Annotated in this window: 44 protein-coding genes and 1 tRNA gene (2 of these 45 running past the window's edge); 28 read left to right on the top strand and 17 right to left on the bottom strand. The window is 70.0% G+C overall.

What is annotated here, in order from left to right; all coding sequences use genetic code 11:
- A protein-coding gene (locus tag ACFVV1_RS21080) for a S8 family serine peptidase (RefSeq protein ID WP_389991163.1) crosses the window boundary here: on the top strand, positions 1-724 show its 3' portion. Its footprint begins 467 nt before the window's first position; the window shows 724 of its 1191 coding nt (coding positions 468-1191); its start codon lies off the left edge, out of view; it ends in the stop codon at positions 722-724.
- A gap of 63 nt (positions 725-787) precedes the next feature.
- Here the strand turns inward: ACFVV1_RS21080 and eccCa are convergent, their stop codons facing one another.
- Positions 788-4762: a type VII secretion protein EccCa gene (gene eccCa / locus ACFVV1_RS21085; RefSeq protein ID WP_389991166.1), complete on the bottom strand. Its 3975-nt coding sequence runs from the start codon at positions 4760-4762 to the stop codon at positions 788-790.
- Between the two features lie 205 nt (positions 4763-4967).
- On the opposite strand from eccCa, the gene eccD reads away from it, so the two are divergent.
- The 11 genes from eccD to ACFVV1_RS21140 all read left to right on the top strand — a co-directional run bounded on the left by eccD (position 4968) and on the right by ACFVV1_RS21140 (position 30803).
- A complete protein-coding gene (eccD, locus tag ACFVV1_RS21090) occupies positions 4968-6374 on the top strand; it encodes a type VII secretion integral membrane protein EccD (RefSeq protein WP_389991168.1) in 1407 nt (468 codons plus the stop codon).
- Positions 6375-6386: 12 nt separating this feature from the next.
- Complete coding sequence (gene eccB, locus ACFVV1_RS21095) at positions 6387-7868, top strand: type VII secretion protein EccB (RefSeq protein ID WP_389991170.1); 1482 nt, start codon at positions 6387-6389, stop codon at positions 7866-7868.
- A 198-nt stretch (positions 7869-8066) separates the two neighbouring features.
- Positions 8067-8426, top strand: coding sequence for a WXG100 family type VII secretion target (locus ACFVV1_RS21100; RefSeq protein WP_389991173.1), 360 nt, complete (start codon positions 8067-8069; stop codon positions 8424-8426).
- Positions 8427-8495: 69 nt separating this feature from the next.
- Positions 8496-8822: a WXG100 family type VII secretion target gene (locus ACFVV1_RS21105; protein ID WP_362195029.1), complete on the top strand. Its 327-nt coding sequence runs from the start codon at positions 8496-8498 to the stop codon at positions 8820-8822.
- 84 nt (positions 8823-8906) lie between these two features.
- The gene (locus ACFVV1_RS21110; protein WP_389991175.1) at positions 8907-9395 is read left to right on the top strand and encodes a type VII secretion system-associated protein; all 489 of its coding nucleotides are present in this window, start codon (positions 8907-8909) and stop codon (positions 9393-9395) included.
- A 48-nt stretch (positions 9396-9443) separates the two neighbouring features.
- Entirely contained in the window at positions 9444-12356 is a 2913-nt protein-coding gene (locus tag ACFVV1_RS21115) for an AAWKG family protein (protein WP_389991178.1), read from the top strand.
- A 94-nt stretch (positions 12357-12450) separates the two neighbouring features.
- A complete protein-coding gene (locus ACFVV1_RS21120; protein ID WP_389991180.1) occupies positions 12451-12951 on the top strand; it encodes a YbaB/EbfC family nucleoid-associated protein in 501 nt (166 codons plus the stop codon).
- On the top strand, positions 12948-13271 hold the full coding sequence (locus ACFVV1_RS21125) for a hypothetical protein (protein WP_389991183.1): 324 nt from the start codon (positions 12948-12950) through the stop codon (positions 13269-13271). The genes ACFVV1_RS21120 and ACFVV1_RS21125 overlap by 4 nt, the downstream gene beginning before the upstream one ends.
- Before the next feature lie 6 nt (positions 13272-13277).
- Positions 13278-25652 carry a hypothetical protein gene (locus ACFVV1_RS21130; protein ID WP_389991185.1) on the top strand — a complete coding sequence of 4125 codons (12375 nt, stop codon included), beginning with the start codon at positions 13278-13280 and terminating at the stop codon, positions 25650-25652.
- 746 nt (positions 25653-26398) lie between these two features.
- The gene (locus ACFVV1_RS21135) at positions 26399-29326 is read left to right on the top strand and encodes a hypothetical protein (protein ID WP_389991188.1); all 2928 of its coding nucleotides are present in this window, start codon (positions 26399-26401) and stop codon (positions 29324-29326) included.
- A 49-nt stretch (positions 29327-29375) separates the two neighbouring features.
- Complete coding sequence (locus ACFVV1_RS21140) at positions 29376-30803, top strand: hypothetical protein (protein ID WP_389991191.1); 1428 nt, start codon at positions 29376-29378, stop codon at positions 30801-30803.
- 54 nt (positions 30804-30857) lie between these two features.
- Here ACFVV1_RS21140 and ACFVV1_RS21145 read toward each other — a convergent pair.
- Positions 30858-30931, bottom strand: a tRNA-Thr gene (locus ACFVV1_RS21145).
- Positions 30932-31110: 179 nt separating this feature from the next.
- On the opposite strand from ACFVV1_RS21145, the gene ACFVV1_RS21150 reads away from it, so the two are divergent.
- The 3 genes from ACFVV1_RS21150 (at position 31111) to ACFVV1_RS21160 (ending at position 33637) form a co-directional block, all read left to right on the top strand.
- A complete protein-coding gene (locus ACFVV1_RS21150; protein WP_389991194.1) occupies positions 31111-32247 on the top strand; it encodes an ABC transporter ATP-binding protein in 1137 nt (378 codons plus the stop codon).
- A 231-nt stretch (positions 32248-32478) separates the two neighbouring features.
- Entirely contained in the window at positions 32479-32892 is a 414-nt protein-coding gene (locus ACFVV1_RS21155; RefSeq protein ID WP_389991197.1) for a hypothetical protein, read from the top strand.
- A gap of 34 nt (positions 32893-32926) precedes the next feature.
- Positions 32927-33637, top strand: coding sequence for an NDP-sugar synthase (locus tag ACFVV1_RS21160; RefSeq protein WP_389991200.1), 711 nt, complete (start codon positions 32927-32929; stop codon positions 33635-33637).
- A gap of 83 nt (positions 33638-33720) precedes the next feature.
- Here the strand turns inward: ACFVV1_RS21160 and ACFVV1_RS21165 are convergent, their stop codons facing one another.
- The 7 genes from ACFVV1_RS21165 to ACFVV1_RS21195 all read right to left on the bottom strand — a co-directional run bounded on the left by ACFVV1_RS21165 (position 33721) and on the right by ACFVV1_RS21195 (position 40629).
- Positions 33721-35331 (bottom strand): DoxX family membrane protein, encoded by a 1611-nt coding sequence (locus ACFVV1_RS21165; RefSeq protein WP_389991202.1) that lies wholly within the window; start codon positions 35329-35331, stop codon positions 33721-33723.
- A 167-nt stretch (positions 35332-35498) separates the two neighbouring features.
- Entirely contained in the window at positions 35499-36455 is a 957-nt protein-coding gene (gene rlmB / locus ACFVV1_RS21170) for a 23S rRNA (guanosine(2251)-2'-O)-methyltransferase RlmB (RefSeq protein WP_389991205.1), read from the bottom strand.
- An 84-nt stretch (positions 36456-36539) separates the two neighbouring features.
- On the bottom strand, positions 36540-37943 hold the full coding sequence (cysS, locus tag ACFVV1_RS21175) for a cysteine--tRNA ligase (protein WP_389991207.1): 1404 nt from the start codon (positions 37941-37943) through the stop codon (positions 36540-36542).
- A gap of 82 nt (positions 37944-38025) precedes the next feature.
- The gene (locus ACFVV1_RS21180; RefSeq protein WP_389991210.1) at positions 38026-38430 is read right to left on the bottom strand and encodes a PPOX class F420-dependent oxidoreductase; all 405 of its coding nucleotides are present in this window, start codon (positions 38428-38430) and stop codon (positions 38026-38028) included.
- A gap of 143 nt (positions 38431-38573) precedes the next feature.
- Entirely contained in the window at positions 38574-39077 is a 504-nt protein-coding gene (gene ispF, locus ACFVV1_RS21185; protein WP_266747625.1) for a 2-C-methyl-D-erythritol 2,4-cyclodiphosphate synthase, read from the bottom strand.
- Complete coding sequence (gene ispD, locus ACFVV1_RS21190; protein WP_389991214.1) at positions 39067-39813, bottom strand: 2-C-methyl-D-erythritol 4-phosphate cytidylyltransferase; 747 nt, start codon at positions 39811-39813, stop codon at positions 39067-39069. Before ispD ends, ispF begins: the two co-directional genes overlap by 11 nt.
- A 333-nt stretch (positions 39814-40146) precedes the next feature.
- The gene (locus tag ACFVV1_RS21195; protein ID WP_006380568.1) at positions 40147-40629 is read right to left on the bottom strand and encodes a CarD family transcriptional regulator; all 483 of its coding nucleotides are present in this window, start codon (positions 40627-40629) and stop codon (positions 40147-40149) included.
- 652 nt (positions 40630-41281) lie between these two features.
- On the opposite strand from ACFVV1_RS21195, the gene ACFVV1_RS21200 reads away from it, so the two are divergent.
- Positions 41282-41941: a DUF461 domain-containing protein gene (locus ACFVV1_RS21200; protein ID WP_389991217.1), complete on the top strand. Its 660-nt coding sequence runs from the start codon at positions 41282-41284 to the stop codon at positions 41939-41941.
- 91 nt (positions 41942-42032) lie between these two features.
- On the opposite strand, the gene ACFVV1_RS21205 is transcribed toward ACFVV1_RS21200, so the two are convergent.
- Both ACFVV1_RS21205 and ACFVV1_RS21210 read right to left on the bottom strand, forming a co-directional pair.
- Positions 42033-42713, bottom strand: a complete 681-nt coding sequence (locus ACFVV1_RS21205) for a response regulator transcription factor (protein ID WP_073783362.1) — start codon at positions 42711-42713, stop codon at positions 42033-42035.
- Complete coding sequence (locus tag ACFVV1_RS21210; RefSeq protein ID WP_389991219.1) at positions 42710-43984, bottom strand: sensor histidine kinase; 1275 nt, start codon at positions 43982-43984, stop codon at positions 42710-42712. Before ACFVV1_RS21210 ends, ACFVV1_RS21205 begins: the two co-directional genes overlap by 4 nt.
- Positions 43985-44182: 198 nt before the next feature.
- Here ACFVV1_RS21210 and phoU point away from each other — a divergent pair, with 198 nt between their 5' ends.
- Both phoU and ACFVV1_RS21220 read left to right on the top strand, forming a co-directional pair.
- Positions 44183-44863 (top strand): phosphate signaling complex protein PhoU, encoded by a 681-nt coding sequence (gene phoU, locus ACFVV1_RS21215; protein WP_389991222.1) that lies wholly within the window; start codon positions 44183-44185, stop codon positions 44861-44863.
- A 258-nt stretch (positions 44864-45121) separates the two neighbouring features.
- Positions 45122-45271, top strand: coding sequence for a hypothetical protein (locus ACFVV1_RS21220; protein WP_389991225.1), 150 nt, complete (start codon positions 45122-45124; stop codon positions 45269-45271).
- A 178-nt stretch (positions 45272-45449) separates the two neighbouring features.
- Here ACFVV1_RS21220 and ACFVV1_RS21225 read toward each other — a convergent pair whose 3' ends face one another.
- Positions 45450-46772 (bottom strand): MDR family MFS transporter, encoded by a 1323-nt coding sequence (locus tag ACFVV1_RS21225; RefSeq protein ID WP_389991228.1) that lies wholly within the window; start codon positions 46770-46772, stop codon positions 45450-45452.
- A gap of 223 nt (positions 46773-46995) precedes the next feature.
- Between ACFVV1_RS21225 and ACFVV1_RS21230 the strand changes: the two genes are divergently transcribed.
- On the top strand, positions 46996-47754 hold the full coding sequence (locus tag ACFVV1_RS21230; RefSeq protein WP_389991231.1) for a phosphoglyceromutase: 759 nt from the start codon (positions 46996-46998) through the stop codon (positions 47752-47754).
- 60 nt (positions 47755-47814) lie between these two features.
- Here the strand turns inward: ACFVV1_RS21230 and ACFVV1_RS21235 are convergent, their stop codons facing one another.
- The gene (locus ACFVV1_RS21235) at positions 47815-49113 is read right to left on the bottom strand and encodes an MFS transporter (RefSeq protein WP_389991234.1); all 1299 of its coding nucleotides are present in this window, start codon (positions 49111-49113) and stop codon (positions 47815-47817) included.
- A 170-nt stretch (positions 49114-49283) separates the two neighbouring features.
- Here ACFVV1_RS21235 and ACFVV1_RS21240 point away from each other — a divergent pair, with 170 nt between their 5' ends.
- The 5 genes from ACFVV1_RS21240 to ACFVV1_RS21260 all read left to right on the top strand — a co-directional run bounded on the left by ACFVV1_RS21240 (position 49284) and on the right by ACFVV1_RS21260 (position 53026).
- Positions 49284-49607 carry a rhodanese-like domain-containing protein gene (locus tag ACFVV1_RS21240; RefSeq protein WP_389991237.1) on the top strand — a complete coding sequence of 108 codons (324 nt, stop codon included), beginning with the start codon at positions 49284-49286 and terminating at the stop codon, positions 49605-49607.
- Between the two features lie 95 nt (positions 49608-49702).
- On the top strand, positions 49703-51091 hold the full coding sequence (locus ACFVV1_RS21245; protein ID WP_389991240.1) for a rhodanese-like domain-containing protein: 1389 nt from the start codon (positions 49703-49705) through the stop codon (positions 51089-51091).
- 123 nt (positions 51092-51214) lie between these two features.
- Positions 51215-51799, top strand: a complete 585-nt coding sequence (locus ACFVV1_RS21250) for a rhodanese-like domain-containing protein (protein WP_389991243.1) — start codon at positions 51215-51217, stop codon at positions 51797-51799.
- The gene (locus ACFVV1_RS21255; RefSeq protein ID WP_389991246.1) at positions 51796-52716 is read left to right on the top strand and encodes a sulfite exporter TauE/SafE family protein; all 921 of its coding nucleotides are present in this window, start codon (positions 51796-51798) and stop codon (positions 52714-52716) included. Before ACFVV1_RS21250 ends, ACFVV1_RS21255 begins: the two co-directional genes overlap by 4 nt.
- 43 nt (positions 52717-52759) lie before the next feature.
- On the top strand, positions 52760-53026 hold the full coding sequence (locus ACFVV1_RS21260; RefSeq protein ID WP_389991249.1) for a metal-sensitive transcriptional regulator: 267 nt from the start codon (positions 52760-52762) through the stop codon (positions 53024-53026).
- Positions 53027-53177: 151 nt separating this feature from the next.
- On the opposite strand, the gene ACFVV1_RS21265 is transcribed toward ACFVV1_RS21260, so the two are convergent.
- Positions 53178-53720 (bottom strand): GNAT family N-acetyltransferase, encoded by a 543-nt coding sequence (locus ACFVV1_RS21265; protein WP_389991252.1) that lies wholly within the window; start codon positions 53718-53720, stop codon positions 53178-53180.
- Positions 53721-53888: 168 nt separating this feature from the next.
- On the opposite strand from ACFVV1_RS21265, the gene ACFVV1_RS21270 reads away from it, so the two are divergent.
- The 3 genes from ACFVV1_RS21270 (at position 53889) to ACFVV1_RS21280 (ending at position 55023) form a co-directional block, all read left to right on the top strand.
- Positions 53889-54254: a hypothetical protein gene (locus ACFVV1_RS21270; protein ID WP_389991255.1), complete on the top strand. Its 366-nt coding sequence runs from the start codon at positions 53889-53891 to the stop codon at positions 54252-54254.
- A 281-nt stretch (positions 54255-54535) separates the two neighbouring features.
- Positions 54536-54784 (top strand): hypothetical protein, encoded by a 249-nt coding sequence (locus ACFVV1_RS21275; RefSeq protein ID WP_351202622.1) that lies wholly within the window; start codon positions 54536-54538, stop codon positions 54782-54784.
- Positions 54781-55023, top strand: a complete 243-nt coding sequence (locus ACFVV1_RS21280) for a hypothetical protein (protein ID WP_389991259.1) — start codon at positions 54781-54783, stop codon at positions 55021-55023. The genes ACFVV1_RS21275 and ACFVV1_RS21280 overlap by 4 nt, the downstream gene beginning before the upstream one ends.
- A gap of 47 nt (positions 55024-55070) precedes the next feature.
- On the opposite strand, the gene ACFVV1_RS21285 is transcribed toward ACFVV1_RS21280, so the two are convergent.
- The gene (locus ACFVV1_RS21285) at positions 55071-55391 is read right to left on the bottom strand and encodes an SCO0607 family lipoprotein (RefSeq protein ID WP_389991262.1); all 321 of its coding nucleotides are present in this window, start codon (positions 55389-55391) and stop codon (positions 55071-55073) included.
- A 96-nt stretch (positions 55392-55487) separates the two neighbouring features.
- Positions 55488-56273, bottom strand: coding sequence for a hypothetical protein (locus ACFVV1_RS21290; protein ID WP_389991265.1), 786 nt, complete (start codon positions 56271-56273; stop codon positions 55488-55490).
- Positions 56274-56458: 185 nt separating this feature from the next.
- Here ACFVV1_RS21290 and ACFVV1_RS21295 point away from each other — a divergent pair, with 185 nt between their 5' ends.
- Positions 56459-57553: a phosphotransferase family protein gene (locus ACFVV1_RS21295; protein ID WP_389991268.1), complete on the top strand. Its 1095-nt coding sequence runs from the start codon at positions 56459-56461 to the stop codon at positions 57551-57553.
- 74 nt (positions 57554-57627) lie between these two features.
- Here ACFVV1_RS21295 and ACFVV1_RS21300 read toward each other — a convergent pair whose 3' ends face one another.
- Positions 57628-57671 carry the end of a YbjN domain-containing protein gene (locus ACFVV1_RS21300; RefSeq protein WP_389991271.1) on the bottom strand. The gene runs 499 nt beyond the window's last position, so only the last 44 of its 543 coding nucleotides appear in the window; its start codon lies off the right edge, out of view; it ends in the stop codon at positions 57628-57630.

A 57671-nucleotide genomic window follows, 5' to 3' on the forward strand; every position in this document is an offset into this window, starting at 1 on the left:
GCGGCTGGCGGCCGGAGTACGGGAGGCCGCCGAGGCCGGTGCGGCCGTCATCACGGTGGCCGTTCCGATGGACGGCTCGGACCGGCGGGTGCGCGAGGCGATGGCCGTGGCCCGCGCGAAGGACGCCCTGGTGATCGTGCCCGCGGCGGCGGACAGCGCACCGTCGGGAACGTCCGAGGCGCCCTCTGCCCCGGTGGCCCCGGCCCAGGCCCTCGCCGTGCTCGACACCGGGCCGCAGGGGACGCGGCCGGAGTCCGCACCGGCCTTCCGGCACGCCGACCTGTCCGCGCCGGGCGGCGCCCTGGTGGGGCCCGGCCCGGTGGGCGACGGCAAGTGGACCGCCTCGGGTTCCTCCCTGGCCGCGGCGATCACCGCGGGCACCGCGGCGCTGGTGCGCTCCTACCACCCCGGTCTGAGCGCTGCCGAGGTGCGCGAACGGCTGCTGACGGGTGCGTATCCGGGGGATCTGCCCGCGCTGGACCCGTACGGGGCGGTCGCCGGGGTCGCCCGTGGCACGGCCCCGGCGGTGGCCGCGCAAGCGGACCCGATCCGGCTGCCCCACGCGCCTCAGACGGCGGGAGCCCGGTCGACGGCCTATCTGGTGACGGCCGCCGCGACGGGGATCGTGGTTCTCGTGGCCTTCCTCGCGCTGGTCCTGCCGCGGGGCCGGGGCCGCCGCTGGCGGCCGGGCAGGCTGGACGCCGAGGGCCGGCCGCTCGCCTGACGGCGCGGTTCCTCCCGTAGTCCCCGCAGGCGTCAGCCGGTACCGGCTGACGCCCACCGCGGCTCACTCCTCCTCGGTGGTCTCCGCACCGGGCTCGGGCAGGGCGAGGTGGATGAGCCGGTTCTTGCGGCGGACGACGCTCTGGGCCCGGCCGGGCGGCAGGATGCGCGGCTTGACGTTGTCGAGGAGGTATCCCTCCGACGGCGGGCAGGACAGCAGCAGGGCGGACGAGTTGACCTCGTTCATCTTGCGGACGAGGGCGTCCGCCCGGCCCGCGCCGGTGGAGGCGCGGGCGACGATCATGTGCAGGCCGATCTCGAAGCCGAGCGGCAGATGGCTGAGCAGCGGCTCGAAGGGGCCGTCGAAGGGCGAGCCGACCATCTCGTAGTCGTCGACGATCACGAAGAGGCGCGGCCCGTTCCACCAGTCGGCACGGCGCATCCGGGCCGGGGAGATGTCCTCGCCGGGGAGCCGTCCGGCCATCGCGCGGGCCACACCGTCCACGTACTCACGCAGCGGGTCCGCGGAGACGGCGTGCCCGAGCCGGTACTCCTCAGGGATCGCCTCGATCAGTTCCCGGCGGTAGTCGACCACCAGGAAGCTCGCCTCGTCGGGGCTGTGGGTCGCCATGATCCGCTGGGCCAGCAGCCTCAGCGCACTGGTCTTGCCGCTCTCGGTGTCACCGACCAGGTAGAGGTGCGGGCTCTGGCCGAAGTCATGCCAGACGGGCGCGAGTTCCACCTCGTCCAGGCCGATCGCCACCCGCAGCGCCCGGTCGGAGGCGGGGAGTTCGGCGGCGGGCAGGTGAGTGGGAAGCATCCGTACCGCCGGCGCCGGCGGGGCGTCCCAGCTCTCCGCGACGGCCTCGACGAGGTCGGCGAGCGCCTCCGAGAGGTCCTCCGCCTGCTCCTGCCCGTCGATCCGGGGCAGGGCCGCGAGGAAGTGCATCTTGTCGGGGCTGAGACCGCGGCCGGGCGAGGTGGGTACGGTACCGGCCTTGCGGATGTCGATGGCGGAGTCCATGGGGTCGCCCATGCGCAGTTCGAGCCGGGTGCCGATCTGGTCGCGCAGGGCGGCGGACACCTCCACCCAGCGCGAGGTGGCGATCACGAGGTGGACGCCGTAGTTCAGGCCGCGGGCGGTCAGTTCGCCGAAGACACCGAGGTCGTCGAAGAGGTCGTTGCGCACCGTGGACCAGCCGTCGACGACGAGGAAGACGTCCCCGAAGGGCTGGTCGGCGAATTCACCCGCCGCGCGCCGCTTGCGATAGGTGGACATCGAGTCGATGCCCTCCTCCTGGAAGAACAGCTCGCGCCGGTTGAGCAGCGAGGTGACCTCCGCGAGGGTGCGGGATATCCGCTCCCGGTCCAGGCGCCCGGCGACCCCGCCGACGTGCGGAAGGCCCGCGAGCGAGGAGAGGGCGCCACCGCCGAAGTCCAGGCAGTAGAACTGCACTTCGCGGGGGGAGTGGGTGAGGGCGAGGGAGCAGATCAACGTGCGCAGCAGGGTGCTCTTGCCGCTCTGCGGTCCGCCCGCGACGGCGACGTGGCCGCCGGCGCCGGAGAGGTCGACGGTGAGCAGGTCCCGTACCTGTTCGAAGGGACGGTCCACGAGGCCGACCGGAACGCGGAGCCGGCCGCGGTCCGGGGAGCCCGCGACGGTGAGCCCGAAGTCGGGGTCCGGGGTCAGCGGCGGCAGCAGGGCGTCGAGGCTGGGCGGGGTGTCCAGCGGGGGCAGCCACACCTGGTGGGCGGGCGGTCCGCTGTCGCGCAGCCGGTCCAGGGCGAGGCCGAGCAGGCTCTCCTCGGTCTCCGGTTCGGTCGCGGGCTCCGGGTCGGGAGCGGCCGGCAGGGTGTGGGGCACCACCCATTCGGTTCCCCAGGAGACCACCTGACGGGCGATCTGCTCCCGGCGGGCACCCCGGCGGGGCGCCTTGTACGTGCCGGACACGTAGGCGGCCCGGAAGCGGGTCAGGGCCTCGACACCGCTCTTGAGATAGCCGCTGCCGGGCTGCGAGGGCAGGTGGTAGGCGTCGGGGACGCCGAGGACGCCGCGGCTCTCAATGGCGGAGAAGGTACGCAGACCGATGCGGTAGGAGAGGTGGCCCTCCAGCTGGTTCATCCGGCCCTCCTCCAGTCGCTGGGAGGCGAGCAGCAGGTGTACGCCGAGCGACCGGCCGAGCCGGCCGATCATGATGAACAGCTCCATGAAGTCGCGGTGCGCGGCCAGCAGTTCGCTGAACTCGTCGACGACGACGAACAGGCTGGGCAGCGGCGCGAGCGGCGTCCCGGCGGCGCGGGCCCGCTCGTACTCCAGGAGGGAGGCGTAGTTGCCGGCCTTGCGCAGCAGTTCCTGACGGCGGATCAGTTCCCCGTGCAGGGCGTCCTGCATGCGGCCGACGAGGGCGACCTCGTCGGCGAGGTTGGTGATGACGGCGGAGGTGTGCGGCAGCTCGTCCATGCCGAGGAAGGTGGCGCCGCCCTTGAAGTCGACGAGGACGAAGTTGAGCGTCTCGGAGGAGTGGGTGAGCGCCAGCCCGAGGACGAGGGTGCGCAGCAGCTCGCTCTTGCCGGAGCCGGTCGCGCCGATGAGCATGCCGTGCGGGCCCATGCCGCCCTGGGCGGACTCCTTGATGTCGAGCTCGACGGACGTGCCGTCCTCGCCGACGGCGATGGGCACCCGCAGCCGTCCGCGCCCCTCCACGGGGTGGCGCCAGAGCCGGGCGGGCTCGTGCCGCCGCAGGTCGGGGATGCCCAGCAGGGTGGTCAGTTCGGTGTCGGTGACGAACGGCTCCGAGGCCGTGACACCGCCGCCGAGCCGGTACGGGGAGAGCCGCGCGGCCAGTCCGCGGGCGGCGGCCGGTCCGAGGCTGTCCGGCTGCCCCAGCAGAGTGGCCTGCTCTTTGCGGTCGCGATCGGTCCGGACGAGGTGCAGTCCCTCCTCGTCGAGGCGGAGCCGCAGCGTGCCCCGGGCGGCCTTCCAGGCGAGGGCCCCGCTGAGGTCCACCAGCACGGTGTTGCGGTAACCGGGCCCGGTGACACGGTGCCCCGAGGGCACGGCCCCGCCGTCGACCACGACCAGGGTGAAGGGCTCGTCGCGCCCCGGCGGGGTCTCCGGGTCGAAGGGCGGCCGCTGGGTGAAGTCGGCGCCCAGCAGCTCCTCCAGGGCCTGGAAGTCCGCCGCCGCGAGCCGGGCCTGACCGGCTCCGTCCCGCTGGTAGCCGTGCTGGGCGTGGGGCAGCCACTTGAGCCACTCCCAGGCGGCGCGCCGCTCGTCGCTCACGCAGAGCGCGATGTTCAGCTCCTCCGGGGCGTGGAAGGTGACCAGTTGGGCGATCAGGGACCGCAGCAGGGCCCGGTCCCGCTCCTCGTCCTCGCCCTCCTCCCGGATCACCACCCGTGACCAGGCGCGCAGGTACAGGGCGATGGGCTGGCCCGAGACGGTGCCGTAGGCGCGGATGAAACTGCGCAGGGCGTGCGCGGAGAGCGGTTCGAGGTCCTCGACCGGTTTGGTGGCGAGCGGCGCGAGACGCACGGCGAGCTTCTGGTCGCCGACCGCCACCCGCACCTCGGCGAAGTCGTCGTCGGAGGGCCGGCGTTCCCACTGCCTGCTGGTGCCGGTCAGCGCCCACAGGGCGGCGGGTGCCGGATGGCGCCAGGCCAGGGCCTTCTGCTGGGCGCCCACCGTGACGCGGATCTTGCGGCGCATCTGCGTCAGATAGCGCAGGTAGTCGCGCCGCTCCCCCTTGAGTTTGCGTTTGCGTTCACCGGCGGTCCGGATCAGCTGCGCGAGGATCATGGCCACGGAGGAGAGCAGCATCAGCCCGATGGCTATGTAGCTGAAGGCGGTCGCCTGGCCGGGGCGCAGGAACATCATGAGCATCGCCAGCGAGGTGAGACCCATCGGCAGGTACGTCCACATGGCGGACGTGTTCGGTTCCGCCTCCGGCAGCGTGGGCGGCTCCTGAAGGCTGAGCTCCCCGTCGGGCATGTCGGGACCGCGCCGGCGGGCGGGACGGCGGAACAGAATGGTGCTCACGCTGGGTGTCTCCTCGGGGCTCGTCGCGTCCGGTCCTCAGGCCGCTCGCGCGGTGTTCCGTCGGTGCGGACCGCTCCCCGCCGGGCAGCGCGAGCGACGGGCGGTCAAACGGCCCGGGGGGCCTGGGACCTGACGTGTTGTCCAAGGTAATGTGCGCTTCCCCACTTCGGTACCCCGGCCCCTCGGAGAGGTGCGGCCACCCGCCATGACGGAAACTTCGGGCATATCGAGCCCCGGTCTGTGCCGACTCACAGTGAAGACCCCCGAGCGTCTGCTCGACCTCGCGGTGCCGGTCGACGTCCCCCTGGCCGACCTTCTGCCGACCCTTCTCGACCATGCCGGTGAGGAACTCGCGGAGCAGGGAATCGAACACGGCGGCTGGGTGCTGCAACGGCTCGGCGAGGAACCGCTGGACGAGGAGAGCACTCCCGAGGTGCTGTCCCTGCGCGACGGGGAGACGCTCCATCTGCGGCCCCGCGTCGACGCGCTGCCCGCGATCCACTTCGACGACCTCGTGGACGGGGTCGCCAGCACCATGCGCGAACGCCCCCACGGCTGGGACAGCCGCACCGGCCGCTGGCTGCTGCGCACCTCGGCCGTGCTGCTGCTCGCCGCCGGCTGGGTGGTCTGCGCCCTGCCCGGCGGGGAGGGACCGGCTCGGGCCGCCGTCGCCGGCGTCGCGGGACTGCTGGTTCTCTTCGGTGCCGCCGCGGCCTCCCGCGCGGTCGGGGACTCGGCCGCCGGAGCCGCCCTCGGGGTCTTCGTGTCGCCCTACCTGGCGCTGGCCGGCGCCTTGCTGCCGGCCGGCGAGGCCGACAGCGGCGGGCAGTTGACCGGCGCCCGCCTGCTGGCCGCGTCCGCCGCGGCCGTGGGCGGTGCGGTCCTGGCCGTGGCCGCGGTGGCGGCCTTCGTCCCGCTGCTGCTGTCGATGGCGGTGATCGCCCTGGCGGGGGCGGTGTGGGGGACGCTGATGCTGACCCTGGACGTCGGTTTCGGACACGCGGCGAGCGTGGTGGGCGTGCTCACCGTCGCCGTCGGCGGTCTGGTCCCCGGGCTCTCCTTCCGGCTGTCGGGGCTGCGGTTGCCCGTGCTGCCCTCCAACGCCGAGGAGTTGCAGGAGGGCATCGACCCGCACCCGCACGGGCACGTCGTCAGCCGCACCGCGCTGGCCGAGGAGTGGATGACCGCCCTGTACGTGGCGGTCGGCCTGGTCTGCGCCGCCGTGCTCACCGCACTGCTCCTGGACGACCCGGGCACCCCGGCCCGGGTCACCGCCGGGGTCCTCTGCCTGCTCCTGCTGCTGCACTCCCGTGCCATCGGCAACGTCTGGCAGCGCCCGGCGGTCTTCCTGCCCGGCCTGTACGGACTGGTCCTGGCGGCCCTCACCGAGGGAGCCGAGCTCTCCCCCGAAGACCGTCCGGTCCTGCTCGCCGCCCTGTTCGCCCTCGCGGGCATCGCGGCGATCACCTCCTGGACGGTGCCCGGCCGCCGGGTCCTGCCCCACTGGGGCCGGGCCGGCGACATCCTGCACACCTGCGCGGCGGTGGCACTGATCCCGCTGGCCCTGTGGGTACTCGGCGTCTACGGCGACCTGCGCGCCATTTCCGGCTGACGGGGGCACGGCATGCAGTCCAGGAAAGACCAGGTCCAGGCCCACATGTTCGTCATGGGCCGGCTCACCGGCGGCATGCTGCGCCACGACCCGGACGCCCCGGAGAGCCCCGTCGGCCGCACCAACCGCGGCCTGGCCTGGGGCATCGGGCTCGGCGTGGTGCTCGTCGTCGGCTTCCTGCTGTTCGGGCTCATCTCCCCGACCGGCACCAAGACCTGGCGCACGGCGGACGCGCTGATCGTGCAGAAGGACACCGGTACGCGCTACCTGTACCTGGACGGCCGGCTCCGCCCCGTACGCAACTACGCCTCGGCACGCCTGATCTCGCAGAAGGAGCTGGGCACCGTCACGGTCTCCGGGGCCTCCCTGCGCGGCGAGGCGCACGGCACCCCCATCGGCATACCCGGCGCCCCGGACTCACTGCCCGGTCCCGGTGACCTGGAGAAGGGCGCCTGGCAGGTCTGCGCCGACGAGCCGCAGCACACCGGCCCCGACGGCGCCGACCGGAAGGCCCGTACTTCCCTGCGCCTCGGCTTCCCGGCCGACGGCGACTTCCCCGGCAAGCAGGAGAGCGTGCTGGTCAAGGGCCCGGACGGGATGAAGTACCTGCTCTGGGGCGAACACCGGATGCGCATCGGCGGACACGGGGCCCTGCAGTCGCTCGGCTACTCCGGCGCCGTCCCCGCCCCCGTCTCGGCCGCCTTCCTGGACAGCCTGCCCGCGGGCGCGGACCTGGTGGCCCCCGAGGTCGACAGCCGCGGTACGGCGACGGGCCGGGTCGCCGGTGCGACGGCCCGGGTCGGCCAGGTCTTCGCGCTCTCCTCCCCCGGCACCGCCAAGCAGTACTTCCTGCTGGAGAAGGCCGGGCTGCGCCCGCTCACCGCTGTGGCGGCGGCCCTCGTGCTCGGCGACGACCGCACCGCGAGCCAGGTCTACCAGGGCAGGGCCCCGAAGCCGCTGACGCTGACCGCCGACGAGCTGACCCGGCGGCAGGCCGTTGCCGGGAAGACCGCGACGGACCCGGCGGACTGGCCCGGCCGCGCCCCGGCCCTGCGGACCGTCGCCACCGGCTCGGCGCTCTGCGCCCAGATCCAGCCCGAGGGCACCGCCCCCCGGGTGCGTCTCGCCCTGGTGCAGGAGACCGGAAGTGTCCCGGCCCCGGCCACCGGTCCCGAGATCGCGCGGGCCTGCCTGCCGGTGGACGGGGTCGCCGTCCGCCCGGACGGCGGCGCGCTGGTGCAGGCGCTCGGCGCCGGCGGCGGGGTACGCGGCACCACCACGTACCTGGTCACCGACATCGGTGTGAAGTACCGGCTGCCGGACGCCGCCGCGGTGGAGCGGCTGGGCCTGAAGGGCGGCCATGCTCAGGCCGTGCCGTCCAGGCTGCTGGACATGCTGCCCACGGGACCGCGACTGGATGTGGCCACGGCGACGGGCAGTCAGTCGACGGACACAGCCACCGCGTTGACGGAGGCGAAGTCGAACTGTGGGTGAAGCTCTGCCGACTTGACGGCATCTTTCCCCATGTCTTGGGCCTTGCTTCCGGGTTCGAACATCAGAAGAACCTCAAATGACTCACAGAACGTTGCATGGGTCACACAGGTCTCTTTAGCATCAGGCTTTATCTAGACGAGTGTTCGACTCTTTCCTCTCGTCAGTTCTCATTGCCGCGCGTCAGACAAGGAACCCACCATGGCGACTCCGCCGCCTCCCGGTAACACCCAGACTTCGGACCAGAGTGAGAACCAGCGCGGCTACAACGCCCTCTCCCAGGCCAAGGAGGGGGTGACGAGGGCCCAGAACGACGTGAAGACCGTGATGGACGGCCTCATCAGGGCCTACGGCGGCGCGGACGGCACGGCGTTTCAGAGCCTGCTCAACGAGTGGAGCGGCCAGGTGGACGTGATCACCCGGAGCATGGGCGAGATGATGCAGACGCTGACCGAGACCGGGCAGGCGCAGTCGCGCACCCAGGCCGAGATCAACGACTTCATCCAGGCGGCCAAGCGCTCCAGCATCTCCCAGGGCACCGAGAACAAGCTCAACCCCTGAGCCGGGTTCACTTCCTGAGCCGACCGCCTTCGTCACCTCTCCCATCCGTCTGCCGTTCGAGGAGCTTTCATGCCCGACTTCTACGCCAACAAGACCGACGGTGTCATTCACGTCGAGTACCAGCATGTCGACCGCGCCGCAGAGGATATGCGGATGCAGACGAAGGCGATCCAGAACACCGTCACCGCGCTCAACGAGGAACTGGCCGGCCTCCGCGGAGCCTGGCAGGGTGCGGACGCCTCCGTGTACGGGCAGAAGCAGAACGAGTGGAACCGGGCCTCGGAGGGCCTCGGCACCATTCTCCAGAGCCACAGCGCCCTGCTGAACCAGATCAGCGAGATCTACAGGAAGCACGAGAACCGCAGCGCCGACCAGTGGTCCAACGTGCGCATCTGACCCTGCCGCCGACAGCGCCACCGGCAACGACCGGTGGCGCTGGGACGTCCCCACCACCCCGCCCCGCCGTTCGAGAGAGAGACCATGGCCGAAGGTATCGATCTTTCCCATCTCGACGAGGACCATCTGACGAAATTCGTCAACGATGGGACCAATGGGATCCAGGCTTTCATCGATGCACTGGGCAACTTGCAGAAGACGGATAAAATTCCCGCGGGTCTGTGGACGATGCTCCGCCTCTCCAGCGCCTTGACCCAAAAGGGTGTGTACTTCGCCGAAGGTCCCCAGCTCGGCAAACTGGCGGTGAGCGACGAAGACATGACGACTCCGATCAGCGCGGTCGCCTTCATGAAGTACATCAGCGACAGCGCGATCTCACTGAACGGGATCATAGAAGATCAGGGAACCCTTTTCGGCGACATAAAGAAAACCCTGCTGGCCACCATCAAGGACATGGCGGAAACCCAGCAGGGAACGCTCGACGACATCAAGGGACAGGACCTCCTGAACGACTGGAAGCTAATAGACAAGGACCTCGGCCCCAAGCCGCAGGGGACCAACACCGGAACCTGACACGCATCACAATACGTCCCGCCCCTTCCGAAAGGCCCCCATTCCGCCATGCCAGCAGAGAACGCCCCGGTCAGATGGGAATACATCGCCGGTCAACTCACCGGTTTCGCAGGCGGAACACGCGAAGACGTGGGGAAAATAGGCAGCACAGCCGACGGAAGTGCGGAAGGATACGGCTGGCTGCAGGTCAAGACCGAAGTGATAAATATCTTCCAAATAACAGGAGAAACAAAGGAGGGCAATTTCGGCACTTCCATGGTTGTCCGTTTCTACGATTACCCCGGCTCCACCGAGAAGGCCATCAAGCAGTATTACAAAATCACCCTGAACGTGCCTTGGGGGGATGACGGATTCAAGACCGGGGGGGTCGCTTCAGCATTCGACTACGGATACGCAGAAGCGCTTGACCAGCTCAAGAATTTTCACTCCACCACGGGTTGGGGCGGCCAATACGCGGGAGGAAAGGTGGTGAAAAAGGAAGACTCCGTAGATTTGAATTCCCTCATCACCACAGCCAAATCTTTCGATCTGGTACGGACATTTTTCAAGGATCATGGACCGAAGCTCGAACAGTGGCACAAGAGCCTCGGAGAGGACGATGCATCCTGGCAAGGCACCGGGGCGGATGTCTTCCGCTCCCTTATTGACGGCCTGAATCTGGGCTACAAGGACCTTGCGGAGTCCCTGGCCCCCTCCGGGAGTTCGACCGGCTCCTCCGCAGGAGAAACACTCTTTCTGGACTATACGCCGGACTCCCTGGTGGGCGAGAACCTCAGCCAAGCGGCAACAGCGATCAATAAAGCGGCGTCGGACCTGCACGATGCCTGGGACACATGGCTGAAGGGTGACATGTGGCTGCCCACCATCGTTCTCGCAAAAAAGATAGACGAGGTCGTCTCGTACCTGAACACGCGCAACATCACCAATATCCATAAAAAAATCAACTCATACTACCCCAATGAGACCTTCTCCATCTTCTACGAGGAGAACGGCAATAGCTACGGCGACCTGCGGACCGAAGAGGCCTGGCATAAACTTGCGCAGCAGGCCTATGTGGAGTGGTGCAAGGGCCTGAAGACGCTGGATGATGCCGCCACCACGGTCGCCGGTAATCTCAATGAAGCTTTGCTGACCATTTCCAAGTCCAACAGCGCCTTCGCGTTCAATCCCGGCTTCACCGACCTGAAGACCAAGTACACCGAGGACCAGACGAGGCAGCTGAAAGAAGACCAGGAACAACAGCAGAAGGACCTTGAGGACAAGAAGAACGAGCTGGACACGAAGCTCGGTGGCGACGACGACCAGACGACACCGCCGCCGAAGCTCGATCCGAACAGCCTCGGCGGCGGTCTGGACGACAACCAGACGCCCCCCGGTCTGAACGACAACCAGACGCCGCCCAGCCTGAAGGACGTGGTCCCCCCGCCCACCCTGGGTCTCAACGGCCCCGGCACGGGCACCGGCCTCGACGGCGCCGTCCACAACCCGGACGGCTCCACCACCGTGCGCAACCCCGACGGTTCGTACACCACGACCTTCCCGGACGGGCACCAGGAGAAGAGTCCTCCGGGATCGCCCCCGCCCGGGCTCGGGCTGAACGGGCCCGGCCTCGGCCTGGGCACGGGCCCGAACACCTCCGTCCCGCTCAAGACCACCAAGGGCCCGGACGGCTCCACCACCACGTACAACCAGGACGGCTCCCGCACCATCACGCACAAGGACGGGACCACCACCACCATCGGCCGCGACGGTACGACGACCACCGTCAACCCGGACGGTTCCACCACCGTGCTGCACAAGGACGGCAGCGAGACGGTCACGTACCCGGACGGCACCAGGACCACGATCCGCGCGGACGGCAGCACCGTCACGCAGTACAAGGACGGTTCCACCCAGACCCGCGCCGCCGACGGCACGCTGACCACGACCGACTCCGACGGCAACAAGACCGTCTCCCATCCGGCGCCGGGGCAGACCGTCCACAACCCGGACGGCTCGACCACGACCTTCAACAAGGACGGCTCGGCCACCACGGTGCACGCCAACGGCACCAGGACCACGGTGAGTTCCAACGGAACGGTCACCACGGTCGACCCGGACGGCACCAAGACGGTCTCGCACCTGGGCAAGAACACCTCGACCATCGAGTACGCCGACGGTTCGGTGGCCAAGGTGGACAAGGACGGCACGGTCGTCACCACGTACAAGGACGGCACCTCCACCAAGCTCGGGCCGGACGGCACCTACACCACCACCGACCCGGACGGCGACAAGAAGACCGAGCACCTGAACCCCCTCGGCGGGAACGCGGGCGCGGAGACCAAGCACAACGCGGACGGCTCCACGACCACGAAGTATCCGGACGGCACGGTGGACCAGAAGTTCAAGGACGGTGGCCACAAGATCAGCTACCCGGACGGGCGGACGGTCACCACGGACGCCGACGGCCGCACGCTCAAGGTCACGGGAGGCCCGACCGGCCTCGGCGGCAACAAGTCCTCGGGCGGCTTCGGCACCTTCGACTACTACGACTACCCGGACGACTACAAGAAGCTGAACACGTCCCTGACCGGCAGTGGCTACGGCGGCTACGGCTCGGGCGGTTCCTCCGCACCGCCCCCGCTGTCCGCCAACCCCCTGGGGCAGAGCCTCACCCCGCCCGGCGGCGCGAGTGCCGGCGGTGCCCTGCCCGGCGAGCGCACCCGCATGTCCGCGATCAACGAGTCGGCGGCCGCCCGCGGTCGAGCCGCCCAGCTCGCCGCCGAGGAGTCGGCCGCGATGCGCCGTCCGGCGACCAGCTCCGGCGGGATGCCGATGATGCCTCCGATGGGCGGTGGCATGGGCGGCGCCGGTGGCCAGAACACCCAGAGCGACGAGCGCGAGCGCGCCACCTGGGTCAGCGAGGACGAAGACGTCTGGGGCACCGACGAGGGCGGGGTCGTCGGCGTGATCGGGCGGTGAGCCCGGTGTACGGGGGTGCGGGTACCGGGTTCGGCCGGCAGAGGCCGGTCTCCCGCCGGGGTCGTGGTGTGCGCGAACAAGGAGGAGCGGGACGATGAGCAATCCCCTGGAAGAACGGCTGGCGGAGGCGCTGGCCGAGTTCGAGGAGACGCGGACGCGGCTGGACACGGCCGCGGCGGAGGCGTCCCGGATATCCGCGACGGTCACGGCCAAGGACCGTTCGGTGGAGGCGACCGTAGGGGCGCAGGGCGAGGTGACGAACCTGCGCTTCCCCACCTCGCGGTACCGCACGATGGCCCCCGCCGAGCTGGCGAGCGCGGTGATGAGCACCATCGCCGCCGCACGCTCCCAGGCGGCTTCCCAACTGCTGGACATCTACCGGCCGTTCGGCCCCGTCCCGGGAATGTCCCCGGACGCCGAGGGCGGGTTCGCGCCCGTCGAGTGGGATGAACTGTTCGCCCCGCTGCGGGAGGACACGGACCTGGTCGTACCGCCCTCCCGCTCCACCGCCACCTCCGGCGGGGCTCTGCTGGACGAGCTGGTGGACGACGAGGAGAGCGGGACCGGCACCGGGAAGGAAAGGACGGACCGATGAGCGAACTCGACGTCGACACCGAGGGCCTCAACCGCAGCGGTGAGGCCGTGAAGGACGTGAGCGAGGTACTCAAGGTCGCCCGCGACGAGTACATGGACAAGATCACCAGCTACCGCGGCTGCTGGGGCACCGGGGAGTTCGGTGAGACCTTCGCCAAGAAGTACTACCAGGGTCTCGGCCTCGTCGTGGACGGGACCGAGGCGCTGGTCAAGGCGCTCGAGTCCAGCGGGCAGAGCCTCGGCGACACCTCCAGCAAGTTCAAGAAGACACAGGAGGGCGTGATCGACCACGTCAACACCAGTACGACGAAGAAGCACTGAGCAGCCATGTCCCTGCACTTTCCCCCCGAGTGCGCGTGGCTGTTCGCGGCCCTGACCGGTGAGGTCCCGCCGGACGGCGACGAGGACAAGATGTTCGCGCTCGCCGAGGCGCACAAAGGGCTGCACGGGAAACTGAACGGCGACATCCAGAAACAGGTGGCCGACGCACTCGGCTACACCAGGAAGAACTTCGAGGGCACCGCCGCCGAGATGTACCAGGAGGCGATGAAGTCCTTCCTCGGCGGCCAGCAGGGGCTCGACTACTTCAACTCCGTCACCGAGCAGGCGGAGCTGATCGCCGGCTTCACCCGCAAGAGCGCCACCCAGCTCCAGTACACCAAGTACATGATCATCGCTCAGCTGGTGGAGCTGCTGGTCGAGGCAGCGGTGGCGATGGCGCTGTCCTTCTTCTTCGGCGCGTCCATCGCGGCGTATCTGCAGAAGCAGGCCATCGTGCGGCTGATCATCCGCACGCGGCTGGGGCGGATGCTCCTCACGCTACTCATGCACGAGATCATCAACGTGGGCATGGGTGTGGCCATGGACGGTCTCGTCCAGTGGACCCAGCTGAACCAGGGCACCCGCGACGAGTGGGACGGCGACCTCACCAAGAACGCGGCCCTGTCCGGAGCGATCCAGGGCCTGCTGGCGGGTCCCTTCCACGCGCTGGGCGAGAAGTTCGGCAAGCTCCTTTCCAAGATGTTCGGCGACGACGCCGGCAAGCAGCTCGGCAAGCAGCTCGACGACGTACTGCCCCCGCCCAAGAACAAGCTGGGCGATGACGTCGTTCCGCCACCCAAGAAGAAGCTGGGCGACGACGCCGTCCCGCCACCCAAGAACAAGGCCGGCGACGACATCGCGCCTCCGCCCCCGTCCAAGAACAAGGCGGGCGACGACGTCACGCCCCCGCCCGCGAAGACACCGCCCGGCGACACCCCGAAGCCGAACACCAACAAGGACCTCCCTCCCAAGCCTCAGTCCTTCGGTCAGGACATGACCGACATCTTCCGCAAGCATCTGCCGAACACCACGGGGCCCAACCCGGAGAAGGCGGCCCGCAACTTCATCAAGGACGTCGGGGACGCCTTCGAGCGGCGTTTCGGCGGCACCGCGGCCCGCGACGCGGGCCGGCAGTGGGCGTCGACCCTGCTCATGGCGACCGGACGGAAGGAACTGCCCGACGCGCTGGGGGAGGCGCTCAAACCGATCGCCAAGCAGCTCGACGACCGGGTGACCAAGGTCCTGACCGAGGGCACCGCGGACGCGATGGGCAAGAGCATCCTCCAGTCCGTGCGGGGCACCACCGTCACGGGTCTGTTCGAGGGCGCCCACGCGGCGGTCTCGGAGGGCACGTACAACCTGATCTTCTCGGACGAGCACACCTTCAAGACCTCCGGGCTCACCTTCGGGTCGGGCATCGTCGAGGGGCGCATCGGCCACCTGCTGGAGACCGGCGGCGAGAAGCTCGGGCTGGGGCTGCGCGGCTCGCTCGGCATGGACCCGCCGGACTTCGGCAACAGCGGAGGCGGCGGGCAGTCGGGGCTCACCGACGACATGCCGGACCTCGGCCTCGACAAGTTCTTCGCGGAGGCGGAGGCGGGCAGCCTCACGGACGACATGCCGGATCTCGGCCTGAACGAGCTGTTCGCCGACGGGGACGACGGCCTTCAGTACCTGGACGCCCCGGACGATCCGACGTACCTCGCGAGCGAGGGCGGAGAGTCCGGCGCCGGTCAGGGCGACAACCGGGGAACCCCGACGCCGATCGCCACCACCTCCGCCCCGACCACGACATCGAACACTGCCAACACGTCGAGCGTATCGAGCACGTCGAGCACCGCGAACACGTCGAACACGTCGAACACGGCGAACACGGCGAACACGGCGAACAACTCGGCCTCACCGAACGCCTCCCAGCAGAAGGCCCAGGACAACCAGACGGCCACCGCCTCCTCCGGCAACGGCGGCGACAACAACAACACACCGAATCAGCCGACCGACCTCGCCACCGAGAGCCGGAGCACCCCGGTCGAGGACCCCTCCCAGGAGAACGGGAACGGCACCGAGGGGAACCGGCAGACCGGCGAGGAGAACGCGGACAACCAACGCCCGGCCACCGAGAGCGGTACGAACTCCTGGGAATCCAACGGCCAGGGGGACGACAACACCACGGCCGGGACGGTGTCGACCGAGCAGACCAACTCCTCCACCACGGAGGAAAACTCCGGCTCCCACGTCACCACCACGTCCACGTCCACGTACGAGGACACGACCACGTACGAGGACACCCGGACCCAGGGAAAGCTGGCCACCGACCCGGAATCCCTGGTCTGGAACTCCAGTCAGGCCCCGCGCCCCACCGACCTCGCACAGCAGAACACGGTCGAGGAGCAGCAGAACGTCTCCGAAGACCAGGGGAACACCCCCGAGGAGCAGGGGAATCCGCCCGGAGGTACCCCGGCTTCCCCGGTCACGACTTCCACGTCGGAAGTCCCCGTCTCCCCCGTCTCCCCCGTCTCCCCCGTCTCCCCCGTCTCCCCCGTCTCCCCCGTCTCCCAGGACGAGTCCACCACCTCCACGGAGACCGACTCCACGAACCTGGTCACACCGGACCAGATCCCGCCGCCCCCGCCGGTCACGCCAGTCACACCGGTCACGCCGGTCACGAACCCCCAGTCGGCCACCGCACCATCCACCACTCAGCAGGAACCCGCCCCGCTCTCGGCGACGGTGCGGAACCTCGGCACCGACAGCCGCGGGCTGCCGGGCGGAGTGCAGTTCTCCCCGCTCGCCCCCGAGCTCGTCAACTCCCTGCACGAGCAGGTCCGCAACTCCCTGGAGATCGCCGAGGAACACCGGGCCGAGGTCGACAGCCAGCTGGCCACCCTGCTGAGCGCCCAGGCCCTGCACGACAACCGGGTCATGCTGCTGAGCCCGGACGGGCACCGCATCCACCTGGTCTACGGCGGCGCCACCCACCCGGTCGACGTCCGGCTGCGGCTGTCCGACCCGGCCCCCTCCCTCATGTACGGGCACGGGCGGCGGATACCGCCGCGCAACAACGAGGAACGGCACTCCGCCGGTTACGACAGCAACTCCCAGGGCGGCACGACCTCCGTGCGTACGCTCACGGCGCCCTCCTGGGCCGGCACCTTCGCCAACAAGCACACCGACACGTCCGTTCCGTTCCTGTCCGCGATCTGGAACCGCTTCACCGGCTTCCCGGTGTCGGTCTCCCCCACCGGGACGCTGGGCCGCAACACCGTGTCCACCACGGTCAGCCAGTCCGTCGTCCTGACCAGTCTGCTGCGCAGTAGCGAACCGGCGACCCCGTACGACTACAAGGCCTCGTGGAGCGTCAGCACCCCACCCGTGCCGACTGTGAGTACGGACGGAAACCTCACGCCCGCCTCGCTTCCGGACACGGACAGCCAGGGCGAGCGGAACACCGACATCCCCTTGCAGACGTTCAGCGACGACACCGCGGCCACCACCATCACCATCCCGAGCGAAGAGGACGCGCCGACCACGGAGGGAACCGGGGAGCAGCCGGACTCCGGCGCCGAGCAGGATGCCACGAACCATCTCGTCACGGCCTGGTTCCCCGAGCACCTCACCCAGCCGCCCGCCGCCGACGGCACGGGCTCCGCAACCCTCTACGGCGACCCCGAGGACTTCCGCAAGCACCTGGACAAGCTGCCGCTGTGGGCGTTGGACTCGATGTCCGACCCGGGCGTCCTGCTGCGGGATGTCAGACAGCGGTTCGGCACCGAACTCGACCAGCTTTCCCCGGAGTCACTGGCCGCGGTGGAGCGGTTCTTCAGCGCCCAGCAGCAGCTCGGTGCCCTCCCCCTGCAGCTCCCGCAACTCAACCAGAACGTCAACGACGCCTCGGGCACGCTCTCGCCGCTGTTGCTGGACGCGGACGGCAACGCCCTCGGCATGTTCAAGACCGTCGCGGAGGTGGAACCGCGCAAGGGCGACGGCCTCCAGGACATCGAGGTCGACAAGCGCTTCAACTTCGAGCGTTCCCTGGATCGCCAGATCAAGGTGGACGCCCTCTCCAAGGCCTCCCTCACCCTGGGCGGCGAGTTCTCGGCCGGCGCGAACTGGAACGCGCTGGACCCCGAATCGGACTCTGGGCTGCGGGACTTCAACGTCGGTCTCAACAGCGCGGTGAAGGCCGGCGGCAGCTGGCAGAAGGACCGCGGTTTCGGCGCCGGCTCCACCCACAACGCCTTGTACAACCTGCGGGCGAACAACGGGCATGTGCTGACCCCGGCACGGGTGAAGTACCACGTGACCTTCATCGCCGCGGACGGGAGCGTCCGGCCGGACACGACGAGCCGGGCGAGCGAGACAGCCACCGATGCATGGATCCGCGCCCTGAGCCCCGAGACGGTCGACGGCACCGTCCCCGACAACGCGCCGCGGCCCCCCGCCGAGGTGGCGGCACTGGAGTCCCTCGGGCTGACCGCGACTCCGCTGGCCCTCGACGGTGCGGGGGTACGCGCGGTGCTGGAGAGCGCCCGCGGCTGGCTGCAGGAGAACGGATATCTGCCCCAAGCCGGTGAGCCGGGCGTACTCACGGACGAGCGCCTGGTCAAGGCGCGTCTGGAGAACCTGCGCAAGCTGACGCTGCTGACCTCGCCGACCGGCCTCCAGGCCGGAGTGGACGAGATGATCGACGGCGGCTACGTCATCCACTTCAACAAGCCGGTCATCGGCGGCGGCAACGACCGGGTGGCGCTCCAGCTGGACCTGAGCCCCGAAACCCCGTCCGGCAACGGCGACGACAGCCACGGCATCAGTCACCGGCGGACGATCAGCGGCGTCGTCATCCCGAACATCACCGGCCTGTCGGTGCCGGGAACCAGCCAGTCGGCGCAGACCACCTCCGGGTGGATCGGCGGCAACGCCGATCTGGGCGGTTCCAAAGACGGTCCGGTACGGGGTGCGGCCACCGGCGAGATCAAGGGAACGAAGTCGTACGCCGAGACGCTGACCGTCGGCTCCGGGCTCGCCTATTCGCAGTTGATCGCGACGAGCAACCAGGCCACCGAGATCTTCCGGGTACCGGCCGTGCTCAGCCTGAATATCCGGGCGGGAGGGCAATCGCTGCACTCGTACGACTCCGGTTACTTCACACCTGCCGACACCAGCACCAGCACCGACCCCAAGGCATATCTGGACGTGGCCCTGCCCGCGAGCCGGACCCTGCCCGCCGCTGTGCAGGAACAGACACAGACACAGGCGCAGGAACAGGCCCAGGAACAGACGCAGGAGCAGACACAGGAGCAGACAGAGAGTCAGGAACAGTCCGAGGAACAGGCGCAGGAGCATCATGCGGCACAGCAGGCTGCCGAAGAGCGGGCACGGAAGGAGGCCCAGGACCCGGGCGGCCTGTTGCCCGACGGCTCACTGGTCGACGTCCTGCGGGGCAGCAAGGAACTCCACAAGCTCCTGAGCGACATGCTGGAGGAGGTACCCCCCGTCCAGACACCGCCGTCGGAAACACCGCCCTCCGAACAACCGGACCACGCGGCGGGTGGTCCCATTCCAGGCGATTTCCCCACCGATCCGGTGTTGCCGACCCACACCGCCGACAACGACCCGTCCCGGACCGTGAACCAGACGCGGAGTCCGGCCCCGGCCCCGGTGGCGACCACCGGCGCTTCCTCCAGCCTGTGGACCTCGGCCGTGGAAGGCGCCAAGTCCCTGGCCGGGCACATCCTGAACGCCGCCACGACGGTGCGGCACACGCTGATCGGCGACACCCGGACGTCCGAGGAGATCTCCCTCGGCGAGGCCCTGCACGCCCAGATCACCCCCACGGCCCTGTCCGCACGCGCCCATCAGCTCGTCAAGGGCGTCTACGTCATCGACGACCTCTTCGTGCCGGGCGCCCTCGCCGGCACCGATCTCGTCGTGGAGATCCGCGCCAAGCTGTCCAACCTCCACAGCCTCGGTGAGGTCACCCAGTACGGCGAGATCGACCTCGGGCTCGTCGACAGCGCCTCCCGCCAAACCTCCAACACCTCCTCCCTCGAAGGGGGCGGAGGCTTCAGCCTGAAGTCCACGGCACACCGGGCGGACACCGAGGCGGCCGCGGCCAAGGCAGCCGACCCGCTGCCCGCGCCCGATGAGGAGAGCAAGGGCAAGGCCGTGTCCGGCGGCGGGGGCGCCAAGGGGGTGTACGGCCGCGGCAACACCCGGGCGGTGACGGCCGCCGCGTCCACGGCCGTGACGCGCGTGCCCTCCGAGAGCGGCAAGCACGTCCGTATCGCCGCCGACGTCACCTACGAGGTGACACTGCGGCGCGGGACACGTGGCGGCCCGGTGACCCACTCCGGGGGTGTCACCGCTCCCAGGACGGTCACCATCAAGGGCGGAATGCAGTTCCTCTCCACGCCGGAGCAGTTGCGACGCGACAACGGCCGGCTGATCGACCTGATGGACCTGCAGAACCTGGGCGAGGGCATGCCCGAGAACGTCTCGCTGCCGTACCGGTTCGTACAGGGCGGAACCCTCGGCCTGGCGGCCGTGCTGGACGTGACCCCGCTGAGCGGCCCGTTGCCCGTTCCCGCGCCCACGGACGGTACGCCCGGCGCCACGAGCTCGAACCCGGCACCGCAGACCACACATCCTGACGCCCAGGGGCAGACGGAATCCCCGGACGGCCAGGAACAGACCGAGCAGGAACAGACCCAGCAGGAACAGGAACAGGAACAGCAGCAGCAGCAGGAAGAGAACGAGAACGAACAGGAACAGGCCGCACCGGAGCAGGAGGCCACCGACAACGTGCCCCCGGCGGAGCCCCGGATCGAGCGCGATCTGTACCACCGCCGACTGACCGAGCTGGTGGAGACCCACGCACCCGGCGCCCTCACCCCCGGCGGCTCGCACTACGTGCCCGGACTGCGCCAGCGGCTCGCGGACTTCACCTCCCCCGCCGCCATGGCCGCACTCACCGGCCGCGGCAGGGAACAGCCGCTCAGCTTCACCTTCCCGTACCCCGACGGCCTGACCACCAAGGACGTCACGGTGCACCTTGCGGGCCGCCCGAACTGGAGCACCGAACAGCTCCTACAGGTGAAGGGGCGTGAGAGCGCGAAGGGGGCCGGGCTGGAGACCTTCACCCAGCACGCGCCCAACAACATCACCGAAACGCGGAGCCGGACCACCAAGTGGGGAGCCGCCGCGTCCGGCAGCCTCTCCATACCCACCATCGACGACAGCAAGCACAAGCTGGCCCTCGCCCCCTCGGCCACACACACCACCACCCTCACCGACACCGTCACCACCACGAGCACCGCGGAGGACCGCCTCTGGATGCGTACGGATGGGGGCGCGGAGTTCCAACTGGCGTGGACCTTCATGGCCTCGGTGGAGATCGACGGGAAGACGCACCCCATCGACAACGTGGACGCCGCCGTCACCATCCGTTTCGCCAGGGACGAGAATCCCCTGGTCACGGGCGAGGCACCCGCCGAAGCCGACCGTCTGGCCAAGGGCGTGCAGGAGACCGACCCGAGGAACACCGGGAACGGGCTGCTGACCGCGGTGCCGGTGCGGCCCACCGGTACGGAGACCGTCTACGAGATCACCCACCACCAGGAGCTTCTGAAAGCGGTCCACGAGGTGGCCCCCGAACTCGCGAAGGGCGCCACCCTCACCAGCGGCACGAGCGACGAGGCGGCGGCGGCGCGGCTGACGGAGCTGCTGCACGGCGGGGAGATCACGGTCGACTCGCTGCGTCAGGCAGCGGGGTTCGGCGGTTCCGCGCCTCGCGCCGACGGCAAGACCTCGGTGACGATGACCACGCAACTGCTGCGGCCGAAAATCATCGGGAGCAGCCGCGGAGTCACCATCGACCGGGTGCGGCAGACCGGTTCCGGCACCACCGCGACCTCCTCCGTCTCGCGTTCGTCCGCCTTCTCCCTCGGCGTGAACCACACCGTCGACAGCAAGGGCGAGCACACGCTCGGCGCCTCCGCCACGCCCTTCCAGTTCCAGTCGGTGCCCCAGGGCCAGGGCGGCGGTGTCTCGGCCGGCGGACGCCGCTGGACGAAGATCGGCACGGCGGGGCTGCCCACGGCCACGAACGGCCTGCAGACGCACGAGGTCGAGGTCGACACGGTCACCACCGTCACCAAACCCGACGGGGCGGTCCGCTACGTCACCGGCACCGCGATACTGCGGGTCTCCGACATCGATCTGCGAGGGCTCGGCATCCTGCCCCCGGGCGACGGCGTCTGGGACCTGCCGCCACTCACCACCACGCCCACCGCGACAACGGCCACGCCAAACACAACAAACGCAACAAACGCAACAAACGCAACGACTACGACGGACACGGCAGACACAGCGGCAACAACCGACAGCGACAACGGCCGACAGCCCGATGCCGACCTGATCGAGGCGATCGCTTCCTACCTGGCGAAGAAGGCCGGCGAACAGCCCGACGGACAGCAGGACGAGAACCGTCCGATGCCACAGCTCTGGCTGGCGCTCGGGCCGCAGGACGGTGCGGCGCAGCTGGCGGCCGCCGAGACTCGTGCCGTCGCCGTCGCCACCGCCATCGGGTCCCCCGTAGAACTCGCCGTGCACAGCGACGACGGCATCCACTACCTGGTCGTCACCGGCGAGAACAGCGGAGCCGCGGTGTCCGCCGAGAACACCGGAAACGTCAGGCCCCTGGGCGGCCCCGGCGGCCCGCGAGGGGAGTCGGTCTCCTCCCAGCCCCTGCACCGCCCCTCGGTGCTGCCGCGCCCCCCGGTCGTGGCGTTCCCGCAGAACACCGCAGCCGAGAACACCACCCGGAACGAATCCTCGGACCACCTCGCCCCGGGCGGGACCGGCGACCGCATCCCACCCGTGAGGAGCCGCCAGACCTCCGCCGGCCCGTTCTCCCCGTCGATCCCGACCACGTCGGCGCACTCGTCCTCCGACGACGGGAGTGTGGACGCCGCCGAGGCTCCAGCACCGGTCGGCGACTCGGAGACGGCCGGACCGGACCCGAACGCACGTGTAGCCTTCACGGTCTCCACCGCCGCCCCGTCGGCCGACTCCACGAACACGACCGAAACTCCGCCCCCTGCCCCGAACACCAGCCTCTCCGCGCTCGCTTACCACATCCTCAACCCCACGCCCCCGCCACCGCCGCCACTGCCGCCTCAGCCCCAGCGGCGTACCGACGAGACCCCGTGGCCGGCGGCGGGACGCGGCACTCTGCCCGACCGCCCCATCCGCCCCCGGGTTCTGGGCAGGCTGGTCGACGCGCTCGTCTCCGCGGCGGAGTTGCGGCCGTTCCGGAACACCGAGACGGCCGCGGTGCACACCGAACGCTTCGATCCGGCCCTGCGGCAGAACGACCGACGCCCCGGCCTGCTCAACGGCTCCGAGACGCTGATCCGCAACCACGTGCGACGCGAACGCCTCGCCGACGGTCGCACCGTTCGTCACTTCTTCGTCACCCTGCCCTTCGAGCTCGCCGACCATCTGGATCACTCGGATCTCGACACCCTCCGGACCCGTGTGCAGAGCCTCCTGGACACGCACCTGAACCGGGGCTACGCGCTCCCGCGCTCCGGCGACCAGCTCCGCGTCACCGCGGAGTTCGTGCATGCCCCTGGCCACGGCGAGGCCATCACCCTCACCCATAACCTGCTGCCCGGCCGGGCGGACCAACTCCACTGGGACCTCGAGCACAGCGACGCCACCCTCGTCCATGAACTCCTCCACTACCTCGGACTCGCCGACGAATACCGGGACGTCACCGGCCTGGCCACCGGCGACCCGCATCTGTTCCGCCGCGACCCACGCCTCACCGGAGTCCACGAGGAAGGGCTGATGGCCGTCCTCGACTCGGACGGCCTGCGCGAACTGCCCGTCGACTACCTCAGGACGATCGAGGACGTCAGCGACACCGTCGTCATCCCCGTGCACAACGAGTCCCAACCGGCCGAGACCCCCGTCCACAAAGAGAACCAACCGGCCGAGACGTCCACGCGCCTCACCCCCGGTGAGACACCGCACCACCCCTCCAGCAAGGCGCCGGACCAGGACGGCGCCCCCGGATCAAGCCAGAAAAGGCGTGTTGGCGAAGAAGACGACGACACTCCAGGGCCGAGCAACCAGAAGAAGCCCCGTGCCAGAGAGGACGACGCAGAAGAGCTGGAGCGACTGAGGGAGCACCAACATCAGTTGAACCAGGACGACCGGGAGGACCCCGGGTACGAGGGGGATCTGGAGGACCTCGGACACCAGGGGGATCAGGAGACCCCGGCGAGCGAATCGGATACGGGGAAGGGCAAGGAGCGCAAGAAGAATCCGGCGGACTCCATCAGCTCCCACGTGACAGAAAGCCCGATTGTCGCCGTCCACGGTGGCAGCACCCTCGGCTGGGTGACGAGCGAAACCCGTCTGCGCTTCCCCCGCTCCATGGAGAACGAGCGATCCGAGCAAACCCTCTCCCATCTTTCTTTTCTGCTGCACAAAATCATGACTGATGCCCAGGAGGAGCAAGCGGAGAAGACGTCCGGAACGGTTCAGAACGACCGCGAGACACAGTCCATGATGATCAATGGCAGGCTACTTTTCGCATCGAACTTCAACGAATCCGCAGACGCCCTCCGGGAACACCTGAAAGGAAGCGGGGACACCTCGCTGCAAGGACTGCTGAAGCAGCAGCCCAAGCCCCTCACGGCCGGGAAGCAATCCGAAGAACTCAAGCGAATGGACCGCGCCACGGAGAAGGTTCAGGCAATCCTGGACAATCAGCGCGGCATGGAGGACGACGCCACTGCCGACATCTTGCGCGACGCGGTCGGCAGGACGATCGAGTTCGTCGGCACGGACGCCGACAACCTGCGAGAGGTGCTCACCGCCAAGGAATACGAGGGCAAGGTGATCATGATCCGCGTCGGCCCCACGGAAAAAGGGGGGCCGGAGAAACCTCGTTCGGTACATGCCGAGCAGAAGCTGCTTCTGGCCCTGCACAAGGCCGACATCAAACCCTCGGAGGTCGCGGGGCGATCCTTCATCGTCCAGGGCAGGTACCGGCCGTGCGCCGGCTGTGCGGCCGCACTGAGGTACTACCGCGATGCTCTCGGATTCAGCAGCTTGTCCTTCAATCCCAATCACGGCCATTTCTGGAAGTCGGCCGTGCAGAATCTCCTGGATCACCAACCCCATGTTGCCAACAGTCCGGAGTACGCACAGTATCTCCAGCACATGGTCGAGTCGACAGAGAACGAGACGGGCGATCCGACACCGACCAACCCGATGAGCACACCCGCGAGTTCCGGGGTGAGACCTCCGTCCGACGGCACCACGGTAATCGAGAACAACGGCCTTGAGATCCGGATTCCATCCTCGGACGGAGGAAAACACGGATACAGAACCGACTCCGACAGTGACATCGAGGTTTCCACCGAGAATGGAGCCAAACGCTATCGCTCCGTGAAACGTGAACGGCACGAGTACCTGGGTCCGGACGCCGGAAGGATCGGCCGAGGCAGCGACAGGGCAAGCGGAGGAAGGCAGGCCGTCCGCGCCCTGGACGAAGGTGAGAGGGGCTTGATCAGGGCCACCCATCTGTCGGGCGACCGAGAGAAGCTGAAAGAAATGCTCATCAATTTCTCCACACAGGGGGGAGTGCGCGGAATTCCAATATCGAACATAGAGTTTTCCGATATCATCGGGCTGAGCCCGGGCCACATCGGGCGCATTATCCTCGGGAAGTCCGGCCACGAAGCCCGGAACCAGAGAGATTTCGCGAAAAGAGTGCAAACCTTCATAGGAAAAGGCGAGGAAGCAGCCAGCCTCACCGAAGATCATTGGCTTGCGCTCGTCAACGAGATGTCCAGATTCCACATCGACAAGGAGACCGCCGAAGACATTTCCGGACTTTCCGGGAAACTCTTCGACAGCGCATACGACAGGCACATCAGGAATGAGAACATCGGACGCCTCGCCACCTCTCCCGGCGAAACGCTGAAGCAGCGGATAGGGAAGCATTTCACTGGCGGCTTCGAAGAATTCCGCATGGGCTGGGAAGAACTTTTGCATGTAGACAAAAATAAGCTTTCCAGGATGAGCGCACCGGAAATAGGAAAGCTTCTGGAAATCTACGAGGAAATCAACTCAGAAGGTGTTGATATCGACAATTTGTCCACCTTGCTGGACAATCCACACTTCGGGGAAGTGACCTTGGGCGGCCTGGAGCGCCTTCGGACAGAGGTGAACAGCCCTTACTTCGGAGATGACGCCCACCCCGACGAACAAGGCGCAGACGGAGAAAGCGAAGAATTTGAGGACGGATCTCTTCGGGCTCGCTATGAAGCATATCTACGGTACCTTCACGGAAGGAAGGGGTGATCGTAACGAAATACACCGATGATTCGGATTTCCTGACCCTACCGAGAAGCACCCTCATCGCAGTGCACATCCTCCTCGACCACGGCAGCCCTACGATCCCGGATTCACCGCGTCGTCGATGAAGAATCCCACCCCACTCCCCCTATTCCCCGGAGTCGAGTCTCCTCGTCGACGGGGCGGACGTTCCGCTGGACAGCAAGGAGATCCGCCTGTGCCCCGTCGCGTACCGTGCCCGGCCACCCGCGCCGCTGGATCCGGGCGGGCGTCGGGCCACCGCCCGACCGGCTCTCCCGTGTGCCCGCCGGGTTTACCCGCACGGCTTCCCCGGTCCCGGCCGGTGCCGCAGACGCAGGACCTGACAGGTCGGTTCGACTTGCCGGGCGCGGCCGTCAGTGATCTCTTCGTCCGCCTGACCACCGGCCGGACGCAACCGTTCAGCGCCGCCATGGAGGTGGACGCGGAGCACGGCGTAGCACCGACCGTCCCGAAGGACGCTTCGTCGTGCACCGAACTCGGCGCCACCGCGGCCTTCTTGCTCGACCTGCACACCGACGGCCCCGGCCGGACCCTCCTCCTGACGGGCCCCGACGGCATACCCCGCACCTTCCCGACGCCCTCCGCCGACAAAGCTCACTCAGCCCTCACCGAATCCGCTTCGAGCAGCTCACCCGCGATGCCGGAGAACCACGCTCCCGCACGAGGCGCTCTTCATGATCGAATCGGGGCGACCAGACAGGGGAGGGCCAGTGCGACAGGGTGACGACGGACGGGCGGGGCGGGCCTCGGGTGGCATATCCGAGCGGATGATGCGTCGGTTCCGCCGCCGCGACACCGCGCCCGCCGAGGAGGCGGGCGACTCCGCCGCCGGTGCGGCACGGGAGGCGTCGCCGCGCACCGTGCGGGACGATTTCCCCCACCGCTACCTGCTGCGTTCCTCGGCCGTGCCGGACTCCCCGGTCCGTGAACTCGTACGGGAGCTGCCCGCCGACCCCCGGCGGCCCGTCGTCGTGGTCGACGTGCCCCGGACGGCCGCCGACAACCTCGGCGAGGAACTGGGCACGCTGCTGGCCCGGTTGCGCGAGGAGGAACCCCTCTCCGTCCGGCTGGTGCTGTCCGGGTCCGCCGCCCCGGCCGGCGAGGCCGGACCGCTGGCCCAACGCCTCGCCGACGCCTGGGAGGTGACCCTGGAAGCCCCCGACGCCTCCGCCGTCCTCACCCCCGGCGGCCTGCTCCACGTCACCGAACCCGCCACCCCCGGCGGCGGCTGGTGGCGTTTCGCCCCGGGGGCGGCCCCCGAGGCGCTGGGCGCCCGCCTGCCCGCCCCACGCTGGCAACGCGCCCTGACCCGGGTCCCCCTGGGACCGATCGGGGAGAGCGTGGTCCGTGCCGTCCCCGCAGGACTGGCCCTGTATCCGGCGGACGCCGCCGCGCCACGACCCGACGGGCCCGCATACGCGGTCGCCGTGCACCCCGAACGGCTGAGTGTGCTGCTCGGCGCCCCACGCGCGAAGCCGGTCGCGGCGGAGGACCTGGCAACTCTCCTGGCCGGCCTGCCCGTCGAGCCCCGCCGCTCCCTGCGGCTCGTCCCGGCCGACGGCCGTGAGGCGGTCGCCCTGGCCGAGGAGGTGTGCGACCTCCTCGGTACGGAGATCGAAGTGAGCCTGGGGCTCCCGGTCGCCGCCACCGGGGACGAGGGCGAATCCGTACGACTGGTCTCTCCCGAGGGCGAGTTCACCTGGTCCGCACCGCTGACCGCCCTGGTGTGCTCCCCCACCGGGGACGACGGTTCCCGCCCCGCCCCTCGCCCCACCGCCTGGACGCTCCCCGGCACGGCGGGCACCCCGGGGGCGGAACCGGCGAGCCTGCGGCTGCCGTCCGGCGCCTGGGCCGTGGCGGTGCGCTCCGGGCTCTGGCTCGGCACCACCCCCGAACCGCCCCCCGAGGTACGGGACCGGGCCGCCGAGTCCCGCGCCCTGCGGGTGGAGATCGCACCGGACTGCCTGACCGGAAAAACGGCACGTGAGCGGCACCTGAAGGACTTGTCCACGCTTCTCGCCGGTCTCGACGCGGCGGCACGTACCCACGCGGAACTCGCCCTCTCCGACGGTACGGAGCCCGAGGCCGTCGCCGGACTGCGACGATTCGCGGTCCGTACGGGGCTGACGCTGGCGGCCGCACCTCAGCGGAGGAACGCCCCGTCGTCGTCCGGGAGCGCGCCGGAGTCCGGGGAGGTGGGCACCCGGCCCGCCGAGCCCACCGCTGCGCGGGCCGAAACGGCGACGCCTCACCCGGGCACACCCGTAACAGAATCCGGCCCGACGACCGGAGGGGGCTCGGCCGCGGAGCCCGAGGCGGAAGAGGCCCCTGCGGCAACGGCCCGGACGAGCGAAGGCACCGCCCCGCACGCCGAAGGCGGGGCGGTCTCAACGGAGTCCGCGGCGGCGGTGAACCCCACCGCGGAGACGGGCCCGGACAAACCACGTACCGAAGGCCGCCTCCCCGCAGCAGAACCCCCGGCACCACTCGCCCCCGCCCGCCCGGGAAGAACCCCCGAACCGGAAACGGGCCGGGGCACACCACGTACCGAGGGCCGACCGGCCGTGACAGGAGCCGGGGCAGGAGCCGGGGCCGGGGGCGCCTTCGGGGCACGCCTCGGCACGGCGGGGCCCGTACCGGGCGGGCAGCCGAACGCCACGGCAGGCTCCGACAGGTCCGCCCCGGCCCAGCGGGAAGAGCCCGAGACCCCGCCCACGACCACCACCGGGACACCCGCCACCCCACCGCCGACGGTGACGAGCGCCACCCCGCCACCCCCGGTGCCCGCCCCCGGCGGCCTGCCGGCTCCGGCACCCAACGCCCCGTCCCGGACCAAGCCCCCCAGCCCCCCGGCCCAGGCCAGGCCCCCCGCCACCCCGGCCTTGGCCCCTGTCCGGCGCCACCGCGCGCCCGAAGGCTTCAGCGGCGAGCCGGATCGCCGGGCGTTCCGGCAACTGGCCGCCGCGGTCTGGGAGAAGCACAGCGGACCCGTGAGCCAGGCGCTCATCCGGCTGCCCGCGCTGCGCGGAACCGGTGAGGAGGCCGCACGGGCCGATCTGATCGCCGTCCACCTGTACCTCTCCTCCTCCCCGGAGGACCCCTTCGGAGCTCGTGCCCTCGCCGAGAACGGCGAGGCGCTGCGCCCGTACGCGGCCTGCCTGGCGTCCGGACTGCAGCGCCTGCCCGCCCTGCGGGGCACCCTGGTGCGCGCCGTGCCACAACCGGCCGTCCCGGACGAGGTGGTGCCGGGCGCGGTGCTGGAGTGCGACGCGCCCCTGGACGTCGTCCACCTGGAGGCACAGAACGCGCCCTTGCCGCCCCTGTCCCACGTTCGTTACGTCATCCGGCCCGTGACCGCCCGGCGCACCTCGGTGCTCTTCCGTGACGGAAATGGTGTGCGGGCGCTCTTCGGTACCGGGGCCGCTTTCACGGTCCTGGCCCGTCACGAGGCGGAGGGCGACCTACCGGCCCGGGTCCTGCTGGCCGAACTGCCCACCGGGACCGGCCGGTTCCGGGAACCGTCCTCAGAAGCCGTGGAACGGCTGGACAACGCCGCCCGCCGCCCGGGGGCGGCCGGGCCGGTTCCCTGGCCGGACCGGTGCACCGGCCCGTTCCACCTCGCCCCACCGGTGCGCTGAGCGGCGCCCCCGCAGAACTCTTCCTCCCGCCCAGAAAGGCAGACCAGCCATGGCAAGCAAAGAGTCCACCCCGGCAGGCGAAAGCACCGCGGGCTCCTCGGTGCGACGCGCGGCGGCACTCGCCACCCTGACCGAGGAGCCGTCCACCGGCCTGTTCCCTGCGACCGCCACCTCCACCACCACCGCTTCCACGGGCACGAGCACAGGCACCTCGGTCTCCGGTGCGGCGACGGCCACCGCCGTAGCCGCCGCGCCCGCCGAACCGGCCACGGAGGAGGGCGCGGAGGAGGGCGCGGACCCCGCGGCGGAAAAGGAGCCGCACACCACGGCCACAACGGCCCCGAACGGCGAAACCGCGGCGGCCACCGCCGAGACGGCCGAAGCGACCACCACCGGGACCGCTGCCGCTCCGGCCGGGACCGCCTCCGAAACCCGGACCCAGACCCGTACCGCGTCCGAGTCGGCGGCCGAGGCCCGTCTCGCCACCGCGACGCGCTCCGGGACCTCCGGGGGGCTCACCACCGTCCTGCCCCTGGGACGGCCGAAGAAGCCGATGATCGCCGCCGCCGTGCTCTGCGGGCTGGTCCTCATCGGGCTGCCCTTCCTCATCTCCGGCCCCGACGACAAGCCGCGCCCCAAGGCCGCCGACACCCCTGCCGGCAGCTCGATGAACCCCGACGGTTCCGGCCCCGGACTCGTCCCCGGCGAACAGCACATCTCCGCCCCGGGCGTGGCCAAGGCCAAGGACGAGCACTCCGGCAAGGGCCCCGGACCCGGCACCGGGCCGGAACACAGCACCGGCCCGCTCGGCGGCATACACGAGTCCGGCACCAGCGGCGAGGACAAGGGCACCAAGCCCGGCACCCCGAAGGACACCCCGCCCTCCGCGGAGAGCAAGCAGGCCCCCGCGAACGACACACCCGCCAAGGACAAGCCCGCGAAGGCCCCGGCCGCCCCGGCCGCCCCCGCCCCGGCCGCCACGTACTCGCACCTCATCGGCCCCGGCTGCAACACCCCCGGCTTCGCCACCGGGGACTACTACACCGACGGGAACGAGGGCTGGCGCGGCAGCCGGGGAAGCACCACGTCCTACGGCTGCAGCGGCTTCTACTACAGCCTGCCGATGTCCGGCAGTTCACGCTCGGACGGCATCTGGGCACAGTGGAAGTTCACGAGCGGCGACGTGAAGAAGGGCAACTGCTCGGTCCAGGTGTACGTCCCCAACGTCCACGACCTCTCGTACGTCGGCGGCACTCCGGGCCACTACACCGTCTACGGCGCCTTCACCCAGACGTCGAGCAACCAGATCGGCACCTTCGAGATCAACCAGCCCTCCCACCTGGGCCAGTGGGTCGCCGCCGGCACCTTCCCGATCACGGGCAACAAGATCTCCGTCGTCCTCGACAACCGCGGCAACGGCGCCAACAACCGCCACGCCGCCGCGGCCCCGATCCGCGTCAACTGCACCGCGACCTGACCCTGGGCCAACGAAAAGGCCAGGTCACGGGATATGTGACCTGGCCTTCTCCGGAGCCCCCTGTCGGATTCGAACCGACGACCTACGCATTACAAGTGCGTTGCTCTGGCCAGCTGAGCTAAGGAGGCGTGCCGGAGCAGTGTAACCAACACCGCTCCCTGTTCGGTCCCAAAATTTCGCGTCCCTCGAACTACTGACAGATTTCACATGGCCAGGTAGCGTCGCTGAGGATTCACCCAAGTGGACCAGACCACTCCCTTACTCGGATCGTCCGGCACGTTCCTGCCGGTGGAGGAGAAGATTCAGCATGGCCAGTGTCACGTTCGACAAGGCGTCCCGCGTATACCCCGGCTCCACGAAGCCGGCCGTGGACCAGCTCGAGATCGACATCGCGGACGGTGAGTTCCTCGTCCTCGTCGGTCCTTCCGGTTGTGGCAAGTCGACCTCCCTGCGCATGCTCGCGGGTCTTGAGGACGTCAACGGCGGCGCGATCCGCATCGGTGACCGCGACGTCACGCACCTGCCCCCGAAGGACCGGGACATCGCCATGGTGTTCCAGAACTACGCGCTCTACCCGCACATGACCGTCGCGGACAACATGGGCTTCGCGCTCAAGATCGCCGGTGTGAACAAGACGGAGATCCGGGCGAAGGTCGAAGAGGCCGCCAAGATGCTGGACCTCACCGAGTACCTGGAGCGCAAGCCGAAGGCGCTCTCCGGTGGTCAGCGTCAGCGTGTCGCGATGGGCCGTGCCATCGTGCGTGAGCCGCAGGTCTTCCTCATGGACGAGCCGCTGTCGAACCTCGACGCCAAGCTGCGTGTCTCCACCCGTACGCAGATCGCCTCGCTCCAGCGCCGTCTGGGCATCACGACCGTGTACGTCACGCACGACCAGGTCGAGGCCCTGACCATGGGTGACCGTGTCGCGGTCCTCAAGGACGGGCTGCTCCAGCAGGTCGACTCGCCGCGCAGCATGTACGACAAGCCGTCGAACCTCTTCGTGGCCGGCTTCATCGGCTCCCCGGCCATGAACCTGGTCGAGGTCCCGATCACCGACGGTGGCGTGAAGTTCGGCAACAGCGTCGTCCCGGTCTCCCGCGAGGCGCTCTCCGCCGCCGCGGACAAGGGCGACACGACCGTCACGGTCGGCATCCGCCCCGAGCACTTCGACATCGTCGAGCACGGCGGCGCCGCCGCGAAGTCCCTCTCGAAGGACAGCGCCGACGCCCCGGCCGGTCTGGCCGTCTCGGTCAACGTCGTCGAGGAGCTCGGCGCCGACGGCTTCGTCTACGGCTCCGCGCGGGTCGGCGGCGAGGACAAGGACCTGGTCGTCCGCGTCGGTGGCCGCGCCGTTCCGGAGAAGGGCACCAAGCTGCACGTCGTGCCGCGCCCGGACGAGCTGCACGTCTTCTCCACCTCGACGGGCGAGCGTCTCACCGACTGACGTCCGGCACCCCGCGCACGCGCACCACAACGGCCCCGCACGTTCTCCGTGCGGGGCCGTTCGCGCGCCGCACGGCGTGTCCGGGTTTGAATCCGTACGGTGCCGGATTCCCCGGCACACCGGGCATTTCAGCGCGGTCCGTCAACACCTAATTCGAAAAGCGCCCTCGAACCATCCCCCTCAAGGGTGACGAAATGTCGCCACATCATCACTGCCCGCTACGCTCGCTGCGTGACCCACACCGCTCGCCGCATCGGCCGATCCCTCGCTTTCGTACTGCCCGTCGTGATGGTCCTCTCCGGGACCCTCGCCGTCACCAGCGTGCCGTGGGCAGCGCACAACTCCGAGTCCCAGGTCCTGACCGCGTCGGCTCAGGACGTATCGAAGCGCGCCACGGCGCGCACCCCGCAGGACGTCCTGCGTGACCGGCTGCTGCTGGAGCTCCGGGCGAAGGACCCGGGTGTCGCGCTGACGGACCTGCAGCGTTCCGTCGAGGCCCGTCCCTCGCTCGCCCGGCACTGCATGTCGATCGCGAGGGCGCTGGGCCGTGCGGCGGTCGAGCAGTACGGTCCGACGCGCGCCCACCGGTTCTCGCGTCCCGTCTGCGACACGTCGTTCGCCTCGGGCGTCGCCCGGTTCAGCTGACCGGCCGGTCCGGGCACGGCATATCGTGCCTGGCATGCATACGTATCCGACGCAGGCCGTGGTCCTGGCAGGTGGCCAGGGATCACGGCTGCGCCCGTACACCGACGACCGCCCCAAGCCGATGGTCGAGATCCCGGGCACCGGGACTCCGATCATCGGCCATCAGCTTTCCTGGCTGGCCGCCGAGGGCGTGACCGACGCCGTGGTGTCGTGCGGTCATCTGGCCGAGGTGCTGCAGGAGTGGCTGGACTCGGCGGTGCTGCCGCTGCGCGTGACGACCGTCGTGGAGTCCGAGCCCCTGGGCCGCGGTGGCGGGCTCAAGTACGCCGCCGCCCGGCTGCCCGATCCGGGCCAGCCCTGGTACGCCACCAACGGCGACATCTGGACGCGCTTCTCGCTGCGCGAGATGGCCGCGTTCCACGCCGAGCGCGACGCCACCGCCACGCTGGCCCTGGCCCGTCCCCGGATCCCGTGGGGTGCCGTGGAGACGGACGCGTTCGGGCACATCACCGACTTCATCGAGTCGCCGCCGTCCCCGTATCTGATCAACGCCGGTGTGTACGTCTTCTCGCCGACGTTCACGACGCTGCTGCCGGACCGGGGCGACCACGAGCGGACGACGTTCCCGCGGCTGGCCCGCGAGCGCAGGCTGGCCGGGTACCCGTTGCCGCACGGGGCGTACTGGCGGGCCATCGACACGGCGAAGGACCTGACCGAGGCCGCCAAGGAGCTCGACGGGCAGTAGCCGAACCCCCGGCACACGACGAAGGGGCGGTCACCGGATGCGCGTCCGGTGACCGCCCCTTCGTCGTGTGCCGGCCCGGCGGCTCAGCCGAGCAGGCCGCCGATGGGGTTCTGCCCGCCGCCGGAGGTCCCGCCGGTGGAGCCGCCGCCGCTGTCCGTACCGCCGCCCGTGGAGCCGCCGCCGGTGCCGGTGGAGCCGGAGGAGCTCGGGCCGGAGCTGCTGGACGGGGGCTGCTGCGGAGTCGTCTGCTGCGGGGCCTGCTGGACGGTGCCCTGGGTCTGACTGGGCTGTCCCGCACCGGCCCCCGCCTGGCCGGACTCGCTGACGGAGCCCGCGGCGGGTGTGGACTTCTTGGCGGAGGGGGTGGTGGCGGCGCTGCTGCGGGAGGGCGCGGGGCGCTGCCCGCCGGGCGTGTGGGAGGCCCGCCCGCTGCGGGACTCCTGCGGGAGCGGGGAGCCGGGCAGCTGGTTGGTCGGGTTGCCGTCCGGGCCGGGCACGGTGACGACCTCGGAGGAGCGGACCGCGCCACCGAGCATGGAGCCCACGAGCAGGGTGAGGCCGACGACGACAGTGGCGACGACGGCGCCCCGCCGGAGCACCCGGCGGCGCAGGTCCCAGATCGCCGAGCGTGGGCCGAGCCTGCGCCATGCCTCGCCGGCGAGGCGTCCGTCGACGGAGTAGACGGGGGCGCCCGCGATGATCAGCGGGCTCCAGGCGGCGAGGTAGATGATGTCCGGCGCGTCGTAGGCGGCGACGGTGCGCCAGCTGACGGTGACCAGCAGGGCGGCGGAGAGGAGAGCGCCGACGGAGGCGGCGACCCGCTGCCAGAGGCCGAGGACGGTGAGGACGCCGACGACGACCTGGAGGAAGGCGACGGTCAGCCCGGCGCCGACGGGGTGCGAGAGCGCGAAGTCGCGCAGCGGCTCGGCCAGCGCCCAGGGGTGCAGCGACGTCAGCCACTTGACCATCGAGCCGCGCTCGCCGCCGTCGAAGTAGACGGGGTCGCACAGCTTGCCCATGCCTGCGTAGATCGAGATGAAGCCGAGGAAGACCCGCAGGGGCAGCAGCACGACGCCGAGGTTCATCCGGCGGCCGGGGTAGTACGCGTGCCGCATGGAGTCGTTGCCGTGGCGCGGGCCCCGGGCCTCGGTGCTGTCGTCGTAGTCGTCCTCGTCGTACGCGTCGTCCTGGTCGTGGGCTCCCCGGCCGTACGGTCCGGTGTCGACGGGGTCGTAGGCGCCGACCGCCCGGCGCATGGGCGGCAGCAGAGGGCCGTTGCCGTGGCGGCCCGGCTGGTGGGGCGCGGTGATGACGGGGTTGGGCCGGGTCTCTTCCAGGCGCTCGATGACCTGGGTGCCGCCCGCGCCGAGCCCGCCGAACTCGTGGCCCGGGGCGGGGTGGGCGCCGTAGGGGTCGTAGGGGTCGTACGCGGTGGCCGGGCGGCCCGCGGTGGAGTTCCGTACGGCCTGCAGGAGTCCGGTGGCGCCGGGGTCGCCGGGGGCGGACCTGCCGCTCCATACGACGGGCGAGCGCCTGCCGCGCCCTGCTCCGGTGCCGCCGCTCATGGCGGGGATCCTGGGCACGCCGGCGGGGGCCAGACCGCGCAGCCGCGCGCGCTGGCCGGGGGCGAGCCGCACCCGGAAGCTGGCGTGGTTGACGATGACCTGCGCAGGGTCGCAGTCCACCTTGGTCATGCTCAGGGCAGGTTGTTCGTCGAACCGAGGCGTTCTGGTGTCCACACTCATCTAACCGAGTGATGTGTGTTTAGGACACTGCCTTGACGGGCCCGAAGTGTCCGAGGCCCGTCAATGGCCTCCGGCGGGGGGCGCCCCGGTCGGCCGCCCCCCGTCCGGGTGGTACGTCAGGCCCGGCGCCGCGCGACCTCGTACAGGACGATCCCGGCCGCGACACCCGCGTTCAGCGACTCCGCGCCGCCCGGCATCGAGATGCGGACCCGGTAGTCGCAGGTCTCGCCGACGAGACGGCCGAGGCCCTTGCCCTCGCTGCCGATGACGATGACGACGGGACCGGCGAGGGCCTCCAGGTCCTCGACGGTGTGCTCGCCGTCCGCGGCGAGGCCGACGACGGTGATGCCGGCCTTCTGGTAGCCCTCCAGGGCCCGGGTCAGGTTCGTCACCCGGGAGACCGGCGTACGGGCCGCCGTGCCCGCGGAGGACTTCCAGGCGCCCGCCGTCATCCCGGCCGCGCGCCGCTCCGGCACGACCACGCCGTGGCCGCCGAACGCGGAGACGGAGCGGACGATCGCGCCCAGGTTGCGCGGGTCGGTGACGCCGTCGAGGGCGACGATCAGCGGGTCCTCGCCCTTGTCGTACGCGGCGGCGGTGAGGTCCTCCGGGTGCGCGTACTCGTACGGCGGGACCTGGAGGACGAGGCCCTGGTGGTTCAGGCCGTTCGTCATCCGGTCCAGCTCGGGGCGCGGGGCCTCCATCAGGTTGATGTTGCCGCGCTCACCGGCGAGCTGGAGCGCCTCGCGGACCCGCTCGTCGTTGTCGATGTACTGCTGGACGTACAGGGTCGTCGCCGGGACGCCGTCGCGCAGGGCCTCGTAGACCGGGTTGCGGCCGACGACCATCTCGGACGTGCCCTTGGCGCCGCCGCGCCGGGGGGCGGGGCGGCGGGCCGCGGCCTGCTTGGCCTGGGCGTTGGCGACGCGGTTCTTCTTGTGTCCCTTGCGGGCGGAGGCGGGCGGCGTCGGGCCCTTGCCTTCGAGGCCACGGCGTCGCTGCCCACCGCTGCCGACCTGCATGCCCTTCTTGTTGGACGTGCGGCGGTTCCTGCGCTGGCTGTTCCCGGCCATGACCTACCTGTTTCGTTGCTTCTCAGACGTGCGTGCGTATAAGTGAAGTGTGCCGCCCGGATCGCCGGGCGGCACATGGGGGGACTACTGGCGCGGGCCGAGTGTCCACCGTGGTCCGGCCGGGCTGTCCTCGATGACGAGTCCGGACTGGTTGAGCTGGTCGCGGATGGCGTCGGCTGCGGGCCAGTCCTTGCGCTCGCGGGCCGACTGGCGCTGGTCCAGGACGAGGCGTACGAGCGTGTCGACGACGCCGTGCAGATCGTCGCCGCGGTCGCTCTCGCCCGCCCAGTGCTCGTCGAGCGGGTCGAGGCCGAGGACGCCGAGCATCGCGCGGACCTCCGCGAGCCGGGCGACGGCGGCTTCCTTGTCGTCGGCGGCGAGCGCGGAGTTGCCCTGGCGGACCGTGGTGTGGACGATCGCGAGCGCCTGCGGGACGCCCAGGTCGTCGTCCATCGCCTCGGCGAACGCGGGCGGCACCTCGGTGGCGGGCTCGACCGTCTCACCCGCCTTCTCGGTGACGCGCTGCACGAAGCCCTCGATCCGCGCGAACGCGGACTCGGCCTCGCGCAGGGCCTCCTCGCTGTACTCGATCATCGACCGGTAGTGCGGGGTGCCGAGGTAGTAGCGCAGCACGATCGGACGCCACTGCTTGACCATCTCGCTGACCAGCACGGAGTTGCCGAGCGACTTCGACATCTTCTCGCCGGACATGGTGACCCAGCCGTTGTGCACCCAGTACGTGGCGAACTCGTCGCCGTACCCCTTGGCCTGGGCGATCTCGTTCTCGTGGTGCGGGAAGATCAGGTCGATGCCGCCGCCGTGGATGTCGAAGGCGCTGCCGAGGTACTTGTGGGCCATGGCGGAGCACTCCAGGTGCCAGCCGGGCCGGCCGCGGCCCCACGGGGTCTCCCAGCTGGGCTCGCCCGGTTTGGTCGCCTTCCACATAGCGAAGTCGCGCTGGTCGCGCTTGCCGGTCTCGCCCTCGCCGGACGGCTGGCGCAGATCGTCCAGGTCCTGGTTGGAGAGCTCCAGATAGCCGGGGAAGGAGCGCACGTCGAAGTAGACGTTGCCGTCGGCGGCGTAGGCGTGACCGCGTTCGATCAGGCCGCGCATCATCTCGATCATCTCGGGGATGTGGCCGGTCGCGCGCGGTTCGTAGGTGACCGGGAGGCAGCCGAGCGCGTCGTATCCGGCGTTGAACGCCCGCTCGTTCTCGTACCCGATGGCCCACCACGGGCGGCCCTGCTCGGCCGATTTCGCGATGATCTTGTCGTCGATGTCGGTGACGTTCCGGATGAACGTGACGTCGTAGCCGCGGTACTCGAACCAGCGGCGCATGATGTCGAAGTTCAGCCCGGACCGGATGTGCCCGATGTGCGGGGCGGCCTGGACAGTCGCGCCACAGAGGTAGATCGAGACACAGCCCGCTGTGAGCGGGACGAAGTCACGGATCTGCCGGGCGCTGGTGTCGTACAGGCGAATAGTCACGCCTCAAGGGTAGTGGGCGCGCACCAGTGCCCCGCGACCCCTTGGGGATCGCGGGGAAAAGTTTGGGGCCGCGGAGTGTCTCCTAGATACGTCCGACGACCTTGCGCGGCGTGATCCGGACGACGACGCGCTCGTCGTCGTCACCGGCCGTGGGGTTGAATTCCGCGTACTTCTTGCCGGTGTACTTCACGGACAGCTCGTCGATGAGCGCCTGGCCGCCCTCGGTGGTCAGCGTGGCGGTGCCGCGGATCTCGGCGTACGTGTACGGGGCGTCGAAGGGCTGCACGACGACGGAGACCCGCGGGTCGCGGCTCAGGTTCTGCTCCTTGCGGCGGCCGACCGTCGTCGAGATGAGCACGTCGTCGCCGTCACGCTTCGCCCATACCGGGGAGACCTGCGGGGAGCCGTCGGGCTGGATGGTGGCGACGGTGACGAAGACGGGTGTGTCGAGAAGCGCCTTGAGTTCTGCGGAGAGTGCGGCGGTCATGGCGTACGTCCTCCAAGTGGGGTCGATGGTGCCTCTACCCGTACCCCAACCCCGCGTCGCCGCTCCCGCTTCCCGTTCCTGCGTTCGTGCACCTCGGGGGCACGGGGTCTGATACGAGGGCCCCGCCCCCACCCACCGGCAGGTCAGCCCGTGCGGTAGACCAGTGCGGTCGCGATCCCGGCGAGGCCCTCGGCCCGCCCGGTGAAGCCGAGCCCGTCGGAGGTGGCGGCGGAGAGCGAGACGGGCGCCCCCACGGCGGCCGACAGCACCCGCTGCGCCTCGTCGCGCCGCTTGCCGATCTTCGGCCGTACGCCGACGACCTGAACGGCGACATTGCCGATCTCGAAGCCCTCGGCCCGCACGATCCGCGCCGCCTCGGTCAGCAGGGTGACCCCGGCGGCGCCGGACCACTCGGGCCGCCCGGTGCCGAAGTGCTGCCCGAGGTCGCCGAGCCCGGCGGCGGAGAAGAGCGCGTTGCACGCGGCGTGCGCGACGACATCGGCGTCGGAGTGCCCGGCCAGACCGGGCCCCTCGCCCTCCCACAGCAGCCCCGCGCACCACAGCTCGCGGCCCTCTTCGAAGGCGTGGATGTCCGTGCCGATCCCGACGAGCGGGATCACGGGCCCGGTCCGTTCCTCAGAAGCCATCGTTCGCCCTCCTGCGCGCGAGTACCGCCTCGGCCAGCACCAGATCCAGCGGCCGGGTCACCTTGAACGCCTCTTCGTGCCCGGGTACGACCACGACCGGCACCCCGAGCCGCTCCACCATGCCCGCGTCGTCCGTGGCGCCCTCGCCGCTGACGGCGACGGTCTCGTGCGCGCGCACCAGCGTGTCGCGGTCGAAGCCCTGCGGGGTCTGCACGGCGCGCAGCCGGGACCGTACGGGCGTGCCGAGCACCGGCTCCGGCTCCCCCGGCGCGCCCGGCTCGACCTCCTTGACGGTGTCGGCGAGCGGCAGCGCGGGCACGACGGCGGGCGCGCCGTCCCGTACCGCCTCGATCACCGTGTCCACGGTGTCGACGGGCACCAGCGGGCGCGCCGCGTCGTGGACGAGGACGGTGGAGATGCCCTCGGGAAGCGCCTCGAGGCCGAGCCGCACCGACTCCTGGCGGGTCTCACCACCGGGCACCACGAGATAGTCGGTGCGCTCGGGCAGGGCGTGCTCGTCGAGCAGGTTCTTGACCTCGGGGGCGCCGTCCGGCGGCGCCACGACGACGACCAGGGAGACGGACCGGGACGCGGCCATGGCCCGTACCGCATGGATGAGCATGGGCGTCCCGCCCAGCGCACGGAGCGCCTTGGGGGCGCCCGGGCCGAGCCGTACGCCGCGGCCGGCCGCGGGGATCACGGCGGCTGTGCGGTACGGACGCGATTGATCAGACATCGGTTGCACTCCGAAGCTTCGGCATGTTTGTTTCCGCAGCCGACATGGGTATGGCCACAAGCGAGCCGGGCGCCACGCCATGACTCGACCGGGCCCTTTCCGTGACACCCGGTCGACGACGGACACGCCGCACCGGCCGCTCGGGGTCGGCTGCGCAAGATCGCGAGCAACGTATCCGGGGGATTGCCGATGAAGCCAACGCATCGGTGAGTCGGGGCGGAATCCGGCCATGCCGTGGCCGAATCCAAACATGCCGCAGCGCCCGACGACATCCCGTGAATACGGTTGTCAGCGGGCACCGCGGCACATTATTTACGGCCGGCGTGAGCCGGTTCAGGACGCGAGTACCTCGTCGAGCAGAGCCTCGGCCTTGTCCTCGTTCGTGTTCTCCGCGAGAGCGAGCTCGCTCACCAGAATCTGGCGAGCCTTGGCGAGCATTCGCTTCTCACCTGCGGAGAGGCCACGCTCGCGCTCACGACGCCACAGGTCGCGAACCACTTCGGCGACCTTGATGACATCGCCGGAGGCGAGCTTCTCCAGATTTGCCTTGTAGCGCCGGGACCAGTTCGTCGGCTCTTCGGCATACGGTGCACGCAGCACTTCGAAGACCCGGTCCAGCCCCTCCTGCCCGACCACATCGCGTACGCCCACGAACTCCGCATTGTCCGCCGGCACACGAACCGTCAAGTCGCCCTGGGCGACCTTGAGCACCAAGTAGGTCTTGTCCACGCCTTTGATCTGGCGAGTTTCGATAGCCTCGATCAGCGCGGCCCCGTGATGGGGATAGACCACGGTGTCGCCAACCTTGAACGTCATGTGACAGGTACCCCTTCCGTGGCTATCAAGAGTAACACGAGAACAGCTTCTCCTGAATGGCGTTTTCGCAGGTCAGGGCATATCTCGGGGCTTGACAACAGCAACACGTACGTGCTGCGGAAGGCTCACGGGAGGCGGTATTCGCAGGTCGGAGCGGCTGTACGGGCGAGACGAAACACGCACGTCACACGCATCGGAACCCCGCTCCGAAGTGGTTGAACGTCCCGTTTTGCCGGGTTCAGGATGATGAACTTTACGTACTCCGTTCGGAGGTCGATCACCCGCTCGGACGCATGTGTGCTGATCAATGGATATTGGTCAGCACCCCGATGCGATCGGTTAATACGAACGGAATGCGCCACCCCCCATGACACGCTCCATGAATTGATCACCCGCGATATGTGAACGCCGCGTGTCGATGGTTTCGGGGGGTTCGGTGGTGCTCCGTTCCGTGAACCCCGGCCCGGGTGCGGGCCCCGAACGGCACCGGCCCCGGGAAGTGCCGGAGCACGAAGGGGCGCGTAGGGGCGGGTCGGGTGCGGGGCGGGAGGGGCGGCTCGGTAGCCTGAGGCCGCTGACACACCCTTAGGGCGGCTTCAGGCCGCTCGCCCCTCCCGTCCGAAGTCCGAACGTTCAAGGAGTTGCCGCCGCCGTGAGCCGCAGCCTTCGACACGGCGCTCTCGCCGCCACAGCCATCGTGTTCTCGATCGCCTCGCTCGCCGCGTGCGGTGCGGGCAATGACGCAGCGACGCTCAAGATCAGGCCGGACAGTGCTGCCACCACCTCCGGTGACATCAGCATCCAGAACGCGAACGTCATCACCCAGCCCGAGCGCAACGCACAGGGCCCGGCCGTCGTCTCCGCGACGCTCTTCAACAACGGCACCAAGCAGCAGACCCTGGACGCCATCACCCTGCCGGGCACGAGCGCCGCGGTGCAGCTGCACGCCGCCCAGGGCAAGGGACCCGTCGTGGTACCGGCCGGCGGCACGGTGGTCCTCGGCGGCAAGGGCAACGCGTCCGCCGTGATCGAGAACGGCCGCGAGGCCGCGCAGGCGGGCAATGTGCAGCCCGTCGTCTTCAAGTTCAGCTCGACGGGGGAGATCCCGCTCGGCGCGTTCGTCGTTCCGGCGACCAGCTACTTCACGGGCTTCGGCCCGAGCTCGCTGCCGGTGGCGCCGTCGCCCGCCACACCCTCCGGTTCCGCCTCCGCGACCCCCGGGACGCCGGGCGAGCCCGCTTCCGGTTCCGAGTCCACGGACGGGACAGTCACCCCGACCGACGCCGCGTCCGCCTCGGCGCAGACCGGATGACCGGCTGACCGACGCGCGTACGCGGGCACGTGAACGGCGGAGGGCGCCCTCCCTTTCGGGGGGCACCCTCCGCCGTCGCGTACGGGTCGGTCTACGGCTCGAACTTGTACCCCAGGCCCCGCACCGTCACCAGGAAGCGCGGCGCGCCCGGGTCGGGCTCGATCTTGGCGCGCAGGCGCTTGACGTGGACGTCGAGGGTCTTGGTGTCGCCCACGTAGTCCGCGCCCCAGACCCGGTCGATCAGCTGCATGCGGGTCAGGACCCGGCCCGCGTTGCGCAGCAGCATCTCCAGCAGGTCGAACTCCTTGAGCGGGAGGTCGACCTTGGCGCCGGAGACCGTGACGACGTGGCGGTCGACGTCCATCCGGACGGGGCCCGCCTCCAGGGCGGCCGGCGTGACCTCCTCCGGCTCACCGCGGCGGCGCAGCACCGCGCGGATGCGGGCGACGAGCTCCCGCGAGGAGAACGGCTTGGTGACGTAGTCGTCGGCGCCTATTTCCAGGCCGACGACCTTGTCGATCTCGCTGTCCTTGGCCGTGACCATGATCACGGGGACGTTGGACCTGCTGCGCAGCTGACGGCAGACCTCCGTACCGGGCAGGCCCGGCAGCATCAGGTCGAGCAGCACGAGATCGGCGCCGTTGCGCTCGAACTCGTCGAGCCCGTCCGGGCCCGTCGCCGCGATGGCGACTTCGAAGCCCTCCTTGCGGAGCATGTATGACAGGGCGTCGCTGAAGGATTCCTCATCCTCGACGACAAGCACTCGGGTCACGGAAGGACCTCCGGGGCAGGGAATGGTTCAAGGGTGTCGGGGTGAGCGGGTCCGTAGGGGCCCTCGTCGCCGTTGACGATGAGCGGTCCGCCCGGGCTGCGGTCGCGTTCCCGTACGGAGCCCGCTTCGGGCAGCCGCAGGGTGAAGGTGGAGCCCTGGCCCTCCGAGCTCCAGACCGTGACCTCCCCGCCGTGCGAGGCGGCCACGTGCTTGACGATGGCGAGGCCGAGGCCGGTGCCACCGGTGGCCCGGGAGCGGGCCGGGTCGACGCGGTAGAAGCGTTCGAAGACCCGCTCGCGGTCCTTCTCCGAAATGCCGATGCCCTGGTCGGTCACGGCTATCTCGATCTGGTCCCCGCCGGGTGCGGACAGCCGCCTGGCGGCGATGCCCACTCGGGTACGGGCGGGGCTGTAGTTGACGGCGTTCTCGACGAGGTTGCCGAGCGCCGCGGCGAGCTGGCCGCGGTTGCCCCAGATACGGAGCTCCGCGGTGCCGCCCGCTGCCATGGTGATCTGCTTCGAGCCGGCCTGCTGGCGGCAGCGGTCGATGGCCTCGGCCACCAGCTCGTCCACCCGGACCGGCTCGGCGTCCTCCAGCGGGTCGTCGTTCTGCACCCGGGAGAGGTCGATGATCTCCTGTACAAGGTTGGTCAGCCTGGTCGCCTCGATCTGCATCCGCCCCGCGAACCGCTCCACCGCCTCCGGTTCGTCGGAGGCGTCCATCACGGCCTCGGAGAGCAGCGAGAGCGCGCCGACCGGGGTCTTGAGCTCATGGCTGACGTTGGCGACGAAGTCGCGCCGTACCGCTTCGATACGGCGGGCCTCGGTGAGGTCCTCGACCAGCAGGAGCACCAGCCGGGAACCCAGCGGGGCGACCCGGGCGGAGACCGCGAGGGCCTCGCCCCGGCCCGTACCGCGCCGGGGCAGGTCCAGTTCGACCTGGCGTATCTCACCGTCGCGACGGGTGTCCCGGGCCATGGTCAGCATCGCCTCGACGGCGAGCCGCCCGCCCCTGACCAGTCCCAGCGCATAGGCGGCGGAGCTGGCCTTGACCACGCTGTCGCTCTCGTCGAGCACGACCGCGGAAGAGCTGAGCACGGACAGGACCGTGTCCACGCCCGGGGGAAGGGGGGCGTTGCTGTCGGGCCGCAGGGACGTGCGCGTCGGCTTCTTCTGGTCGCGCTCGCTCCAGCGGAACGCCAGCATGGCGATCACGCCGGTACACGCACCGCCGATCGCCGCAGCTGCGGCGACTGCCGCGTTCACGTCCATACGTCAAGGTTATGCGGGTCCGGGAGGACTCTCCCAGCCATCCGGGTGCCTATCCGAACACTCGTCGCTCAGAGTTCACCGAGGAGCAAGGGTTGGTTCACTTGGGCGGCCGGAAGCCGACGCGTACGCCGCCCAGGGTGGCAACGTGGGGTTCATACCTGGCCCCGGCCTTACACAGAGGACTGGAGAGGGACTTCCATGCGTGACGCCTATCACGAGGAACTCGACTCGATCGGCGAGGGGCTGGTCGAGATGGCCCGGCTCGTCGGGTCGGCGATCGGCCGGGCGACGACGTCCATGCTCGATGCCGATCTCAAGCTCGCGGAGAGCGTGATCGCCGCGGACCAGAAGGTCGACGACCTCCAGCACGACCTGGAGGCGCGGGCCATCGCCCTGCTCGCGCGCCAGCAGCCCGTGGCGACGGATCTGCGGATCGTGGTCACGTCGCTGCGGATGAGCGCCGACCTGGAGCGCTCGGGGGACCTCGCCCAGCATGTCGCCAAGCTGGCCCGGCTGCGGTTCCCGGAATCGGCGGTGCCGCACGACCTGCACGCCACCATTCTGGAGATGGGGCAGCTGGCGCAGCGTCTGATGGCCAAGGCCGCCGAGGTGATCATCACCAAGGACGTCGACCTGGCACTTCAGCTGGAGCAGGACGACGACGAGATGGACCTGCTGCACCGCACGCTGTTCCAGCACCTGATGGACGACCGCTGGAAGCACGGCATCGAGACGGCCGTCGACGTGACGCTGCTCGGCCGCTACTACGAGCGCTTCGCCGACCACGCGGTGTCGGTCGCCAAGCGGGTCGTCTACCTGGTGACGGGTGAGCACGCCGACGAGATCCAGCAGCAGCAGACGGCGATGGAGGGCGCGTAGCGGGGCGGGAAGCGGGGGCCGTGGGGCTGTCGGGACACGTGGGGGCCGTGAGGCCGCGGGACCGTGGGGCCGTGACGCAGGGGTGCTGGGCGTACGCGGTCGCATTCGGTCGCACATGTGTCTCTGCGCGTGTGCGCCGTTGATGCGCCCGCCCGAGTGGGCGTGCAATGGGGTGGGGCGGCACGTCTTGTCCGTACGCCCCGGTCGTGCGCGCGTCGCTGTGGCGTACGGCCCTGTCGTACGCCTAGAGGAGGAACCATGGCCGATTCCCCCATGACCGACCCCCAGCAGGAGGCACCCGCCGACGTGGTGCACCTGACCGTGCTCGGCGCCTGCGGCTGCGGCTCGGGCTGCGGATGCGGCTGCCAGTCCGGGGCCCCGTGCCAGTGCGGTGGCTGCTGCGGCTGACCGACCGCCACGGAAGCCGAAGGGCGCCCCGCGCGGAGCAGGCTGCTCGCTGCTCCGCGCGGGGCGCCGTCGTGTGCGGGTGGCCTGGCGGGCACGGTCATCGGGCCGGCCGCCCCCGGCACGGACGGCACGGTGGCGGGGCTTCGACAGCGCGGCGGGCGGTTTCGGCCCGTCCCTCTCAGCCCGCCGGCTCGACGGAAGGCTCGGCCCCGGCAGCGGGGACACCGCTCCCCTCAGCGCCGCCGCTCTCCGCCACCCGGCTGCCGCCCCCGGAAGCCGCCCCGTCCTCCCCCGGCATATTCCGCATCAGCAGCCAGTACCCGAGCGCGGCCCCGGTCCCCAGGACAGCGCACGCCCCCCACAGCCACTCCGCGCCGAAGCGGTCGATCACCACACCCGACATCAGCGGCGCGACCAGCGCGGCGGCGGACCACGACATCGTGTACATGCCCTGGTAGCGGCCCCGGCCCCGGGCGGGCGAGAGCCGGACCACCAGACTGCTCTGGATCGGCGAGTTGACGATCTCGGCGACCGTCCAGACGCAGATGGTCAGCGCGTACACGGCGACGGACCCGGCGAAGGCCGTGAGCCCGAATCCGTACCCCGCGAGCAGCGACGACACGATGAGCAGCCGACGCGGATCGCGGTGCTGGATGAAGCGGGTGACCGGAATCTGGAGCACCACGATCAGCACACCGTTGACGGCGACGGCGGTGCCGAAGTCGGAGCTGGAGAACCCGTCCGCCCCCATGGCCACCGGCAGCCCCACGTACCCCTGCTGGAAGATCAGCGCGATCACGAAGGACAGCCCGACGACGCTCATGAACCGCCCGTCGCGCAGCACCGTGGAGAGCCGGACCTCGTCCGCACCGCCGACCGCGCGGCCGGGCACCGCCGCCGGCTTCTCGGGCCGCGACTCGGGCACCTTCATGAAGACGACGAAGGCGCAGGCCAGCGTCATCGCGGCCTCGCCCAGGAACCCGGCGAGGTAGCTGTACTCGGCGACGAACCCGGCCCCGGCCGAGGAGACGGCGAAGCCCAGATTGATCGCCCAGTAGTTGAGCGAGAAGGCCCGCACCCGGTCCTCGGGCCGGACGATGTCCGCCATCATGGCCTGCACGGCGGGCCGCGAGGCGTTGCTGGCCATGCCCACGACGAAGGCGACGGCCGCGATCGCCACCGGGTGGACCATGAACCCGAGGACGGCCACGGACACGGCGGTCGAGGTCTGCGCGATGAGCATGGTGGGCCGCCGGCCGAGCCGGTCGGTCATCACCCCCGCCCCGAGCGAGGAGATGACCCCGCCGAGCCCGTGCAGCGCCGCGACCAGACCGGCGTACGAGGCGGAGTACCCCCGGTCCAGGGTCAGGTAGAGCGCCATGAACGTGGCGACGAACGCCCCGAGACGGTTGACCAGCGTGCTGGTCCACAGCCACCAGAACTCCCTGGGGAGACCGGACACGGATTCACGTGCGGCCCGTCTGAGACCGGCGACAGACATACGGAATCCCCCCAGGGAAGTACAGGACACCATCGGTAAGAGGCCCGATGGTCACCCGTACATTACGAATCCTGGATTCCGGCCCGCTACTCAATTGACGCCGCCCGTCAATCGTCACGGCCCGGGCCCGTCGCACCCCCCTCATCCGCCCCACCTGTCCCCCACCTGTCCGCCCTGTGACCGGCCGCGCAGCGCCCGTACGGCTTCCATTACGCTCGGACCCATGGCCGACGCACCGTACAAGCTGATCCTCCTCCGCCACGGCGAGAGCGAATGGAACGCGAAGAACCTGTTCACCGGTTGGGTGGACGTCAACCTCACCGAGAAGGGCGAGAAGGAGGCAGTCCGCGGCGGTGAGCTGCTCAAGGACGCCGGCCTGCTCCCCGATGTCCTGCACACCTCCCTCCAGAAGCGCGCCATCCGCACCGCGCAGCTCGCGCTGGAATCCGCGGACCGCCACTGGATCCCCGTCCACCGCTCCTGGCGGCTGAACGAACGCCACTACGGCGCCCTGCAGGGCAAGGACAAGGCGCAGACGCTCGCCGAGTTCGGCGAGGAGCAGTTCATGCTCTGGCGCCGCTCGTACGACACCCCGCCGCCCGCCCTGGAGGACGGCACCGAGTTCTCCCAGAGCGACGACCCGCGCTACGCGACGATCCCGCCGGAGCTGCGCCCGCGCACCGAGTGCCTCAAGGACGTCGTCGTCCGCATGCTGCCGTACTGGTACGACGGCATCGTCCCGGACCTCCTGGCCGGCCGCACGGTCCTGATCGCCGCCCACGGCAACAGCCTCCGCGCCCTGGTCAAGCACCTCGACGGCATCTCCGACGCCGACATCGCGGGCCTGAACATCCCGACCGGCATCCCGCTCGCCTACGAACTGGACGCCGGCTTCCGCCCGGTCAAGCCGGGCGGCACGTACCTCGACCCGGACGCGGCGAAGGCCGCCATCGAGGCCGTGAAGAACCAGGGCAAGAAGTAGCAGCTCGTCCGCTGCCGGCCCCCTACCTGCGGTTTTTCCGCAGGCAGGGGGCTTGTTGCTTCACCGGGGCCGCTCCTGGGCCGTACTCGCGGCCCGGTCGTCCGTGATCCAGCGCGCGGCGAGCAGACCGGACAGCGCGGTGAGGGCGGCGGCGGCGAGGACGGTCGCCTTCAGGCCGAGTGCGTCGGCGAGGACGCCCGCGACGAGAGCTCCGGCCGCGTAGCCGAGATCGCGCCAGAAGCGGTAGGTGCCCAGCGCGTTCGCCCGCCAGGCGGGGTGGGCGTGGTCGGAGACGGAGGCGATGAGCGCCGGGTAGACCATCGCGGTGCCCAGCCCGAGGGCCACGGCGGAGAGGACGCCCGAGAGGAGGGGACGGTCGGGGATCGCCAACGCCGCGAGGAGACCGCCGGCTTGGACGAGCATGCCCGTGACGATGAGCGGTTTACGGCCGATCCGGTCTGCCAGGTGGCCCGCGGGTATCTGCCCCAGACCCCACAGGAGCGGATAGAGCCCCTTGATCAGGCCGATGGCGGCGATGCCGAGCCCCTGGTCGGCGAAGAGCAGCGGGAAGACACCCCAGGTGAGGCCGTCGTTGAGGTTGTTGACGAGGCCGGCCTGGCTCGCACCGCGCAGGGAGCGGTCGCGCCACGATGTGCGCGCGAACACTGTTGCGAATGACGGATTCCGTTCCTTGGGGGCCTGGGCGGGCGGCATCCGGGACAGTTCGAGGGCGACATGGGCGCCGGTGTCCCGTACCAGGAGCGAAAGGCCGAACCCGGCGGCGACGAAGACGATGCCGATCGCTTCGGGGGCCGGTCGCAGGCCGTGGGCGGCTGCCAGGTAGCCGGTGAGCAGGGCCGTCGTGCCGACGGCGACGTATCCGGCGGCCTCGTTCAGTCCGGTGGCCAGACCCCGGCGTGCCGGCCCCACGAGGTCGATCTTCATGTTCACGGTCATCGACCACGTCATGCCCTGGTTGACGCCCAGCAGGACGTTCGCGGCCAGGATCCACCACCAGGACGGGCCCCACGCCAGGACGAAGGGCACCGGCACACCGACGAGCCACCCGGTCAGGAGGAGTTGCCTGCGGCGGAAACGGGCCGTGAGGGTGCCTGCCGCGAGGTTGGTGAGGGCCTTGGTGAGGCCGAAGGCGACGATGAAGGAGAAGACGGCCAGGTTGCTCGTCAGCCCGAAGACGTCGGTGCCGATGAGGGGGACCGTCGTGCGCTCCAGACCGACGAGCGCACCGACACTGGCCGTGACGATCACGAGCAGGGTGAACTGAGCCCAGTTCTCCCGGAGGCCCAGCCGCACTCCATGCGTGGGCGAGGGCGAGACCGCGCCCGTCTGCTGCTCCATCGCCCCGCCATATCTCTCAAGATCCGATTACCCGCAGGCCAGCATACCCCCATGGGTATTTTTCGTATGTGATGCGGGATACCCATGGGGGTATTTGACTTCCTGCCGCGGACCCGCCTACGGTCGAAGACATCAATACCTAGGGGGGTATCTGGAAGCGAGGAATCTCCATGCGTGAAGTGGATCTGAACGTCTTCGCGGCGAAGCTCGCGAACGGCGCGTTCGTGATCGATGTCCGGGAGCCCGACGAGTACCGGGCCGGCCACGTGCCCGGCGCCCACCTCGCACCGCTGTCCACGCTCGACGCTGCCGTGAGTGCTCTGCCCGGGGACCGGACCGTCTACGTGATCTGCGCGAGCGGCAACCGCAGCGGCCGGGCCACCGAGCACCTCCAGGCACGCGGCGTGGACGCCGTCTCGGTCGCGGGCGGCACCGCCGCCTGGGCCCGGGCGGGTCGCCCCATCGACCGCGGCGCTGCGGCCGAGACCGCCTGAAGCCCGAACCCCGGGCCCATCCGGAAGGCGCCGACGCGCCTTCGACCAACTTTCCGCACCCGGCCGGGTGCGCGTTCCCCGACGGAGGGTTTGCCGTGTTCTTCACCCAGTACTACCTCGACTGCCTCTCCCAGGCGTCGTACATGATCGCCGACGAGACGACCGGCCGGGCCGTGGTCGTCGACCCGCGCAGAGACGTCTCGGAGTACCTGGCCGACGCCCGGGCGCACGGCTTCACCGTCGTGGGCGTCATCAACACCCACTTCCACGCCGACTTCGTCGCCGGCCACCTGGAGCTGGCCGACCACACCGGTGCCTGGATCGGCTACGGCCACCGCGCCGAGACCGAGTACCCCATCCGCAAGCTCACCGACGGCGAACGTGTCTCCCTCGGCGATGTCACCTTGCAGATCATGGAGACCCCCGGACACACCCCCGAGTCGATCAGCGTCCTGGTGTACGAGCACGCCGACGACACGGTTCCCTACGGAGTGCTGACCGGCGACGCGCTGTTCATCGGCGACGTCGGCCGCCCCGATCTGCTCGCCTCCGTGGGCGTGACCGCGGACGAACTCGGTGCGCTGCTTCACGACAGCGTCCAGAACAAGCTGATGGCGCTGCCCGACGCGGTCCGGGTCTTCCCCGCCCACGGCGCCGGCTCCTCCTGCGGCAAGAACCTCTCCACCGAGAAGCAGTCCACCATCGGAGAACAGCGCGCCACCAACTACGCCTGCGCGCCGATGAGCCGCGAGGACTTCGTCGCACTCGTCACCGCCGGCCAGTCCGCCGCACCCGGGTACTTCGCCTTCGACGCGGAACTCAACCGCAAGGACCGTCTCCTGTTCGACTCGGCCGCGGCGCCCCGCCCGCTGTCCCTGACCGAGTTCACCGGGCTGCGGCAGGCGGGGGCGGTCGTGGTCGACGCCCGGACCCCGCAGGAGTTCGCCAACGGTCACCTGCGCGGGGCGGTCAACGTACCCGCCGAGGGCCGGTTCGCCGAACAGGCGGGCACCGTCCTCGACCCGGCCGACGAGCTGATCGTCATGGCTCCGGAGAACCGGGAGGAGGAAGTCGTCACCCGCCTCGCCCGCATCGGCTTCGACCGCGTGATGGGCTACCTCCGCAACCCCGAGGACGCCCTGAAGGAGCTGGCCGAGGAGGCCGCTCCGGCGAGCCGCCTGACCGCTGCACAGCTGCGCACCGCCCTGCGAGGAGAGAACCCCCCGCTCGTCGTGGACGTACGCACCTGCGGAGAGCGCGGCGCGAACGGCTTCATCGAGGGCGCCACGCACATCGCCCTGAGCGAACTGCCCACGCGCCTGGACGAGATCCCCACCGACCGGCCCCTCGTCCTGCACTGCGCCGGCGGCCACCGCTCCTCGATCGCGGCCAGCCTGCTGCGCCACCGCGGCTTCGAGGACGTCTCCGACCTTCTCGGCGGCTACGCCGCCTGGGCCCTGTCGGCGGAACCCGCCGGCGTCTGACCGTCCTCTCCCGCGACCTCCCGGCACGCCCCGGGCAGGGGTCATCCCCTGTCCGGGGCGGTCACCCAGCCGATCCCGATGAATACCCCCAGGGGTATCCAACTCTCTTGAACGGAGCCTCCCATGACTGAGAAGTCCACCCAGACCTCCTCCATCACCCCCGCCGTCCTGCACCACCTCGTACAGGAGGACCGCGCACCGCGCATCCTCGACGTGCGCATGCCCGGCGAGTTCCGCTCGGTCCACATCCCCGGCTCCTACAACGTGCCTCTCCCCACCCTGCGCGAGCACCGGAAGGAACTGCTGGCCCACCTCGACGAGGACGTCATCCTGGTCTGCCGTTCCGGAGCCCGTGCCACCCAGGCCGAAAGGGCTCTGGCCGAGGCCGGTCTGCCGAACCTCCGGGTACTGGAGGGCGGCATCACCGCCTGGGAGATGGCGGGAGCTCCCGCAAACTGGGGCGCCGACCGCTGGGACATGGAGCGCCAGGTCCGGCTCGTCGCCGGCTCGATCGTCCTTGCGACCGGAGTGGTGGGCCTCTTCGTTCCCGGCGCGCACCTCATCGGCACGGCGGTCGGCGCGGGCCTGACCTACGCGGCTGTGAGCAACTCCTGCGCCATGGGCGTCCTGCTGTCCAAGCTCCCCTACAACCGCGGTCCGCGCGTCGACATCCGCACCGTCATCGCGGAACTGCGGGCCACGTCATGACGGCTCTGGTCATCGCGGCGTCCCTGTTCGTCGGAATCAGCCTCGGCATTCTCGGCGGCGGGGGCTCGATCCTGACCGTGCCGATCCTCGTCTACCTGGCCGGACAGGGCACCAAGGAGGCCATCGCCACTTCTCTGTTCGTCGTCGGTGTGACCAGCGTGGCCGCGCTGATCCCCCACGCGCGCGCCCACCGGGTGCGGTGGAGGACCGGCCTGCTCTTCGGCGCCTTCAGCATGGCCGGCGCCTACGGCGGCGGCCGGGTCGCCGAGTACATCCCCGGCACCGCGCTCCTCGTCTCGTTCGCCCTGATGATGCTCGCCACGGCGGTGGCGATGCTCCGCAAACCGCGCAGGCGTGCCGAACCGAAGCCCCGGCACCGGGACCTCCCTGTGAAGCACATCGCCGTCGAGGGCCTGGTCGTCGGCGCCGTCACGGGCCTGGTGGGTTCCGGCGGCGGCTTCCTCGTCGTACCCGCACTCGCGATCCTCGGCGGACTGCCCATGAGCATCGCGGTCGGTACCTCGCTCCTCGTCATCTCCATGAAGTCCTTCGCCGGGCTGGCCGGGCACCTCTCGGGCGTGCAGATCGACTGGGGCCTGGCCCTGGTCGTGACCGCGGCGGCCGTCGTCGGCAGCATCCTGGGCGCGCGCTTCGCCGGCCGCATTCCGCAGGACACCCTGCGCACGGTCTTCGGATGGTTCGTCGTCGTCATGGGCGTCTTCGTCCTCGCCCAGCAGCTCGACACCGCCGTCTGGACGCACCCTGCCACGTGGGCCGTACTCGGCACCGCACTGCTCGCCGTATCCGCCGCCCGGATACGGCAGGCCACCCGCGCGCCGCACCGGCGCCCCGCCGAGACACCCGGGACGGGCCCGACCACCGCAGCAAGACACCACGAGACCGCCGGAAAAGAATAATATATACCCCAGGGGGTATCCCGATCGACTGGAGGAGGACTCCGTGCAGGTGGAAGAAGAGGCCGTACGCCCCGTCCTGAACCGGCTCAGGCGGGCCCAGGGACAGCTGGCCGCTGTTATCGCCATGGTCGAAGCGGGACGCGACTGCAAGGACGTCGTCACGCAACTCGCCGCAGTGTCCCGCGCCCTGGACCGGGCGGGGTTCAAGATCGTGGCCGGCGGGATGCGCCAGTGTCTCGCAGAAAGTGCCGACGACGCCCCGCCCATGTCGGAAGAGGAACTGGAGAAGCTCTTCCTCGCCCTGGCCTGACCTGGCCTGACCTGGCCTGGCCTGGCCTGGCCTGGCCTGACCACCACCACCACCACCACCACCACCAACGTTGCGGGCACACCGCCGGGCACCCCTGACACCGGACGCGACGGCGCGAGCCGTCGATCACGACTCCCTGGTGCCGCACCGTCTAGTCGATCGGATCGTCGTCCCACGGGGGAGGCGTTACGGTGCCCGCCGTCCAGTCGCGGCGCAGGATCGCATAGCCGACGGTGTCGTGAACCGTTCCGTCGTGTGCCGGCCACGCGTCGCGGTAGTGCGCTTCCTTGACATAGCCGCAGCGCAGGAAGACGCGCCGCATCGGGACGTTGTCCTGTCGGGTAGTGCCCTCGACGCGACGTATCTCCGGGAACTCCGTGAACAGGTATCGCGTCAGCCACGTCACAGCCTGCGCGCCGATGCCGTTGCCCCGGTGCGCGGTCCGGATCCGGAGATCGAACAGGGGCGTATCGTCGGTCAGTTCCATGAGCCGGACCAGACCGACGGGTGTCCCGTCCGCAACGATCCAGAAGCTGCGGTTCTCCTCGCTCGCGAAGCGCCCCTCGGTGGCCCACTGGCGCGCTGTCGCATCGTCCACCTCGCTGATCACGTGGAAGGGCCACCTCTCTCCGGTCAGAAAACGGATGAGGGCATCAGCGTCAAAGTCGCCCAGGCGCCGGAAGTCGATGTTCATGGGGCCGCACCTTACGGGTACGACCGCTCGGCGACGCCGGGCCGCGCGGCCTCGCCGGTCACACCGGGCCGGGTCGTGAACTCACCTGCGGATACCTCCTGTTGGTCTGCGGCAGTTTGCACCCCTACCAGTGAGGGGCCGTGCAGGCGCACAGGCAGATCCGGCACCGTGGCCGCCCTCGTGGGAGCGCTCGCCCTTGCGGCGTTCACCGCACCGGTCGCGGAAGCCGCCGACACCGGGATCACGGTGTCGGAGACGGTCGTGAACTCGGGCAGACCGATCATCGTGGGTACCACCGCGGAGAAGCTCCCCGGTGTCAGCTTCCACATGGCCTGGCCCTCGGGCCACTCCCTCTCCGACGTGGAGGCGAGCCCATTCCTGCACCACGACACCACGGTCAGCAAGGGCGCCGACCACGGTGGCATCCACATGCGCAGCCTCACCTGTTACGAGGATGGTTCGCGTGCCGCGAACTGCGACCACGTCGACGTCAGGTACCGGTGGGCCGACCGGCGGCGCAAGCTGTCGCGGTAACGTCCCGGCGACGGCCGGTGGCTCTCGCGGCCTCGACCTCGACCTCGATCCCTTTCGCGTCAGCGGCCAATTGATGGACCGTCCGGCTCTCTCGCGGCCACCTGACGCCCCGTCGAACAGCAGAATGTCCATGATGTTCCGGTCCCGGCGGAAACGTATCGCGTGGGCTCCGCCCCCGCCTCCGGACCTGGCACTAACGTGACCCAAGTACCGGCCCGCGCAAGGGCGGCGCCGACCGGGCGGGCCGTGCGGAGAGAGCAAGGAGAGCGGGGAGAGCAACCATGGGCGAGCCCCTGAAGACCTTCGTCGGCGGTGCCGAAGTCGACGTGCCCAACAGCATCCCGGACATCCGGGCGACCCTTCCCGAAGAGAGACGCGAGGAGTTCGACCGCGCCATCAACGACGCCGGCGTGGGCGAGATCCAGGCGGTCATGCGGCACTGGATGCTGGAGGCCGTGCCCGATCCGGAGGCCGAGAAGATCCTGGACCGGCTGGCGCAGGACGAGGCCGAGAGGCGGACCGTCGCTTGAGCTTCCGCATCTCCTACGCCCCGCCCGCCGACGACACCCTGGCCAAGATGCGCGAAGGGGAGACCTTCCGCGACGAGATGGCGCGCACCCTGGGCCTCGACCCGTACGGACACGGGTCGTCGGCCGTCAAGAGCGAGCGCGACCGGCGCGAGGCGACGGTCGCCGGGGCGATCGTGCTCTATTACGTCTCCGGGTCGGTCCTGACCGTCACCGTGGTGAGACTCGTCCCTCTGCCGTGAACAACCGGAGCCGGGCGCAAGCCCCGGCGCCCACGAGCGGGACCTGCTCACTCCCCGGAGTCCGCCGGAACGTCGAGGATCCTGCCGTTCTCATCCACGGAGTGGGTCTCCCAGTACGTGTCCCACTTGTCGCCCACGTGCTCGGGAACCTTGCCCTCCGGGTACCGGACGTATCCCTTCGGCGGATCCTCGCCGTTGGGCACGCACGCCGACCCGGTGCTCCCGACCGTCATGACCGGGTACTCGCCGCCACCGCACGTCGCGTCCTGGAGCGAGCAGCCCGCGGTCAGCATCGCCGCGGTCACGGAGACCAGGGCGATGCCGACCGCGAACCGGCCCGCGCGGCCATGTCGGGTGCTTCCGCGCACAGTTGCCTCCCTCGGGGCAGTTGGTACGACCAGACTGCCCGGAGAGCGAGACACCGATCACGAGTACGCATACTCACTTACGTCCGCACCGGAGCCCTACGCCAGCTTCGCGGCCTGGGCCTCGACCACCGCGGTCGGCAGCTCGAAGTCCCCGCCTCCGCCCATCGCGGCCAGGTTCATCGAGGAGAACGAGGCGAACGTGGGTCCCTGACGCAGGGCCACCAGCTTCAACTGCCCCTTCTCCCCGCCCTGTTCCAGCTGCACCGTCCAGGCGACCGCTTCCTCGCCGCCCTTGATCTGCTCCTCGGTGATCTTGCTGACCTTCTGCTTCTCACCGGCCGCCGTGAAGTCGAACCCGCCCGCGCATTCGGTGGCCGCGGCGCGCAGAGAGGCGACCGACTCCTCCGCGCCCTTGCCGTCGTACGAGCCGAGGGCCAGCTGCGTCGTCGTGATGTCGAAGGCCGTCTTGAACGCCTCTTCGGGGTCCGCGCCGTCCTTGTCCATGCTGCCCTTCTTGGGCTCGCTGACGACGGTCCGCTTGGTGAACGCGCCGGGCTCACCGACCTGCGCGCCCATCAGCGCGTCCGCGAGCGGGGCGCAGACCTCCTTCTCGACCTTGATGTCGTCGACGGGGACCACATCCTTGGCCGCGGCCTTGGAAATCTTGTGCCCCTTGACGTCACCCTGGGCGAGCGCGGCCTTCTCCAGCTCGGCGGCGGTCAGCGCCTTGGCCGCCGGCTTCGCGGCCGCGGACTCCTTGCCCTTGGCATCCGCACCCTTGCCGCCGGAATCGGAGTCCGAGCCGCCGCAACCGGTGGCGAGCAGGGCCAGGGACACCGCGGCGGCGGCAACAGCGGTACGGCGTATGGCGGTGGATCGCATGGGTCCGGTCCATCTCTCTGAGCTGGGGTCTTCGGGTTTTGCCCACTCTATGAGCGGGAGTTGGTTTGTTGATCAACAAAGAAGGGCACGGGATGCGATCGTGATGGCGCCGTGATCGTCCCGTGAAGGCCCAGCCCTTCACCGCAAGCCCTAACGACTTCCGACACAGAGGGGCATTTCGACCCATGCAGATGGATGAGACAACTTCGCGTGTTCTCCGAGCTGTTGGTGTTACGGAGGAACGGATCAGCGCGTGCACACCCCTTGCCGGAGGCACGTTCAACGCCGTGACCCGGGTCGCCCTCACCGACGGCAGCGACTGGGTGGTGAAGATACCGCCGCCCGCGGTCGCCGGAACCCTCATGAGCTATGAGCGCGATCTGCTGGTCAACGAGGTCGAGTTCTACGGCCGCGCGGGTGCGTCGACAGCGGTGGTCCCCCACGTCCTGCACAGCGAACTCGCTCCACGGTTCCCGGAGTTCCCAGAGTTCCGGGAGTTCTCGGAGTCATCCACGTCACCCGACTCTCCTGAGGCACCCGCGTCCCCCGCGTCCCCGACCGGTCCGTACGTGATCATGTCGGCGTGCCCGGGCCGGCCCTGGAACGAGATCGCCCCCGGCACCATGTCCGACGCGGAGGAGCGTCGGCTCAGGAACGAACTGGGACGGATCGTCGCCCGCCTGCACTCCATCACGGGTCCCGCCGGATTCGGCTACCCGGGGCAGGCGTTGGGGCCGCTGTCGCCGACCTGGCGGCAGGCGTTCACCGCGATGACCGACGCCGTCCTCGCCGACGCCGACACCTACCGCGCCCGGCTGCCGCGATCGACGGCCGGTATCCGTGCGCTGCTCGCCGCAGCGTCCCCCGTACTGGACGACGTCACCCGGCCCGCCCTGGTCCACTTCGACCTGTGGCAGGGCAACCTGCTCGTCGACGGGGAGCCCGGCGCGCGCACCGTCGGCGGGATCATCGACGGCGAGCGGATGTTCTGGGGCGACCCGGTCGCCGACTTCGTATCGCTCGCGCTGTTCGCGAACATGGAGGACGACGCGGACTTCCTCGCCGGGTACGCGGAGGGCGCCGGACGCCCGGTCGTGTTCGACGCGTCGGTGCGGCTGCGGCTCGCGCTGTACCGCTGTTACCTCTACCTGATCATGCTGGTGGAAACCGTCCCGCGCCGCGTTTCGCGGGAGCACCTGGACCAGGCCTGGACGGAGGTCGGTCCGCAGCTCGTATCGGCGCTGGAGGACGTGGAGTCGGCGCTGCGGGCAAGGGGCTGATCCCACCGGCCCGCAGCGCCGACCCGGCCCGGAGGCGGACGGCGCGCTGTGCGTCAATGGGGGTGTGCAGACGGTCAGTCGGCCGGGCGCTGGGTCAGATGCGTGAACGCGTCCAGGT

Source organism: Streptomyces sp. NPDC058092 (genome assembly GCF_042884935.1).
Lineage (GTDB): Bacteria > Actinomycetota > Actinomycetes > Streptomycetales > Streptomycetaceae > Streptomyces.

Bases quoted from the DNA above. Each gene is read 5' to 3' on its own strand.
- ACFVV1_RS21220 (WP_389991225.1), top strand. From the start codon at position 45,122: ATGGCCGATTCCCCCATGACCGACCCCCAGCAGGAGGCACCCGCCGAC.
- ACFVV1_RS21115 (WP_389991178.1), top strand. From the start codon at position 9,444: ATGCCAGCAGAGAACGCCCCGGTCAGATGGGAATACATCGCCGGTCAA.
- ACFVV1_RS21140 (WP_389991191.1), top strand. From the start codon at position 29,376: ATGGCAAGCAAAGAGTCCACCCCGGCAGGCGAAAGCACCGCGGGCTCC.
- ACFVV1_RS21150 (WP_389991194.1), top strand. From the start codon at position 31,111: ATGGCCAGTGTCACGTTCGACAAGGCGTCCCGCGTATACCCCGGCTCC.
- ispF (WP_266747625.1), bottom strand. From the start codon at position 39,077: ATGGCTTCTGAGGAACGGACCGGGCCCGTGATCCCGCTCGTCGGGATC.
- ACFVV1_RS21160 (WP_389991200.1), top strand. From the start codon at position 32,927: ATGCATACGTATCCGACGCAGGCCGTGGTCCTGGCAGGTGGCCAGGGA.
- ACFVV1_RS21165 (WP_389991202.1), bottom strand. From the start codon at position 35,331: ATGACCAAGGTGGACTGCGACCCTGCGCAGGTCATCGTCAACCACGCC.
- ACFVV1_RS21100 (WP_389991173.1), top strand. From the start codon at position 8,067: ATGGCGACTCCGCCGCCTCCCGGTAACACCCAGACTTCGGACCAGAGT.
- ACFVV1_RS21110 (WP_389991175.1), top strand. From the start codon at position 8,907: ATGGCCGAAGGTATCGATCTTTCCCATCTCGACGAGGACCATCTGACG.
- ACFVV1_RS21120 (WP_389991180.1), top strand. From the start codon at position 12,451: ATGAGCAATCCCCTGGAAGAACGGCTGGCGGAGGCGCTGGCCGAGTTC.
- ACFVV1_RS21240 (WP_389991237.1), top strand. From the start codon at position 49,284: ATGCGTGAAGTGGATCTGAACGTCTTCGCGGCGAAGCTCGCGAACGGC.
- ACFVV1_RS21125 (WP_389991183.1), top strand. From the start codon at position 12,948: ATGAGCGAACTCGACGTCGACACCGAGGGCCTCAACCGCAGCGGTGAG.
- rlmB (WP_389991205.1), bottom strand. From the start codon at position 36,455: ATGGCCGGGAACAGCCAGCGCAGGAACCGCCGCACGTCCAACAAGAAG.
- ispD (WP_389991214.1), bottom strand. From the start codon at position 39,813: ATGTCTGATCAATCGCGTCCGTACCGCACAGCCGCCGTGATCCCCGCG.
- ACFVV1_RS21130 (WP_389991185.1), top strand. From the start codon at position 13,278: ATGTCCCTGCACTTTCCCCCCGAGTGCGCGTGGCTGTTCGCGGCCCTG.
- phoU (WP_389991222.1), top strand. From the start codon at position 44,183: ATGCGTGACGCCTATCACGAGGAACTCGACTCGATCGGCGAGGGGCTG.
- ACFVV1_RS21235 (WP_389991234.1), bottom strand. From the start codon at position 49,113: ATGGAGCAGCAGACGGGCGCGGTCTCGCCCTCGCCCACGCATGGAGTG.
- ACFVV1_RS21295 (WP_389991268.1), top strand. From the start codon at position 56,459: ATGCAGATGGATGAGACAACTTCGCGTGTTCTCCGAGCTGTTGGTGTT.
- ACFVV1_RS21275 (WP_351202622.1), top strand. From the start codon at position 54,536: ATGGGCGAGCCCCTGAAGACCTTCGTCGGCGGTGCCGAAGTCGACGTG.
- ACFVV1_RS21265 (WP_389991252.1), bottom strand. From the start codon at position 53,720: ATGAACATCGACTTCCGGCGCCTGGGCGACTTTGACGCTGATGCCCTC.
- ACFVV1_RS21230 (WP_389991231.1), top strand. From the start codon at position 46,996: ATGGCCGACGCACCGTACAAGCTGATCCTCCTCCGCCACGGCGAGAGC.
- eccD (WP_389991168.1), top strand. From the start codon at position 4,968: ATGACGGAAACTTCGGGCATATCGAGCCCCGGTCTGTGCCGACTCACA.
- ACFVV1_RS21225 (WP_389991228.1), bottom strand. From the start codon at position 46,772: ATGTCTGTCGCCGGTCTCAGACGGGCCGCACGTGAATCCGTGTCCGGT.
- ACFVV1_RS21255 (WP_389991246.1), top strand. From the start codon at position 51,796: ATGACGGCTCTGGTCATCGCGGCGTCCCTGTTCGTCGGAATCAGCCTC.
- ACFVV1_RS21290 (WP_389991265.1), bottom strand. From the start codon at position 56,273: ATGCGATCCACCGCCATACGCCGTACCGCTGTTGCCGCCGCCGCGGTG.
- ACFVV1_RS21180 (WP_389991210.1), bottom strand. From the start codon at position 38,430: ATGACCGCCGCACTCTCCGCAGAACTCAAGGCGCTTCTCGACACACCC.
- ACFVV1_RS21195 (WP_006380568.1), bottom strand. From the start codon at position 40,629: ATGACGTTCAAGGTTGGCGACACCGTGGTCTATCCCCATCACGGGGCC.
- ACFVV1_RS21210 (WP_389991219.1), bottom strand. From the start codon at position 43,984: ATGGACGTGAACGCGGCAGTCGCCGCAGCTGCGGCGATCGGCGGTGCG.
- ACFVV1_RS21250 (WP_389991243.1), top strand. From the start codon at position 51,215: ATGACTGAGAAGTCCACCCAGACCTCCTCCATCACCCCCGCCGTCCTG.
- eccB (WP_389991170.1), top strand. From the start codon at position 6,387: ATGCAGTCCAGGAAAGACCAGGTCCAGGCCCACATGTTCGTCATGGGC.
- ACFVV1_RS21105 (WP_362195029.1), top strand. From the start codon at position 8,496: ATGCCCGACTTCTACGCCAACAAGACCGACGGTGTCATTCACGTCGAG.